The organism is Streptococcus sp. 79, assembly GCF_013277425.1.
In the GTDB taxonomy this organism is placed as follows: Bacteria; Bacillota; Bacilli; order Lactobacillales; family Streptococcaceae; genus Streptococcus; species Streptococcus pseudopneumoniae.
Window position 1 is genome coordinate 5,037 of record NZ_VMMW01000014.1, and the last position, 55,276, is coordinate 60,312.

The window sequence follows — 55,276 nt, forward strand, 5'->3', positions numbered from 1 at the left end:
GAAGTCAGTAACCATACATACGGCAAGGTGAAGCTGACGTGGTTTGAAGAGATTTTCGAAGAGTATTATTCTGCAGCTTGTTGCCAACGTTTTGCTAGCATATGAGATAGGCTAGAAATGGCTAGGTTAAAGCTGAAGTAGATGAGGGCAATCAGTATATAAAGACTGAAGACCTGCTCTGGTTCGAAATAACGGCCCATGAGAATTTGGCTGGCTCCAAAGAGTTCTTGTAGGGCGATAACAGAGTAGAGGAGACTGGTATCCTTAATCACGGTTACAAACTGAGAAATGATGGCTGGCAGCATTTTACGAATGGCTTGTGGGAGAATGATGTAGTAGAGGATTTGGGCTGAAGTGAAGCCTTGTGACATTCCTGCTTCGTACTGCCCCTTGGCTACGGCATTGAGACCGCCTCGGATAATCTCAGCTAAAGCCGCTGATGTAAAGAGTGTGAAGGCAGTGATTCCTGCTGGAGTGGATTTCATCTTGAAAATTAAAAAGATAGTAAAGATCCAGAGAAGGTTGGGAACGTTGCGCACAAATTCGATATAAATGCTGGAAATAATGCGCAAGACAGGATTTTTGCCATTTCTCATGACAGCTAGCACCGTACCGATAAGGGTAGAGAGGACGATGGCAATCAGAGAAATGTAGAGGGTCAAGCCAAATCCTTTAAAGATAAAGACTAGGTTATCTGGGGTCAAAACTTCTAAAATGGATTCCATAGTAACCTCCTAAAGTGAATAGGCTTTTTTATTAGCTTGTTCCATCTTGCGACCAAACTGGGCAACAGGGAAGCATAGAGAAAAGTAGAGAAGGGCAGCGCCTAGAAAGGCTGGAATGTAGTTTCCGTTAAGTGCTGACCAAGACTTGGTCACAAACATCAAGTCCACTCCAGAGATGATAGCGACTGTTGAGGTGTTCTTGATGAGGTTGACAATTTGGTTGGTCAAAGGAGGGAGAATGATGCGGTCAGCAACTTCACGGGCAAAGCCCATTTCATGGGTAACGATGATCATGTTCATCCCGTCATGCGCCAGTTTTTGCATAACTGCTAGTACATCTCCGATAGTCTCAGGGTCAAGGGCAGATGTTGGCTCATCAAAGAGAAGGAGTTCAGGATGCATAGCGAGTCCACGAGCAATGGCGATTCGTTGTTTTTGTCCACCAGATAGCATGGCTGGATAAGAATCTTTTTTATCCCACATATTTACAAATTCCAGATATTTTTGAGCTGTTTTTTCAGCTTCTTTTTTATCAATTCCTAGAACTTTTATGGGTGCGAGTGTTACGTTTTCTAACACTGTTTTATGCGGATAGAGGTTAAAATGCTGGAAAACCATGCCGACTTCCTTACGAAGAGGCACCAAATCTTTCTGGCTGGCACCAGCAACTTGGTGGCCATTGACTAGAAGACTTCCCTTGTCAACAGCCTCCAAACCATTGATGGTGCGGATAAGAGTGGATTTTCCAGAACCAGATGGTCCGAGTAGGACAACGACTTGTCCTTTTTCAAAACGGAGATTGATGTCGCGGAGTGCGTGGTAGTCTCCGTAATATTTTTCGACGTGTTCAAATTCTACTAAAGCCATAAGGAGTCTCCTTTGCATTAGATTTTATAACATGATTCTGCACCAAAAGATTTGTCTTGTCAAATCATATCTGAAAAAATTCACTAAAATTTTATAAAAAAGCAATCTGGATAGAGAAAACGTCTAAATCATGTTATAATGAAGCAATAGAATTCTTAGAAAGAGTGGATGTCTTTTTGATAACACCTACTTATGAATGGCAGTTTGCCCCGCAGGTAGAAGATGCGGATTTTACAAAGATAGCCAAGAAGGCTGGACTGGGTCCTGAGGTGGCTCGGTTATTGTTTGAGAGAGGGATTCAGGACCAAGAAAGTCTGAAGAAGTTTTTAGAACCTTCCTTGGAGAATTTGCATGACCCTTATCTGCTCCATGATATGGACAAGGCAGTGGAACGGATTCGTCAGGCCATTGAAGAAGGGGAAAATATTCTCGTTTATGGAGACTACGATGCGGATGGCATGACTTCGGCTTCGATTGTGAAGGAAAGTTTGGAACAACTTGGTGCTGAGTGCCGAGTTTACCTGCCAAATCGTTTTACCGATGGCTATGGCCCTAATGCTAGTGTTTATAAATACTTTATCGAGCAAGAAGGGATTTCCTTGATTGTGACGGTGGACAATGGGGTTGCTGGTCATGAGGCTATTGCATTGGCTCAGTCTATGGGAGTAGATGTCATTGTGACTGACCACCATTCCATGCCTGAAACCCTCCCTAATGCCTATGCCATTGTCCATCCTGAGCATCCAGATGCGGACTATCCCTTCAAATATTTGGCTGGTTGTGGAGTGGCCTTCAAGCTGGCTTGTGCCCTGTTAGAAGAAGTGCAAGTGGAATTGCTTGATTTGGTCGCTATTGGCACCATTGCTGATATGGTGAGTTTGACAGATGAGAACCGTATATTGGTTCAATATGGTCTGGAAATGTTGGGGCACACTCAGCGCATTGGTCTACAAGAAATGCTGGACATGGCTGGGATTGCTGTCAACGAAGTAACAGAAGAAACGGTTGGTTTCCAGATTGCCCCTCGTTTGAATGCCTTGGGTCGCTTGGATGATCCCAATCCAGCCATTGATTTGTTGACTGGCTTTGATGATGAGGAAGCGCATGAGATTGCTTTCATGATTCATCAGAAAAACGAAGAGCGCAAGGAAATCGTCCAGTCTATCTATGAAGAAGCTAAGACCATGGTGGACCCTGAGAAGAAGGTCCAAGTCTTGGCCAAGGAAGGCTGGAATCCTGGAGTTCTAGGAATCGTAGCTGGTCGTTTGTTGGAAGAATTGGGACAGACAGTCATTGTTCTTAATATAGAAGACGGTCGTGCCAAGGGCAGTGCTCGTAGTGTGGAAGCGGTCGATATTTTTGAGGCTCTGGATCCTCATCGAGACCTCTTCATCGCCTTTGGAGGTCATGCTGGCGCTGCAGGAATGACGCTGGAAGTTGAGAAACTTTCAGATTTATCTCAGATTTTAGAAGACTATGTCCGTGAAAAAGGCGCAGATGCTGGTGGCAAGAATAAGTTAAACCTAGATGAAGAACTGGATTTGGAGACACTTAGTTTGGAAACGGTCAAAAGTTTTGAACGTTTAGCTCCTTTTGGAATGGACAATCAGAAACCTGTCTTTTATATCAAGGATTTTCAGGTCGAAAGTGCCCGTACTATGGGGGCAGGCAATGCTCATCTCAAGTTGAAAATTTCCAAAGGTGAGGCGAGTTTTGAAGTGGTAGCATTTGGACAAGGTAGATGGGCAACAGAATTTGCTCAAACCAAGAATCTAGAGCTGGCAGTCAAATTGTCTGTCAACCAATGGAATGGCCAAACTGCCCTCCAATTGATGATGGTGGATGCGCGTGTAGAGGGTGTTCAACTTTTTAACATCCGTGGGAAGAATGCAGTCTTGCCAGAAGGAGTTCCAGTCTTGGATTTTGCTGGAGAATTACCGAGTCTAGTAAATAGTGAAGCTGTTGTCGTAAAAACCATTCCAGAGGATATTACTCAGCTGAAGACCATTTTTCAGAAACAGAATTTTTCCGCTGTCTATTTCAAAAATGATATTGACAAGGCCTACTATCTGACAGGCTATGGGACTAGAGAGCAGTTTGCCAAATTGTACAAGACTATCTACCAGTTTCCAGAGTTTGACATTCGCTACAAGCTCAAGGATTTGGCTGCTTATCTCAATATCCAACAAATCTTGCTGGTTAAGATGATTCAAGTCTTTAAAGAACTAGGCTTTGTGACGATCAAAGATGGGGTTATGACAGTCAATAAAGAAGCGCCAAAGAGAGAAATCGGAGAAAGTCAGATTTACCAAAATCTCAAACAAACCGTCAAAGACCAAGAAATGATGGCGCTGGGTACCGTGCAAGAAATTTATGACTTTTTAATGGAAAAAGAGTAGATCATAGGAAAGAGTTGGGAAACCAGCTCTTTTTTGAAAACAAATCTTCATTTTGAAAATCATCAAAAAAATGGTATAATGGTAGGAAAAGATTCGGCTAACAGTAATAGTGCTTTTAGAATAAGAGGGTAAGCAACCCTATAATCAAGATAAATTAAGCTTTCGGAGGAAAAATGAGTAATATCAGTTTAACAACACTTGGTGGTGTGCGTGAAAATGGGAAAAATATGTATATCGCTGAAATCGATGGGTCTATTTTCGTTTTGGATGCAGGTCTAAAATACCCTGAAAATGAACAACTAGGGGTGGATGTGGTCATTCCCAATATGGACTACCTTTTTGAAAATAGCGACCGTATCGCTGGGGTCTTCTTGACTCACGGTCATGCGGATGCCATTGGTGCTCTGCCTTATCTCTTGGCTGAAGCCAAGGTACCTGTATTTGGGTCTGAGCTGACCATTGAGTTGGCCAAACTCTTTGTCAAAGGAAATGACACAGTTAAGAAATTCAATGATTTTCATGTCATCGATGAGGATACGGAGATAGATTTTGGAGGAACTGTGGTGTCCTTCTTCCGTACGACCCACTCTATCCCAGAAAGTTTGGGTGTTGTCTTGAAGACAGCTGAAGGTAGCATCGTTTATACAGGTGACTTCAAATTTGACCAGACAGCTAGTGAATCTTACGCGACAGACTTCGCTCGCTTGGCAGAAATCGGTCGTGATGGAGTTTTGGCTCTTCTTAGCGATTCAGCCAATGCGGATAGCAATATCCAAGTGGCTAGTGAAAGTGAAGTTGGGGATGAAATCACTCAAACCATTTCTGATTGGGATGGACGTATTATCGTCGCAGCAGTAGCCAGCAACCTTTCTCGTATCCAGCAGGTGTTTGATGCTGCGGATGCAACAGGCCGTCGTGTGGTTTTGACAGGATTTGATATTGAAAATATCGTCCGCACTGCTATTCGTCTTAAGAAGTTGTCTTTAGCTAACGAGAGTCTTTTGATTAAGCCGAAAGATATGTCTCGTTTTGAAGACCATGAGTTGATTATCCTTGAGACAGGCCGTATGGGTGAGCCTATCAATGGTCTTCGCAAGATGTCGATTGGTCGCCACCGTTATGTGGAAATTAAGGACGGTGATCTAGTTTATATCGTAACCACTCCGTCTATCGCTAAAGAAGCAGTTATGGCGCGTGTGGAAAACATGATTTACCAAGCTGGTGGAGTTGTCAAATTGATCACCCAAAGCTTGCGTGTGTCAGGGCATGGAAATGCGCGTGATTTGCAGTTGATGATCAATCTCTTGCAACCCAAGTATCTCTTCCCAATTCAAGGGGAATACCGTGAGTTGGATGCCCATGCTAAGGCGGCTATGGCGGTCGGGATGCTGCCAGAACGCATTTTCATCCCTAAAAAGGGAACCAGCATGGCTTATGAGAATGGAGACTTTGTCCCAGCTGGAGCGGTTTCGGCAGGGGATGTCTTGATTGACGGGAATGCCATTGGTGATGTTGGTAATGTGGTTCTTCGTGACCGTAAGGTCTTGTCAGAGGACGGTATTTTCATCGTAGCAATAACAGTTAACCGTCGTGAGAAGAAAATTGTAGCCAAGGCTCGTGTTCATACGCGCGGATTTGTTTATCTCAAGAAGAGTCGCGATATTCTCCGTGAAAGTTCAGAATTGATTAACCAAACGGTAGAAGACTATTTGCAAGGAGATGACTTTGACTGGGCAGATCTTAAAGGGAAGGTTCGAGATAATTTGACCAAGTATCTCTTTGACCAAACCAAGCGTCGTCCAGCTATTTTACCAGTAGTCATGGAAGCAAAATAATCGTTGAAATAAACAGAGAGAAAGTCGAGTTTCGGCTTTTTCTTATAGAAAAATAGAAGGAGAAAATCATGGCAGTAATGAAAATCGAGTATTACTCACAAGTATTGGATATGGAGTGGGGGGTGAATGTCCTCTACCCTGATGCCAATCGAGTGGAAGAACCAGAGTGTGAAGATATTCCCGTCTTGTACCTTTTGCACGGGATGTCTGGAAATCATAATAGTTGGCTTAAGCGGACCAATGTAGAACGCTTGCTTCGAGGAACTAATCTCATCGTTGTTATGCCCAATACCAGCAATGGTTGGTACACCGATACCCAGTATGGTTTTGACTACTACATGGCTCTAGCAGAGGAATTGCCACAGGTTCTGAAACGCTTCTTCCCTAATATGACTAGCAAGCGTGAAAAGACCTTTATAGCTGGTCTTTCTATGGGAGGCTACGGCTGTTTCAAACTGGCTCTTACGACAAATCGTTTTTCTCATGCAGCTAGTTTTTCAGGTGCCCTCAGCTTTCAAAACTTTTCTCCTGAAAGTCAAAATCTGGGAAGTCCAGCCTACTGGAGAGGTGTTTTTGGAGAGATTAGAGACTGGACAACTAGTCCCTATTCTCTTGAAAGTCTGGCTAAAAAATCGGATAAAAAGACCAAACTTTGGGCGTGGTGTGGCGAACAGGATTTCTTGTACGAAGCCAATAATCTCGCAGTGAAAAATCTCAAAAAACTAGGTTTTGATGTGACCTATAGCCATAGCGCTGGAACTCACGAGTGGTACTACTGGGAAAAACAATTGGAAGTTTTTTTAACAACCCTACCAATTGATTTCAAATTAGAAGAGAGACTGACTTAGTTTGAACTTCAGCATAGGGGGAGTAGAACTAAAATAAAATATGTTTTCACTAGACTTTTCAAACGAAAGTAGTAGAATAGTAATAAAATACTGGAGGAAAGAGAGTAGGAAATGTACCGTTATCAAATTGGCATTCCCACATTAGAATATGATCAGTTTGTCAAAGAACATGAATTAGCCAATGTATTACAAAGTAGTGCTTGGGAGGAAGTTAAGTCTAATTGGCAACATGAGAAGTTTGGTGTTTACAGGGAAGAAAAATTACTGGCGACAGCTAGTATTTTGATTAGAACTCTTCCGCTAGGCTATAAAATGTTTTACATCCCAAGAGGACCTATATTGGATTATGGGGATAAAGAACTCTTGAATTTTGCCATTCAGTCTATTAAGTCCTATGCTCGCAGTAAGAGAGCGGTTTTTGTGACTTTTGACCCAAGTATTTGCCTATCTCAAAGTTTAATCAATCAGGAAAAGACAGAATTTCCTGAAAATCTGGCTATTATTGATAGTTTGCAACAAATGGGAGTAAGGTGGTCAGGAAAAACGGAGGAAATGGGAGACACCATTCAACCTCGTATTCAGGCGAAAATATACAAGGAAAATTTTGAAGAAGATAAACTTTCCAAGTCAACAAAACAGGCTATTCGAACAGCACGAAACAAAGGGCTTGAGATTCAATATGGTGGACTGGAACTATTAGATTCATTTTCGGAGTTGATGAAAAAAACTGAGAAGCGAAAAGAGATTCATTTGAGGAATGAAGCCTATTATAAAAAATTGTTAGATAATTTTAAGGACAAGGCCTATATCACCTTGGCCACCTTGGATGTTTCTAAACGTTCGCAAGAGTTAGAAGAACAGTTAGCGAAAAATAGAGCCTTGGAAGAGACCTTTACTGAGTCGACTCGAACTTCAAAAGTAGAAGCGCAGAAGAAGGAAAAAGAACGTTTGTTAGAGGAATTGACCTTCTTGCAGGAATATATAGATGTAGGTCAAGCGAGAGTTCCTTTAGCGGCTACTTTGAGTTTGGAATTTGGTACTACCTCTGTCAATATATATGCTGGTATGGATGATGATTTTAAACGTTACAATGCACCAATTTTAACATGGTATGAAACGGCTCGCTATGCCTTTGAGCGAGGTATGGTCTGGCAAAATTTAGGTGGTGTTGAAAACTCTCTCAATGGTGGACTTTATCATTTTAAGGAAAAATTTAATCCAACGATTGAAGAATACTTGGGTGAATTTACAATGCCCACTCATCCTCTCTATCCTCTGTTAAGACTTGCTCTTGATTTCCGTAAAACATTAAGAAAAAAACATAGAAAGTAAGTATATGGCACTAACAACACTCACGAAAGAAGAGTTTCAGACTTATTCTGATCAGGTTTCTTCTCGTTCCTTTATGCAATCTGTCCAGATGGGGGATTTGCTAGAAAAAAGAGGGGCTCGAATTGTTTATCTTGCTTTGAAACAAGAAGGAGAAATTCAAGTTGCAGCTCTGGTTTATAGCTTGCCCATGCTGGGTGGTCTGCATATGGAACTCAATTCGGGGCCGATTTATACCCAACAAGATGCTCTTCCAGTTTTTTATGCAGAGTTAAAAGAATATGCCAAGCAAAATGGTGTATTAGAGTTGCTTGTAAAACCTTATGAAACTTATCAAACTTTTGATAGCCAAGGTAATCCAATAGATGCTGAGAAAAAAAGTATTATTCAAGGTTTGACTGATTTAGGTTATCAATTTGATGGCTTAACAACAGGTTACCCAGGTGGAGAACCAGATTGGTTATACTATAAAGATTTAACTGAATTAACTGAAAAGAGTTTGCTTAAAAGTTTTAGCAAAAAGGGTAAACCCTTGGTGAAAAAGGCTGAAACCTTTGGCATTCGGTTGAAAAAGTTAAAACGTGAAGAACTATCGATTTTTAAGAATATAACAAAAGAAACCTCTGAACGTAGAGAATATAGTGATAAAAGTTTAGAATATTATGAGCATTTTTATGATACTTTTGGAGAACAAGCGGAGTTTCTCATAGCAAGCTTGAATTTTTCGGAGTATATGAGCAAATTGCAAGGTGAACAAAGTAAACTAGAAGAAAAATTGGACAAGTTGCGACTTGATTTGAGTAAAAATCCTCATTCTGAGAAAAAACAAAATCAACTGAGAGAATATTCTAGTCAATTTGAAACGTTTGAAGTTCGAAAAGCAGAAGCGCGAGACTTGATTGAAAAATATGGAGAAGAAGATATTGTTTTAGCTGGTAGTTTATTTGTTTATATGCCTCAGGAAACGACTTATCTCTTTAGTGGTTCCTACACTGAGTTTAATAAGTTCTATGCCCCTGCACTGCTTCAAAAATATGTTATGTTGGAAAGCATAAAACGTGGAATACCTAAATACAACTTCCTAGGCATTCAAGGGATTTTTGATGGAAGTGATGGTGTTTTGCGTTTTAAACAGAATTTTAATGGCTATATTGTACGCAAAGCGGGTACTTTCCGTTACCATCCATCGCCTTTAAAATACAAAGCTATCCAGTTACTCAAAAAAATAGTAGGACGTTAAGATGAAAAAGTCAGTATTTAGATTTCTTTTAGCTTCTTTTAGTAAAATAATTCTTATTTGCTAGAAAGGTGGAGAGACATGCGCTGGCTTTTTCGTTTGATAGGGGCTTTCTTTTCTTTTGTGTGGCGTTTGTTTTGGCGTCTGGTTTGGATAGTTGTGCTCTTATGTGTGCTTGCTTTCGGACTTCTCTGGTATCTGAACGGGGATTTTCAAGGAGCGCTAAAGCAAGCAGAACGGTCAGTAAAAATTGGTCAACAAAGTATTGACCAATGGGAGAAAACAGGGCAACTGCCTAAGTTAAGCCAGACAGATAGTCACCAGCATTCTGAAGGAAGGTGGGCACAGGCCTCTGCTCGTATTTACCTGGATCCGCAGATGGATTCACGCTTTCAAGAGGCTTATTTAGAAGCAATCCAGAACTGGAATCAAACTGGTGCTTTTAACTTTGAACTCGTGACTGAGTCTAGTAAGGCGGATATTACGGCTACGGAGATGAACGACGGAGGCACTCCTGTGGCAGGAGAGGCGGAAAGTCAAACTAATCTCTTAACAGGGCAATTCTTGTCCGTAACGGTGCGGTTGAATCATTATTATTTGTCCAATCCATACTATGGCTACTCCTATGAACGCCTTGTCCATACGGCAGAACATGAGTTAGGTCATGCGATTGGCTTGGACCATACAGATGAGAAGTCTGTCATGCAACCAGCAGGTTCCTTTTATGGTATCCAGGAAGAGGATGTTGCAAACCTCCGAAAAATATATGAGACTAGTGAGTAGGGTACTATCTTTCCCTACTTTTTTTGCTATAATGGAACTATGAACAACTTGATTAAATCAAAACTAGAGCTCTTGCCGACCAGCCCTGGTTGCTACATTCATAAGGATAAAAATGGCACCATTATCTATGTAGGAAAGGCTAAAAATCTGCGTAATCGAGTACGGTCCTATTTTCGTGGAAGTCATGATACCAAGACAGAGGCTCTGGTGTCTGAAATTGTGGATTTTGAATTTATTGTTACGGAGTCTAATATTGAGGCACTTCTCCTAGAAATCAACCTGATCAAGGAAAACAAGCCCAAGTACAATATCATGCTCAAGGATGACAAGTCCTATCCTTTCATCAAAATCACCAATGAGCGCTATCCACGCTTGATTATCACTCGTCAGGTCAAAAAGGACGGAGGTCTTTATTTTGGACCCTATCCCGATGTGGGGGCAGCCAATGAAATCAAGCGGTTGCTGGATCGGATATTCCCTTTTCGTAAGTGTACCAACCCGCCCTCTAAGGTCTGTTTTTATTACCATATCGGTCAATGCATGGCCCACACCATCTGTAAGAAGGATGAGACTTATTTCAAGTCTATGGCCCAGGAGGTTTCTGATTTTCTGAAAGGGCAGGATAACAAAATCATTGATGAGCTAAAGGGCAAAATGGCAGCGGCAGCCCAGACTATGGAGTTTGAACGTGCGGCGGAATACCGTGACCTGATTCAGGCTATTGGAACGCTTCGAACCAAGCAACGGGTCATGGCTAAGGATCTCCAAAATCGCGATGTCTTTGGCTACTATGTGGATAAGGGCTGGATGTGTGTGCAGGTTTTCTTTGTCCGTCAGGGTAAGCTCATCGAGCGCGATGTCAATCTCTTCCCCTACTTCAATGATCCAGATGAGGATTTTTTGACCTATGTAGGACAATTCTATCAAGAAAAATCTCACCTAGTTCCCAATGAGGTACTGATTCCGCAGGATATTGACGAAGAAGCTGTCAAGGCTTTGGTGGATACCAAGATTCTCAAACCCCAACGTGGAGAGAAAAAACAGCTGGTCAATCTAGCCATAAAAAATGCACGTGTTAGTCTGGAGCAGAAATTTAACCTGCTAGAGAAATCTGTCGAGAAGACCCAAGGAGCTATTGAAAATCTAGGACGTTTGCTCCAAATCCCGACCCCAGTACGTATCGAGTCCTTCGATAACTCTAATATCATGGGAACTAGCCCTGTTTCGGCTATGGTGGTCTTTGTCAACGGTAAACCGAGTAAGAAGGATTACCGTAAGTACAAGATAAAAACGGTTGTTGGACCAGACGACTATGCCAGCATGAGAGAGGTCATTCGCAGACGCTATGGTCGAGTACAGCGTGAGGCTTTGACTCCTCCAGATTTGATTGTGATTGATGGGGGGCAAGGTCAAGTCAATATCGCTAAGCAGGTTATCCAAGAGGAACTGGGCTTGGATATTCCAATTGCTGGGCTGCAAAAGAATGATAAGCACCAAACCCATGAACTGCTCTTTGGAGATCCGCTTGAGGTGGTGGACTTGTCTCGCAATTCTCAGGAATTTTTCCTCCTCCAACGCATCCAAGATGAGGTGCACCGCTTTGCCATTACCTTCCACCGCCAACTGCGCTCCAAAAATTCTTTCTCATCTCAATTGGATGGGATTGATGGTCTGGGACCTAAACGCAAGCAAAATCTCATGAGGCACTTCAAGTCTCTGACCAAAATCAAGGAAGCCAGTGTGGATGAGATTGTCGAAGTTGGAGTACCAAGAGCAGTAGCAGAGGCTGTGCAAACCAAGTTGAACCCGCAGGAAACAGAAATCTTGCTTCAAGTGGCGGAAGAAAGAGTAGATTACCAAACGGAAGGAAACCACAATGAACCATAAAATTGCAATTTTATCAGATATTCATGGCAATGCGACGGCGCTAGAAGCAGTGATTGCAGATGCTAAAAATCAAGGAGTCAGTGAATACTGGCTTCTGGGAGATATTTTTCTTCCTGGTCCAGGCCGTAAATGACTTAGTCGCCCTGCTAAAGGACCTTCCTATCACAGCAAGTGTTCGAGGCAATTGGGATGATCGTGTCCTGGAGGTCTTGGATGGCGAATATGGTTTGGAATATCCGAAAGAAATCCAGTCAATGCGCATGACCCAGTTTTTGATGGAGCGAATGGATCCTGCAACGATTGTCTGGCTACGAAGCTTGCCTTTGCTGGAAAAGAAAGAAATTGACGGATTGCGCTTTTCTATCTCTCATAATTTGCCAAATAAGAACTATGGTGGTGACTTGCTAGTTGAGAATGATACAGAGAAATTTGACCAACTGCTAGATGCGGAAACGGACGTGGCAGTTTATGGTCATGTTCACAAGCAGTTGCTTCGTTATGGAAGTCAAGGGCAACAAATCATCAATCCAGGGTCGATTGGCATGCCCTATTTTAATTGGGAGGCGTTAAAAAATCACCGTGCCCAGTATGCCGTGATAGAAGTTGAAGATGGGGAATTGGTCAATATCCAATTTCGTAAAGTTGCTTATGATTACGAGGCTGAGTTAGAATTGGCCAAGTCCAAGGGGCTTCCCTTTATTGAAATGTATGAAGAACTGCGTCGTGACGATAACTATCAGGGGCACAATCTGGAACTTTTAGCCAGCTTAATAGAAAAGCATGGGTATGTAGAGGATGTGAAGAATTTTTTTGATTTTTTGTAAGAGTTTCCTAAAATAGCCAATGCAAACTAAAAAAGCGATTGGCTGGTCCAATCGCTCTTAGTATATCTTATACTCAATGAAAATCAAAGAGCAAACTAGGAAGCTAGCCGTAGGTTGCTCAAAGCACAGCTTTGAGGTTGCAGATAAAGCTGACGTGGTTTGAAGAGATTTTCGAAGAGTATTATTGTAACTGAGATTGATCTGGGAGGTAAGAACCACCTAGATAGGTATTGCTGAGTTTTTCGAGGGTTCCGTCTTGATAGAGTTCTTTGAGCGCTTTATCAAATTTCTCTTTAAACTCTTTTTGGTCGCTTGAGAAAATGATATAATTGCTGGGGCTATCTGCAGAAGATAAATCAACGACTGAGAGGTCTAAACCACGGTCCTTGATAATCTTTTGAACGGATACCTTGTCAAAAACTAGGAAATCAAACTCTCCGTTAGCAAGGTCTAGGATTCGTTTACCAATATCCTCACCAGAAAAATCAATTGTAGCGGGATTATCAGTGTGTTTCTGATTCCAGTGATTGATGAATTGAGCGTTAGAAGTTCCGGTATCCTCTTGTGTTGTTTTACCAGCGATCTGGTCAAGAGAAGTCAAAGGATTTTTCTTGTTGCTGACAAGGACGAGGGGATTGTTGGAAATTGGAAGCGAGTAAAGGTATTTTTCAGCACGCTCTTTTGTGTAACTCAAGTTATTGGCCGCAGCCTGATAGTGACCAGAATCAAGTCCAGGGAAGATACTTTCCCAGGCAGTTCTTTGGAATTGAATCTCGTAGTCGCTGAGTTTTTCATCCACTGCTTTTAGAACTTCGATATCGAAGCCTGTCAGATTTCCCTTGTCTTCGTAGTCAAATGGCGGCACGTCGCCAGCTGTAGCAAGGACGATTGTCTTTTGAGCGCTAGTCTCTTTGGGTGTAGCTTGATTCCCACAGGCAACCAAAAATGGTAGGATAGCTAGTAATAGGCTAAATTTTTTCATACTGTCTCCATTCAAATGTAAAGTACTTGCTAGTTTATCAGAAATGTTCCTGATAAACCAATATATATCTTTTATGTCTGTGATAGAAAAACTTAATCATGAAAAATCCCTGCAAGCTCTTTCAAATTATGGTAGAATGGAAGCAGTAGAATTAGAAAAGGAAATCGATTATGAAATTTCTTGAATTAAATAAAAAACGTCATGCGACTAAGCATTTCACTGATAAGCCAGTTGATCCAAAAGATGTGCGTACGGCTATCGAAATTGCAACCTTGGCACCAAGTGCCCACAACAGCCAGCCTTGGAAATTTGTGGTGGTACGTGAGAAAAATGCTGAACTGGCAAAGTTGGCTTATGGTTCAAACTTTGAGCAGGTATCATCAGCGCCTGTAACCATTGCCTTGTTTACAGATACGGACTTAGCCAAACGTGCTCGTAAGATTGCCCGTGTTGGTGGTGCTAATAACTTTTCTGAAGAGCAACTTCAATATTTTATGAAAAATCTGCCAGCTGAGTTTGCCCGTTACAGTGAGCAACAAGTCAGCGACTACCTAGCCCTCAATGCAGGTTTGGTTGCTATGAACTTGGTTCTTGCTCTTACAGACCAAGGGATTGGTTCCAACATTATCCTTGGTTTTGACAAATCAAAAGTCAACGAAGTTTTGGAAATCGAAAACCGCTTCCGCCCAGAACTCTTGATCACAGTGGGTTATACAGACGAAAAATTGGAACCAAGCTACCGCTTGCCAGTAGATGAAATCATCGAGAAAAGATAGAAAGAAGAAAAAATGACAGCAATTGATTTTACAGCAGAAGTAGAAAAACGCAAAGAAGACCTCTTGGCTGACTTGTTTAGCCTTTTGGAAATCAATTCAGAACGTGATGACAGCAAGGTTGATGCTGAACATCCATTTGGGCCTGGTCCAGTAAAAGCCTTGGAGAAATTCCTTGAAATCGCAGACCGTGATGGCTACCCAACTAAGAATGTCGATAACTACGCAGGACATTTTGAGTTTGGTGATGGAGAAGAAGTTCTCGGAATCTTTGCCCACATGGATGTGGTGCCTGCTGGTAGCGGTTGGGACACAGACCCTTACACACCAACTATCAAAGATGGTCGCCTTTATGCGCGTGGGGCTTCAGATGACAAGGGACCTACAACAGCTTGCTACTATGGTTTGAAAATCATCAAAGAATTGGGCCTTCCAACTTCTAAGAAAGTTCGCTTCATCGTTGGAACAGACGAAGAATCAGGTTGGGCAGACATGGACTACTACTTTGAGCACGTAGGACTTGCCAAACCAGATTTCGGTTTCTCACCAGATGCTGAATTTCCAATCATCAATGGTGAAAAAGGAAATATCACGGAATACCTCCACTTTGCAGGAGAAAATACAGGTGCTGCCCGTCTTCACAGCTTTACAGGTGGTTTACGTGAAAACATGGTACCAGAATCAGCAACAGCAGTCGTTTCAGGTGATTTAGCTGACTTGCAAGCTAAACTAGATGCCTTTGTTGCAGAACACAAACTTAGAGGAGAACTCCAAGAAGAAGCTGGCCAATACAAGGTGACGATCATTGGTAAATCAGCCCATGGTGCTATGCCTGCTTCAGGTGTCAATGGCGCAACTTACCTTGCCCTCTTCCTCAGCCAGTTTGGCTTTGCTGGTCCAGCCAAAGACTACCTTGACATCGCAGGTAAAATTCTATTGAACGATCATGAGGGTGAAAATCTCAAGATTGCTCATGTGGATGAAAAGATGGGTGCTCTTTCTATGAATGCTGGCGTCTTCCGCTTCGATGAAACAAGTGCTGATAATACCATTGCCCTTAATATCCGCTATCCAAAAGGAACAAGTCCAGAACAAATCAAGTCAATCCTAGAAAACTTGCCAGTTGCTTCTGTCAGTCTATCAGAACATGGTCACACGCCTCACTATGTGCCAATGGAAGATCCACTTGTGCAAACCTTGTTGAATGTCTATGAAAAACAAACTGGCCTTAAAGGTCACGAGCAAGTTATCGGTGGTGGAACCTTTGGTCGCTTGTTAGAGCGCGGAGTTGCCTATGGTGCTATGTTCCCAGACTCAATTGACACCATGCACCAAGCCAATGAATTTATCGCCTTGGATGATCTCTTCCGAGCAGCAGCAATCTATGCCAAAGCTATTTATGAATTGATCAAATAAAACGATAGAAGTCTGAGATTGTATGCTTGGACTTCTTTTTGGAGGGAAAGTAGATGTCTCAAATTGAAAGAATCAAGCAGGCTATCATGGCGGATCCGCAGAATGCTAGCTATACAGAGCGTGGCATCGAGCCTCTTTTTGCAGCACCAAAGACTGCTCGCATCAATATCATCGGTCAAGCACCGGGGCTTAAAACACAGGAGGCAGGCCTTTACTGGAAGGATAAGAGTGGTGACCGCCTGAGAGACTGGCTAGGTGTGGATGAAGATGCCTTTTACAATTCAGGTTATTTTGCTGTTTTGCCTATGGATTTCTACTTTCCAGGGCATGGTAAGTCAGGCGACCTGCCACCGCGAACTGGTTTTGCAGAAAAATGGCATCCGCAGCTCTTACAGGAATTGCCTGATATTCAGTTAACCCTCTTGATTGGGCAATATGCCCAAGCCTACTATTTACAGGAGAAAATCAGTGGGAAGGTAACGGAGAGGGTGAAACACTATAAAGACTATCTGCCAACCTATTTTCCACTAGTTCACCCCTCACCACGAAATCAAATCTGGATGGCCAAAAATCCTTGGTTTGAGTCAGAAGTGGTGCCAGATTTGAAAAAAAGAATTAAAACCATTTTATAGTCAATGAAAATCAAAGAGCAAACTAGGAAGCTAGCCGCAGGTTGCTCAAAGTACAGCTTTGAGGTTGTGGATAGAACTGACGAAGTCAGCTCAAAACACTGCTTTGAGGTTGTGGATAGAACTGACGAAGTCAGCTCAAAACACTGTTTTGAGGTTGTGGATAGAACTGACGAAGTCAGTAACCATACCTATGGTAAGGCGACGCTGACGTGGTTTGAAGAGATTTTCGAAGAGCATTAGGAGAAAAAGAATGAAAGAAATAACCTTTGACGCATTTTACCAGCTTTACCAAAATGAGCAACTTTCTTTAGTGGATGTGAGAGAAGTGGATGAGTTTGAAGCTCTTCATTTAGAAGGTGCTCAGAATCTTCCTCTGAGTCAACTGACTGATACCTATGATCAATTGGACAAGGACCAGTTACATTATGTTATTTGTAAATATGGAATGAGATCGGCGCGTGCTTGCCAATTTCTAGCTGAACAAAGTTATGAGGTTATCAATGTCTAAGGTGGTATGACTGCCTTTGAAGAACTCTAAACATAAGAATTTTCTCCTACTTGGTGTGATTTAGGTAGGAGAAAATTATTTTTAGATAATTCTTATTTTTAAGAATCTTGAAAACATTCAATATTTACTTCATGAAGCTTTTTTCATACTCCTATTCATGATATACTAGGTTAGTATTTTATAAATATGAAGGAGATTTACATGGCTAAAAAAGGTGCCCTAACAGGTTTGCTCCTGTTTGGAATATTTTTTGGTGCGGGGAACTTGATTTTTCCGCCTTCTCTAGGTGCTCTATCTGGAGAACATTTTCTTCCTGCCATCGCAGGTTTTGTCTTTTCAGGTGTCGGTATCGCCGTCTTGACCCTTATTATTGGAACGCTAAATCCTAAAGGATATATCTATGAGATTTCAACGAAGATAGCGCCTTGGTTCGCGACTCTTTACCTCTCAGTTCTTTACTTGTCAATCGGTCCATTCTTTGCTATCCCACGTACAGCTACAACAGCTTACGAAGTAGGGATTAGCCCCCTTTTGTCGGATGCAAATAAAGGTCTTGGTTTGATTGTCTTTACGGTTCTTTACTTTGCAGCAGCCTATCTAATTTCGCTCAATCCATCAAAAATCTTGGACCGCATTGGACGTATTTTAACGCCAGTCTTTGCGATTTTGATCGTTATCTTGGTTGTTTTAGGAGCTATCAAATACGGTGGAACAAGTCCTCAAGCTGCTTCAGCTGCTTATCAAGCTTCTGCCTTTGGTACAGGTTTCCTAGAAGGTTATAATACCTTGGATGCCCTTGCTTCAGTTGCCTTTAGCGTAATCGCAGTTCAAACCTTGAAACAACTTGGATTTTCAAGTAAGAAAGAATACATTTCGACTATTTGGGTGGTTGGTATCGTTGTAGCCCTTGCCTTCAGTGCTCTTTACATTGGTTTAGGATTCCTTGGAAATCATTTCCCAGTACCAGCTGAGGCTATGAAGGGTGGAACACCAGGTGTTTACATCTTGTCACAAGCCACTCAAGAAATATTTGGCTCAACAGCTCAACTCTTCCTTGCAGCTATGGTTACCGTAACCTGCTTTACAACAACTGTTGGTTTGATTGTGTCAACAGCTGAGTTCTTTAATGAGCGTTTCCCACAAATCAGCTACAAGGTTTATGCGACAGCCTTTACCTTGATTGGATTTGTCATTGCCAATTTGGGTCTTGATGCGATTATCAAGTACTCAATCCCTGTACTGGTTATCTTGTACCCAATCACCATTGCCATCGTTATGATTGTCATTGTCAACAAATTCGTGGCTCTTTCAAAACCAGGTATGCAGTTGACAATTGCTGTTGTTACAGCTATTGGCATTGCAAGCGTACTAGGAAGCTCCTTTAAGGTTGAATTTTTTGCAAATCTTGTTAGCGTTCTTCCTTTTGCCAAGGCCTCACTCCCATGGTTGGTGCCAGCCATCGTTGGAATCTTGCTCTCATTGGTTCTACCAAACAAGCAAGAAAGCGATGTTTTTGAAATGGAATAATTACTAAAATCACTTTTGTAGTCAAGTCTACAGGAGTGGTTTTCTTTTTTTATCCGATGATAAATGTGTTATAATAGGTAGCAAAAGAGGTGAAGAAATGAATCAAACAGTAGAATATATCAAAGAACTAACAGCTATTGCATCGCCAACAGGCTTCACTCGTGAGATTTCGGACTATTTAGTCAAAACTTTAGAAGGTTTTGGTTACCAGCCGGTTCGCACAGCCAAGGGCGGTGTTAATGTAACTATTAAAGGTCAAAATGATGAGGAACAACGCTATGTGACTGCCCATGTAGATACGCTTGGTGCTATTGTCCGTGCTGTCAAACCAGACGGCCGTCTCAAATTGGACCGTATTGGTGGTTTTCCTTGGAATATGATTGAAGGAGAAAACTGTACCGTTCATGTAGCTAGCACAGGTCAAAAGGTATCGGGAAGCATTCTCATCCACCAAACTTCTTGCCATGTCTACAAGGATGCAGGAACTGCAGAACGCACGCAAGACAATATGGAAGTGCGTTTGGACGCCAAAGTAACTAGTGAAAAAGAAACTCGTGCCTTGGGGATTGAGATCGGTGATTTTATCAGCTTTGACCCACGAACAGTCGTGACAGAGATAGGTTTTATCAAGTCTCGTCATTTGGACGATAAAGTTAGCGCAGCGATTTTGCTTAATCTCCTTCGTATTTATAAGGAAGAGAAGATTGAATTGCCCGTAACAACCCATTTTGCCTTTTCAGTCTTTGAAGAAGTGGGACATGGGGCTAACTCTAATATTCCTGCTCAGGTAGTCGAATATCTGGCTGTTGATATGGGAGCTATGGGCGATGGCCAGCAAACAGATGAGTACACAGTGTCTATCTGTGTCAAGGATGCCTCAGGCCCTTATCACTATGACTTCCGTCAACATTTGGTGACCTTGGCGAAAGAGCAAGATATTCCTTTTAAGCTGGACATCTATCCATTTTATGGTTCGGATGCTTCAGCGGCCATGTCCGCAGGGGCAGAGGTCAAACACGCCCTCCTTGGCGCGGGTATCGAGTCTAGTCATTCTTATGAGCGTACTCATATTGACTCGGTGGTCGCAACAGAGCGTATGGTTGATGCTTACATTAAGAGCGCGTTGGTAGACTAATATGTGTCTTATATGCCAGAGAATTGAGCTCATCAAGAAGGGAGAAAATCCCTATTTTGTCAAAGAGTTGGAAACAGGCTATCTTGTGATTGGAGACCACCAGTATTTTGCAGGCTATAGTCTCTTTCTAGCCAAGGAACATGTCACCGAATTGCACCATTTGAAAAAGGAAACAAGACTCCGTTTTCTCGAAGAAATGAGTCTAGTCCAAGAGGCAGTTGCCAAGGCATTTGCTGCTGAGAAAATGAATATCGAACTGCTAGGAAATGGCGATGCCCATCTTCATTGGCATCTGTTTCCACGACGGACAGGTGATATGAATGGCCACGGTCTTAAAGGTCGTGGTCCAGTCTGGTGGGTTCCCTTTGAAGAAATGACAGCAGAAACATACCAAGTAAAAACGGATGAGATTAAAAGATTAGTCGAATGTTTATCGTCAGAACTAGATAACCTATTAGAAATAAAGGAGTAGAAATGAAAAAAAGATACCTTATCTTGACAGCCTTGCTAGCCTTGAGTCTAGCAGCTTGTTCACAAGAAAAAGCAAAAAATGAAGATGGAGCAGCTAAAACAGAACAAACTGCTAAAGCTGATGGAACAGTTGGAAGTAAGTCTCAAGGAGCTGCCCAGAAAAAAGCAGAAGTGGTCAATAAAGGTGATTACTACAGCATCCAAGGCAAATACGATGAAATCATCGTAGCCAATAAACATTATCCTTTGTCGAAAGACTATAATCCGGGGGAAAATCCAACAGCCAAGGCTGAGTTGGTCAAACTCATCAAAGCGATGCAAGAGGCAGGTTTCCCTATTAGTGATCATTACAGTGGTTTTAGAAGTTATGAAACTCAGACCAAGCTCTATCAAGATTATGTCAACCAAGATGGAAAGGCAGCAGCTGACCGTTACTCTGCCCGTCCTGGCTATAGCGAACACCAGACAGGCTTGGCCTTTGATGTGATTGGGACTGATGGTGATTTGGTGACAGAAGAAAAAGCAGCCCAATGGCTCTTGGATCATGCAGCTGATTATGGCTTTGTTGTCCGTTATCTCAAAGGCAAGGAAAAGGAAACAGGCTATATGGCTGAGGAATGGCACCTGCGTTATGTAGGAAAAGAAGCTAAAGAAATTGCTGCAAGTGGTCTCAGTTTGGAAGAGTATTACGGCTTTGAAGGCGGAGATTACGTCGATTAAAAAATAAACTTTTCTCTTGCAATTCCAGATAAATAGTGTATAATAGATGGGTATGTGAAAAGCATACTTGTGGGAGGTAAAAATCTCTAATTACCGCCAAAACCACAAAGGAGGATTTAAAAATGGCTAAAAAAGTCGAAAAACTTGTAAAATTGCAAATCCCTGCTGGTAAAGCTACACCAGCTCCACCGGTTGGACCTGCTCTTGGTCAAGCTGGTATCAACATCATGGGATTCACAAAAGAGTTCAACGCTCGTACAGCTGACCAAGCTGGGATGATCATTCCAGTTGTTATCTCAGTTTACGAAGATAAATCATTTACTTTCGTTACGAAAACACCACCAGCTGCTGTTCTTTTGAAAAAAGCTGCAGGTGTTGAAAAAGGATCAAGTACACCTAATAAAACTAAAGTTGCTACAGTTACTCGTGCACAAGTACAAGAAATTGCAGAAACTAAGATGCCAGATTTGAACGCAGCAAACGTAGAGTCTGCAATGCGTATGATCGAAGGTACTGCTCGTTCTATGGGATTCACTGTTGTTGACTAATCAATAACACAGTAGAAAATCTCACAGCAGTCTATTAGTTGCTTTTCATACTAGGCAAGTGACTGATACTTGTACTTGGGTACAGCAAGGGAACTTAAGGCCGTAGGAAAAGGAAAGTAATAGACTGAAAACCCGCAAGACTTCATCATTTCGAGGAGTGACGTGGGAGATGAAAATCGATTGAACCACTTACAAGGAGAATAGAAAATGGCTAAAAAAAGCAAACAACTTCGTGCTGCTCTTGAGAAAATCGACAGCACAAAAGCATACAGCGTAGAAGAAGCTGTAGCACTTGCAAAAGAAACTAACTTTGCAAAATTTGACGCAACTGTAGAAGTTGCTTACAACTTGAACATCGACGTTAAAAAAGCTGACCAACAAATCCGTGGAGCAATGGTATTGCCAAACGGTACTGGTAAAACTTCACGCGTTCTTGTTTTCGCACGCGGTGCAAAAGCTGAAGAAGCAAAAGCTGCTGGTGCAGACTTTGTTGGTGAAGATGACCTTGTTGCTAAAATCAACGACGGTTGGTTGGACTTCGACGTAGTTATCGCTACACCTGATATGATGGCTCTTGTTGGACGTCTTGGACGTGTCCTTGGACCACGTAACTTGATGCCAAACCCTAAAACTGGTACTGTAACAATGGATGTTGCTAAAGCAGTTGAAGAGTCTAAAGGTGGTAAAATCACTTACCGTGCTGACCGTGCAGGTAACGTTCAAGCAATCATCGGTAAAGTATCATTTGAAGCTGAAAAATTGGTTGAAAACTTCAAAGCTTTCAACGAAACAATCCAAAAAGCAAAACCAGCTACAGCTAAAGGAACTTACGTAACAAACTTGACTATCACAACTACTCAAGGTGTTGGTATCAAAGTTGACGTAAACTCACTTTAATCAGTAGTTAAAGTAATGTAAAAAAGTTGAAGACGCTATGTCTCAACTTTTTTTGATTTCAAAATCTAGTGGAATAAATCTGGAATAGTCCATCGAGCTTTCTAATACTCTTCGAAAATCTCTTCAAACCACGTCAACGTCGCCTTGCCGTGAGTATGGTTACTGACTTCGTCAGTTCTATCCACAACCTCAAAACAGTGTTTTGAGCAACCTGCGGCTAGTTTCCTAGTTTGCTCTTTGATTTTCATTGAGTATAACACATTGTTAGAAGTTGGTTTAAATTCCCTAATCAATTTGTTCACATTTACCTTCGATATATTATATCCCATAGTTAAGGTTGGTCATACAGATGATTATAGTCATGGAGCCGTAAAACTTAGTGTTTCTTTAGTTGACAAAGATGCCATGAAAAAAATATCTGTAACTGTAATAGGATATTTTGAAATAAATATAGATGAAAATATCACCGATATTCTATACGTAAATGGTACTGCTATTCTTTATCCTTATTTACGTTCTATTGTTTCAATAGTTTCGGCAATTGATAGCAGTGAAGCAATGTTGCTACCTACCATTAATGTTTTAGAGTTACTAGATAAATCTCAACCTTTTGAAGAAGAATAATTTATTAGCTCACTAAATTGAGGGTAAGGAAAAGTAAAAGCTGTAAGAAAAATGTCTTGCATTATACAGCAACCTTTTGGGAATGAGTAGATGGATTGAATAAAATTTGATTAAGAGTGGATGATTTATCTGTAGATTATTATTGGACAGTTAGTCTTGAAGTAGTCTAAGAATTAGGTTATAATCAGTAGAAGCCTTGCTAATAATGAGGAGGTTAGTTTATGTATAGTAGACTGAATCTAAAATAGTATGAAACAATTGCTAAAACATTTATAGAAATTAATTTTACTTTTCCAATCAATTTGTTCTCATCTTATTTCAATCCGCTATATATTATGGTATCGAATCTTCATCAGAATGATAAAATTAATCAATTAATATCTGATTACAAACAGAATATGAAAGCTTTTTATATCACTATTGAAAAATTTATACGAGATGATGAAAGTCTTAAGTGTTATTTTACAAAGGTTATTTCAAGTCGTTCCAAGGTAACAAGTCTAAATCAGATTGAAGCTGATAAAACGATACAAAGAAAATATTCAAGTGAGCTAAAAAAATTTATTGGATTTTATAATGAGATTATTTGTGAGGAAAATAGTTTCCTACATGTACGAAAGAGGTGGTCGAGTTGGTTTAGGTAGTCGGTGCGTGAGTTGATAATTCTCAGGGTATGGACTTCTTTTTCATGAATGAGGTAAAAGAGCAGGTATTGTTTAGAGACAATCATTCTGAGCATATTTTCTGGATAGAGGGAGTATCCGATTTTATGATCAAAGTTAATACCGCCCTCTGGTGAGAAGATGAGTAGGTTGGTAATTTAAACTATTCAACTGAATTTTTGATTAAAAGTATTATTTTATGAGAGAAATCCTAATTTCACAATCCATAGGCAAACGCTTGCATTCTGTTTTTTATTGGACTATAATAGGTTGGTATAAAGCCTTCTGTAGTAATAAAATGTAGAAGGTGTAGAAAGTAAGGATTTAGAATATTTGTAGTTAAAAACACAATGTTGCTATTCCTTATGATAGGGAGATAGATATGGCAATGATAGAAGTGGAACATCTTCAGAAACATTTTGTGAAGATTGTTAAGGAACCGGGCTTGAAGGGGGCTTTGCGCTCCTTTATTCATCCTGAAAAGCAGACCTTTGAAGCGGTCAAGGATTTGACCTTTGAGGTTCCAAAAGGGCAGATTTTAGGATTTATCGGGGCAAATGGTGCTGGGAAGTCGACAACCATTAAAATGCTGACAGGAATTTTGAAACCAACATCTGGTTTTTGTCGGATTAACGGCAAGATTCCCCAGGACAATCGGCAAGATTATGTCAAAGATATTGGCGTAGTCTTTGGACAACGCACCCAGCTATGGTGGGATTTGGCTCTGCAAGAGACCTACACTGTCTTAAAAGAGATTTATGATGTGCCAGACTCGCTCTTTCATAAGCGTATGGACTTTTTGAATGAAGTCTTGGATTTGAAGGACTTTATCAAGGATCCCGTGCGGACTCTTTCACTGGGACAACGGATGCGGGCGGATATTGCGGCCTCCTTGCTCCACAATCCCAAGGTTCTTTTTTTAGATGAGCCGACCATTGGTTTGGACGTTTCGGTTAAGGATAATATTCGTCGGGCAATTACTCAGATCAATCAAGAGGAAGAAACTACCATTCTTTTGACCACTCACGATTTGAGTGATATTGAGCAACTTTGTGATCGGATTTTCATGATTGACAAGGGGAAAGAGATTTTTGATGGAACGGTGAGCCAACTCAAGGATACCTTTGGTAAGATGAAGACTCTCTCTTTTGAACTGCTACCAGGTCAAAGTCATCTCGTCTCTCACTATGAAGGTCTGTCTGATATGACCATTGATAGACAAGGAAACAGCCTCAACATTGAATTTGATAGTTCTCGCTACCAGTCAGCTGACATTATCAAGCAAACCCTGTCTGATTTTGAAATCCGCGATTTGAAGATGGTGGATACGGATATTGAGGATATTATCCGTCGCTTCTACCGAAAGGAGCTCTAGGATGATCAAATTGTGGAGACGTTATAAACCCTTTGTCAATGCAGGGGTTCAGGAGTTGATTACTTACCGAGTCAACTTTATTCTCTATCGGATTGGCGATGTCATGGGGGCTTTTGTGGCCTTTTATCTCTGGAAGGCTGTCTTTGATTCTTCGCAAGAGTCTTTGATTCAGGGCTTCAGTATGGCGGATATCACCCTCTACATCATCATGAGTTTTGTGACCAATCTTCTGACTAGATCCGATTCGTCCTTTATGATTGGGGAGGAGGTCAAGGATGGCTCCATTATCATGCGTTTGTTGCGACCAGTGCATTTTGCGGCCTCCTATCTTTTCACCGAGCTTGGTTCCAAGTGGTTGATTTTTATCAGCGTTGGCCTTCCATTTTTAAGTGTCATTGTTTTGATGAAAATCTTATCTGGGCAAGGGATTGTAGAAGTGCTGGGATTAACTGTCCTTTATCTCTTTAGCCTAACTTTGGCTTATCTGATTAACTTTTTCTTTAATATTTGCTTTGGATTTTCAGCCTTTGTGTTTAAAAATCTTTGGGGTTCCAATCTACTCAAGACTTCCATAGTGGCCTTTATGTCTGGAAGTTTGATTCCCTTGGCTTTCTTTCCAAAGGTTGTTGCAGATATTCTGTCCTTCCTGCCTTTTTCATCCTTGATTTATACCCCAGTCATGATTATTGTTGGGAAATACGATGCTAATCAGATGCTTCAGGCACTCGCTTTGCAGTTTTTCTGGCTCTTAGTGATGGTGGGCTTGTCTCAGTTGATTTGGAAACGAGTCCAGTCCTTTATCACCATTCAAGGAGGTTAGTATGAAAAAATATCAACGCATGCATCTGATTTTTATCAGACAATACATCAAGCAAATCATGGAATACAAGGTGGATTTTGTGGTTGGTGTCTTGGGAGTCTTTCTGACTCAAGGCCTGAATCTCTTATTTCTCAATGTCATCTTTCAACACATCCCATCCCTAGAAGGTTGGACTTTTCAAGAAATTGCCTTTATCTATGGTTTTTCCTTGATTCCTAAGGGCTTGGACCATCTCTTTTTTGACAATCTCTGGGCACTGGGGCAACGCTTGGTGCGAAAAGGAGAATTTGATAAGTATCTGACTCGTCCTATCAATCCTCTCTTTCACATCTTGGTTGAGACCTTTCAGATTGATGCCTTAGGCGAACTCTTGGTCGGTGGTATTTTATTGGGAACAACCATGACCAGCATTGCTTGGACTCTTCCAAAATTCCTGCTTTTCCTAGTCTGTATTCCTTTTGCGACCTTGATTTATACTTCTCTTAAAATCGCGACAGCCAGCATCGCTTTTTGGACCAAGCAGTCAGGGGCTATGATTTACATTTTCTATATGTTTAATGATTTTGCAAAGTATCCGATTTCGATTTACAATTCTCTTCTTCGTTGGTTGATTAGCTTTATCGTGCCTTTTGCCTTTACGGCCTACTATCCTGCTAGCTATTTTTTGCAGGACAAGGATGTACTCTTTAACATTGGAGGTTTGATTTTGATTTCCCTTGTCTTTTTTGGTATTTCCTTGAAACTATGGGACAGGGGCTTGGATTCTTATGAAAGTGCTGGATCCTAAGATGAAGAAACTCAAAGCCTTGTCTTAGGACAGGCTTTTTCTAATAGAGATGAAAATTCCTTGACATCTATTCTCAGAGTGCTATACTGTAAGTGTAATCGCCGATTTATCTCAGTTGGTAGAGCAAGGCACTCGTAAAGCCTAGGTCACAGGTGAACATATGACTGAAGATTTGAAAAAATAGATATGTATAAATAACCGTTAACCCCAATTATTCACCCCTAATCTAAAAACCCTCCAGAATCCTTGCCTTAGCTTAGATCCTGGATGGTTTCTTTTTTCACCCAATGGGTGTTTTTTACTAGACAAAAAAGAGTTTCCCCTTTATGGTATAAGTGTAGAAAAAAACACAAAAAGAAAGGAAACTCACATGAACAGTTTACCAAATCATCACTTCCAAAACAAGTCTTTTTACCAACTATCTTTCGATGGAGGTCATTTAACCCAGTATGGTGGTCTTATCTTTTTTCAGGAACTTTTTTCCCAGTTGAAACTAAAAGAGCGGATTTCTAAGTATTTAGTAACGAATGACCAACGCCGCTACTGTCGTTATTCGGATTCAGATATCCTTGTCCAGTTCCTCTTTCAACTGTTAACAGGCTATGGAACGGACTATGCTTGTAAAGAATTGTCAGCTGATGCCTACTTTCCAAAATTGTTGGAAGGAGGGCAGCTTGCTTCACAGCCAACCTTATCCCGTTTTCTTTCCAGAACTGACGAGGAAACAGTCCATAGTTTGCGATGCCTCAACCTTGAATTGGTCGAATTCTTTTTACAGTTTCACCAGCTAAACCAACTCATTGTAGATATCGATTCTACCCATTTCACAACTTATGGCAAGCAAGAAGGTGTTGCTTATAACGCCCACTATTGTGCTCATGGCTATCATCCTCTTTATGCTTTCGAGGGGAAGACAGGTTATTGTTTCAATGCCCAGCTTCGTCCTGGTAATCGTTATTGTTCTGAAGAGGCAGACAGCTTTATCACACCTGTTTTAGAACGGTTTAATCAACTTCTCTTTCGAATGGATAGTGGCTTTGCGACCCCAAAATTATACGATTTAATTGAAAAAACAGGGCAATACTACCTCATAAAACTCAAGAAAAATACTGTTCTGAACCGTCTTGGAGACCTTTCCCTCCCTTGCCCACAGGATGAGGACTTAACCATCTTGCCCCACTCCGCCTACTCAGAAACTCTCTATCAAGCAGGATCTTGGTCGCACAAGCGTCGTGTCTGCCAGTTCTCTGAACGAAAAGAAGGAAACTTGTTCTACGATGTTATTTCTCTCGTTACAAATATGACGAGTGGAACAAGCCAAGACCAGTTTCAGCTTTATCGTGGACGTGGTCAAGCCGAGAATTTCATCAAGGAGATGAAGGAGGGATTTTTTGGCGATAAAACGGATAGTTCAACCTTAATCAAAAACGAAGTTCGTATGATGATGAGCTGTATCGCCTACAATCTCTATCTTTTTCTCAAACATCTAGCTGGAGGTGACTTCCAAACTTTAACAATCAAACGCTTCCGCCATCTTTTTCTTCACGTGGTAGGAAAATGTGTTCGAACAGGACGCAAGCAGCTCCTCAAATTGTCTAGTCTCTATGCCTATTCCGAATTGTTTTCAGCACTTTATTCTAGGATTAGAAAAGTCAACCTGAATCTTCCTGTTCCTTATGAACCACCTAGAAGAAAAGCGTCGTTAATGATGCATTAAAGAACAGTCGAGATGAAAAAATCGTGTGACGCACCAAGGGAGGAGTCTGTCCTTTTGAGGAAATCTAGCGAGGAAAAACGATACTGGAACAGCAGAAAGTAAAACTGGCCTCATGAGGAGGAAGAAAGTGGCTCATGAGGTCAGGGGTTTTGTAAGTTACATCTAGTTGAGAGAGGTATGAATGATTTGGGGTTAAGTCTTATTCTTAGCGGTTATTTATATTGTTTAATAGCGCTGATATTTCATCAATGATGTTTGACTTTGTGATTTTGGTAGTGGTTCAATTTGATTGCTACTATTTTTGATGGTGTGAATGTTCTGACAATGTACCCCAGCTAACTACGAAAGTTTTTGACTCTATATTTTTAATGTGTATTAAAAAATAAATTAACACATATTAATTTTTCTTGACTTAAATTTAAAAAATGATATACTATTTTTATGGAGAGCTAACAATTATATATAAATGTACTACTCTATTTCCTAGATAATACTTAGTAAAACTTTTTATAACAAAGGCTAGCAAAGTTAAAGTTTTCTATCTATTGGAAGTTAAATAAATATGTAAGGAATTAAAATGAAAAAAAGTACAGTATTGTCATTAACCACAGCTGCAGTTATTTTAGCAGCCTATGCCCCTAATAAGGTAGTCTTAGCAGATATATCTAGCTCTGAAGATGCTTTAAATATCTCTGATAAAGAAAAAGTAGTAGTAGATAAGGAAACAGAAAATAAAGAGAAACATGAAGAGATTCATCATGCTATAGAAGCTTCAAAGGATACTGAAGAAAAGAAAACAACAATTATTGAGGAAAAAGAAGTTGTTAGTAAAAATCCTGTGATAGACAATAGCACTAGCAATGAAGAAGCAACAAGCAAAGAAGAAAATTCCAATCAATCCCAAGGAGATAAAGCGGACTCGTCTGCAAGTAAAGACTCAGAAAGTCCCAAAAAAGAGGATAGACTTGTCTATATTGCTGAATTTAAAGATGAAGAGTCTAGAGAAAAAGCAATCAAGGGACTATCCAGTCTTAAGAATACAAAAGTTTTATATACTTATGATAGAATTTTTAACGGTAGTGCCATAGAAACAACTCCAGATAACTTGGACAAAATTAAACACATAGAAGGTATCTCATCGGTTGAAAGGGCACAAAAAGTCCAACCCATGATGAATCATGCCAGAAAGGAAATTGGAGTTGAGGAGGCTATCGATTACCTAAAGGCCATTAATGCTCAATTTGGGAAAAACTTTGATGGTAGAGGTATGGTCATTTCAAATATCGATACCGGGACAGATTATAGGCATAAGGCCATGAGGATTGATGATGATGCCAAAGCCTCAATGAGATTTAAAAAAGAAGACTTAAAAGGCACTGATAAAAATTATTGGTTGAGTGATAAAATTCCTCATGCTTTTAATTATTATAATGGTGGTAAAATTACCGTAGAAAGAGCTGATGATGGAAGTGATTATTTTGATCCCCATGGGATGCATATTGCAGGGATTCTTGCTGGAAATGATACTGAAAAAGACATCAAGAACTTTAATGGCATAGATGGAATTGCACCTAATGCACAGATCTTCTCTTATAAAATGTACTCTGACGCAGGATCTGGGTTCGCAGGGGATGAAACAATGTTTCATGCTATTGAAGATTCTATCAAACACAACGTTGATGTTGTTTCGGTATCATCTGGTTTTACAGGAACAGGTCTTGTAGGTGAGAAATATTGGCAAGCTATTAGAGCATTAAGAAAAGCAGGCATTCCAATGGTTGTCGCTACGGGTAACTATGCGACTTCTGCTTCAAGTTCTTCTTGGGATTTAGTGGCAAATAATCATCTGAAAATGACCGACACTGGAAATGTAACGCGAACAGCAGCACATGAAGATGCGATAGCGGTTGCATCTGCTAAAAATCAAACAGTTGAGTTTGATAAAGTTAACATAGGTGGAGAAAGTTTTAAATACAGAAATATAGGGGCCTTTTTCGATAAGAATAAAATCACAACAAATGAAGATGGTTCAAAAGCTCCTAGTAAATTGAAATTTGTATATATAGGCAAGGGCCAAGACCAAGATTTGATAGGTTTGGATCTTAAGGGCAAAATTGCAGTAATGGATAGAATTTATACAAAGGATTTAAAAAATGCTTTTAAAAAAGCTACGGATAAGGGCGCACGCGCCATTATGGTTGTAAATACTGTCAATTACTACAATAGAGATAATTGGACAGAGCTTCCAGCTATGGGATATGAAGCGGATGAAGGTACTAAAAGTCAAGTGTTTTCAATTTCAGGAGATGATGGTGTAAAGCTATGGAACATGATTAATCCTGATAAAAAAACTGAAGTCAAAAGAAATAATAAAGAAGATTTTAAAGATAAATTGGAGCAATACTATCCAATTGATATGGAAAGTTTTAATTCCAACAAACCGAATGTAGGTGACGAAAAAGAGATTGACTTTAAGTTTGCACCTGACACAGACAAAGAACTCTATAAAGAAGATATCATCGTTCCAGCAGGATCCACATCTTGGGGGCCAAGAGTAGATTTACTTTTAAAACCCGATGTTTCAGCACCTGGTAAAAACATTAAATCTACTCTCAATGTCATTAATGGGAAATCAACTTATGGCTATATGTCAGGAACTAGTATGGCAACTCCAATCGTAGCAGCTTCTACTGTTTTGATTAGACCGAAGTTAAAGGAAATGCTTGAAAGACCTGTATTGAAAAATCTTGAGGGAGATGACAAAATAGACCTTACAAGTCTTACAAAAATTGCTTTACAAAATACTGCGCGACCTATGATGGACGCAACGTCTTGGAAAGAAAAAAGCCAATACTTTGCATCACCTAGACAACAGGGAGCAGGGCTAATTAATGTTGCCAATGCTTTGAGAAATGAAGTTGTAGCGACTTTCAAAAACAAGGATTCTAAAGGTTTGGTAAACTCTTATGGTTCTATTTCTCTTAAAGAAATAAAAGGAGAAGAAAAATATTTTACAGTTAAGCTTCACAATACATCAGACAGACCTTTAACCTTTAAAGTTTCAGCATCAGCGATAACTACAGATTCTCTAACTGACAGATTAAAACTGGATGAAACATATAAAGATGAAAAATCTCCAGATGGGAAGCAAATTGTTCCAGAAATCCATCCAGAAAAAATCAAAGGAGCAAATATCACATTTGAGCATGATACTTTCACTATAGGCGCAAATTCTAGCTTTGATTTGAATGCGGTTATAAATGTTGGAGAGGCTAAAGACAAAAATAAATTTGTAGAATCATTTATTCATTTTGAGTCAGTGGAAGAAATGGAAGCTCTAAACTCTAACGGGAAGAAAATAAACTTCCAACCTTCTTTGTCGATGCCTCTAATGGGATTTGCTGGGAATTGGAACCACGAACCAATCCTTGATAAATGGGCCTGGGAAGAGGGTTCAAAATCAAAAACAATGGAAGGTTATGATGATGATGGTAAACCGAAAATTCCTGGAACCTTGAACAAGGGTATTGGTGGAGAACATGGTATAGATAAATTTAATCCAGCAGCTATTATTCAAAACAGAAAAGATAAAAATATTACATCACTAGACCAAGACCCAGACTTATTTGCCTTTAACAACCAAGGTATTCATGCAGAATCCACTAGTGGATCTAATGTTGCTAGGGTATATCCACTTGACTCAAAGGGAGAACCACAAAGTGTTTCACTAGAAAGAGGATTAACCCCTTCTCCACTTGTATTAAGAAGTGCAGAAGAAGGATTGATTTCAATAGTAAATACAAATAAAGAGGGAGAAAATCAAAGAGACTTAAAAGTCATTTCGAGAGAACACTTTATTAGAGGAATTTTAAATTCTAAAAGCAATGATGCAAAGGGAATCAAATCATCTAAACTAAAAGTTTGGGGTGATTTGAAGTGGGATGGACTCATCTATAACCCTAGAGGTAGAGAAGAAAATGAACCAGAAAGTAAGGATAACCAAGATCCAGCTACTAGGATAAGAGGACAATTTGAATCAATAGCTGAGGGTCAATACTTCTACAAATTCAAATATAGATTAACCAAGGATTATCCATGGCAAGTTTCTTATATACCAGTAAAAATTGATAATACAGCTCCAAAAATTATTTCAATTGATTTTTCTAATCCAGATAAAATTAAATTGATCGCAAAAGATACCTACCACAAGGTAAAGGATGAGTACAAACACGAAACCTTGTTTGCTAGAGACCAAAAAGAACATCCTGAGAAATTTGAAGAAGTAGCCAACGAAGTATGGTACGCAGGTGCAGCTCTTGTCGATAAGTATGGAGATGTTGAGAAAAGTCTTGATGTAACTTACGCCGGAGAGGGTGAGGGAAGAAATAGGAAGCTTGATAAAGATGGAAATACTATCTACGAAATTAGCGGAGCAGGAGATTTAAGAGGAAAAATCATCGAAGTAATCGCCCTAGATGGTGCAAGCAACTTCACCAAAATCCATAGAATTAAATTTGATGACCAAGCTGATGAAAAAGGAATGATTTCTTATTACCTAGTAGATCCTGACAAAGATGCTTCTAAATATGAAAAACTAGGTGAAATTTCTGAAGAAAAACTCAAAAATGCAAAGAGCCCAGAGGAAAATACCAATAATAATCAAGCTAAGGATGAAGATTCAAAACCAGCTGAAGAAAGTTCAGTTGAGGGAGAAGCTAGCCTTGAAATAAATAAAACTATTTCAACAATTAGAGACTTTGAAAATAAAGACCTAAAGAAACTCATTAAAAAGAAATATAGGGAAGAATATGACTTTGTAACTGGTGGAAAAAGAACAGTAGAGCTTGATTATCAATATGACGATGAAGGAAATATAACTGCCTATGAAGATAAGAGTGCTCTAGAATATGAAACTGAGAAACTTGATGATGTTAAATCAAAACTTGGTGGAGTATTAAGCCCATCAAAGGATGGACATTTTGAAATTCTTGGAAAAGTAAGTAATGTATCCAAAAATGCTAAGGCTTACTATGGCAATGGCTTCAAATTAATAGAAATTAAGGCAAGTAAATACGACCCACAAACTAAAACTCTAACCTTTGACTTATTTGCAAATACAAATGATGTAGTCGATGGTCTATCCTTTACGGGTGATATGAATATCCTTGTAAAAGATAAGGGTAAAACAAAAGCTAAAACTAAAATTAGAATGCCTGAAAAAAATAGGGAAACTAAAACAGAATATCCCTATGCATCAAGTTATGGGAATGTAATAGAATTAGGAGAAGGTGATCTTTCAAAAAACAAACCAAACAATTTAACTGAAATGGAATCTGGTAAAATCTATTCTGATTCAGAAAAACAACAATATCTATTAAAGGATAATATCATTCTGAGAAAAGGCTATGCACTAAAAGTGACTACCTATAATCCTGGAAAAACGGATATGTTAGAAGGAAATGGAGTCTATAGCAATGAAGATATAGCAAAAATACAAAAGGCCAATCCTAATCTAAGAGTCCTTTCAGAAACAACAATTTATGCTGATAGTAGAAATGTTAAAGATGGAAGAAGCACTCAATCAGTATTAATGTCGGCTTTGGACGGCTTTAACATTGTAAGATATCAAGTGTTTACCTTTAACATGAATGATAAAGGGGAAGCAATCGATAAAGATGGAAATCTTGTGACAGATTCCTCTAAACTTGTATTATTTGGTAAAGATAATAAAGAGTATCATGGGGAGGAATATTCTAATGTAGAAGCTATAAAAGAAGATGGCTCCATGTTATTTATTGATACCAAACCAGTAAACCTTTCAATGGATAAGAACTACTTTAATCCATCTAAATCTAATAAAATTTATGTACGAAATCCAGAATTTTATTTAAGAGGTAAGATTTCTGATAAGGGTGGTTTTAACTGGGAATTGAGAGTTAATGAATCGGTTGTAGATAATTATTTAATCTACGGAGATTTACACATTGATAACACTAGAGATTTTAACGTTAAGCTTAATGTTAAAGACGGTGACATCATGGACTGGGGGATGAAAGATTATAAAGCAAACGGATTTCCAGATAAGGTAACAGATATGGATGGAAATGTTTATCTGCAAACTGGCTATAGCAATTTGAATGCGAAAGCGGTTGGAGTACACTATCAATTTTTATATGATAATGTTAAACCAGAAGTAAACATTGATCCCAAGGGAAATACTAGTATCGAATATGCTGATGGAAAATCTGTAGTCTTTAACATCAATGATAAAAGAAATAATGGATTCGATGGTGAGATTCAAGAACAACATATTTATGTAAATGGAAAAGAATATACATCATTTGATGATATTAAACAACTAACAGATAAGACACTAAATATTAAGATTCTTGTAAAAGATTTCGCAAGAAATACAACCGTAAAAGAATTTATTTTAAATAAAGATACGGGAGAGGTGAGCGAACTAAAACCTCATAGGGTGACTGTGACCATTCAAAATGGAAAAGAAATGAGTTCAACGATAGTGTCGGAAGAAGATTTCATTTTACCTGTTTATAAGGGTGAATTAGAAAAAGGATATCAATTTGATGGCTGGGAAATTTCTGGTGTCGAAGGCAAAAAAGATGCTGGTTATGTTATTAATCTATCAAAAGATACCCTTATAAAACCTGTATTCAAGAAAATAGAGGAGAAAAAGGAAGAGGAAAATAAACCTACTTTTGATGTATCCAAAAAGAAAGATAAGGTGCAAGCAAATCATAATCAATTAGATGAAAGTCACAGAAAAGAGGATTTACAAAGAGAAGATCATTCACACAAATTTGATTCAACTAAAGATGTCAAAACTACAGTTCCTGTACAAGTAAATTATAGTCAATTAGATGAAAGTCAAAGATCTGATTCAACTAAGGATGTTACAGCTCCAGTTCCTGATAAAAATGATAAAAACTTTGAAAATGAGAAGGAAGTTTATCTTAATGAACCAGAGAACATAGCTAATAAAGATACCAATATTGATAGTAAATCAACTACTAACAATGATAGGTTACCAAAAACCGGAACAGTTAGCGAAGTCTTCACGTCATTGGTTGCCGGAATAATGTTTACCTTAGGTGCATTTCTTGGATTAAAGAAAAAAGATTAAGATTAAGACAAAAGCTATAGATGAAAAAATGGTTTATGTACTGAGATGGTGTGATGATGAAACAGTTTTGTGAAAATAGCTATTTATAACTCAATTATTTAGTTTACTTTACTATTGATACTCTTTTTGGATTTATTAATAGACTTAGTTTAGAAAACTAATGAATTGATTGAAAGGGTTAGTATTGACAAATATTGATTAGCAAATAGAGTCTTTCAAAATTTAAAGGCTAATAGAGGTGATGAGACAATTTCAAGGAATTAAGTAGCGTTTGGTTGCTTAATTCCTTTTCATTTGGGAGGTAGTTTTTCACCTGCTTCCTTATTTTATCGCCATTATTTAACCACTTAGACTGATATAGAGACCAGATAGGCAAAAGAACTTGTTCTTGAAACTGACCTCTACTATAATGATTTTTGTAAGGGACGTGAGGCTTCACTATCAGAGAACTCAAGTTCATAAAAAAATTGGAGATAAACAAATGAAAAAATTATTGGGAATTGTCTTTTTATTAGCAGCAGTGACAGTATTGTATTTTGGTTCTGTTGGCTGGCCAAGTTTGAATGTCAGCCTATGGTCTTTGATTCCGGTGGGTCTGTTCCTCTTTTTCACTCTAGAGAATCTTTTGAAAAAAGACTACAAGGCTAGTCTGATGTGTTTGATTATTGCCTTTATCATCGCAAATGCAATTTTGGATCTGTTGCCAATTTCAAGTGGCTTGGTGATTGGAGCAGGCGTCCTAGCTTGTGTAGGGATTGGCTATCTATTTCCTGATAAAGAAGGAAAATAATACTCTTCGAAAATCTCTTCAAACCACGTCAACGTCGGCTTGTCGTAGATATGGTTACTGACTTGGTCAGTTCTATCCACAACCTCAAAACGGTGTTTTGAGCAGTCTGTGCCTAGCTTTCTAGTTTGCTCTTTGATTTTCATTGAGTATTAGAACAGAAAAATACTTGGAATATTTGTTTGTTTATTTTTATATAACAAACTATAAACAAAACAAAAATATAAAAAAAGAACAGAAAGTAATTGACAACGGTTTCATATAGTGTTATACTTATGGCATAAAGTTAATGGAAAGAAGGGAAAAACTTATGGTATTAGATTATTTCTTTGACAAAAACCTTGTGTTTTGCTTAGAAGCGGATAATCAAGAACAACTCTTTGATCAGGTTGCAACTTTATTGGAAGAACGAGAAATTGTCACTCCAACTTATCGTGAAGCTTTGATCACGCGTGAAAAGTCATTTCCAACTGGTTTAGATATGGAATTTCTAGGAAAGGACTTGCCAAATGTAGCGATTCCTCATACAGATATTGTTCATAATCTAGCTGAGAAAGTGGTGGTTGTTCGATTAGAAAAACCAGTAACTTTTCACAATATGATAGCTCCTGATAAGGAAGTAGAAGTATCCTTGCTCTTCTTTATCATCAATAACTCAAGTTCAAGTCAAACAAATATTCTGGCTCAGTTGATGGACTTTTTCACAGGAAATGGACATCTTGAAGACCTATCAAAAATTTCCGAACCAGAAAAACTTTATGCTTACATTGCTGAAGCAACCGCTTAATCTTGTCTATTAAAAAATAAAATCGGAGGAAATCTAAATGATTAAAATTCTTGCTGCCTGCGGTGCAGGTGTTAACTCAAGTCACCAAATTAAAAGTGCTCTAGAAGAAGAACTTTCAAACCGTGGTTATGATGTTCACTGTGATGCAGTCATGGTGAAAGATGTAAACGAAGACCTTATGAAAGGTTACGATATCTTTACACCAATCGCTGCAACAGACCTTGGTTTTGAACCAGGTATCCCAGTTATCGAAGCTGGACCAATCTTATTCCGTATCCCAGCAATGAGCGCTCCAGTATTTGACAATATTGAAGCAGCTATTAAAGAACACGGATTAAGCTAATTCTAATTTGTTAACATTCATATAACATAAAAAAGGGAGGAACTGTTATGGATGCAATCTTTGACCTAATCGGAAAGGTTTTCAATCCCATCTTAGAAATGGGTGGACCTGTCATCATGTTAATCATTTTGACAGTATTGGCTTTACTTTTTGGAGTGAAATTCTCCAAAGCGCTTGAAGGTGGTATCAAACTTGCCATCGCTCTTACAGGTATCGGTGCTATCATCGGTATGCTAAATGGTGCTTTCTCAGCATCACTAGCAAAATTCGTTGAAAACACTGGTATCCAATTGAGTATTACCGACGTTGGTTGGGCACCACTTGCTACAATCACTTGGGGTTCTGCTTGGACACTATACTTCTTGCTCATCATGTTGATTGTCAACGTAGTGATGCTTGCTATGAAGAAAACCGATACACTTGATGTCGATATCTTTGATATCTGGCACTTGTCTATCACAGGTCTCTTGATTAAATGGTATGCTGATAACAATGGTGTGAGTCAAGGGGTTTCACTCTTGATTGCTACAGCAGCTATCGTTCTTGTCGGTGTGTTGAAAATTATCAACTCTGACTTGATGAAACCTACATTTGATGACCTTCTTAACGCCCCAAGTTCATCACCAATGACATCAACTCACATGAACTACATGATGAACCCAGTTATCATGGTTTTGGATAAGATTTTTGAAAAATTCTTCCCAGGCCTTGATAAATATGACTTTGATGCTGCTAAATTGAACAAGAAAATCGGTTTCTGGGGATCTAAATTCTTCATCGGTTTCATCCTTGGTATCGTTATCGGTATTATGGGAACTCCACATCCAATTGCAGGTGTTGCAGATGCAGATAAATGGCGTCTTGTTATCAAAGGATGGTTGTCTCTTGGTTTGACTGCCGGTGTATCTTTGGAACTCTTCTCACTTATCGGTTCATGGTTCATCGCAGCCGTAGAACCACTATCACAAGGTATTACAAACGTTGCTACTAAACGTCTTCAAGGACGTAAATTCAATATCGGTCTTGACTGGCCATTCATCGCTGGTCGTGCTGAAATCTGGGCTTGTGCCAACGTACTTGCACCAATCATGTTGATTGAAGCAGTGCTTCTTTCAAAAGTTGGAAATGGTATCTTGCCACTTGCAGGTATCATCGCTATGGGTGTTACTCCAGCTCTCTTGGTTGTAACGCGTGGTAAATTGCTCCGTATGATTATCTTCGGAACACTCTTGTTGCCACTCTTCCTTCTTTCAGGTACACTTATTGCGCCATTTGCAACAGAACTTGCTAAAGGTGTAGGTGCCTTCCCAGAAGGTGTGAGCCAAACTCAATTGATTACTCACTCTACTCTTGAAGGACCAATCGAAAAACTTCTTGGTTGGACAATTGGTAACACTACAACTGGTGATATCAAAGCAATTCTTGGTGCAGTAGTCTTCCTTGTATTCTATATCGGTATCTTTGCTTGGTACAGAAAACAAATGATTAAACGTAACGAAGAGTACGCAGCAAAAGCAAAATAATGCGCTCCTATAAAATGTAAATTGTTGAAACTAGGTTGTCATACTGTTTAGGAGTGACAGCCTAGGTTTTTTATAAACTATCAAGAAATCGGAGAAAATAATGGTAATTGAATTATACTCAATGAAAATCAAAGAGCAAACTAGGAAGCTAGCCGCAGGTTGCTCAAAACACAGTTTTGAGGTTGTAGATGAAACTGACGAAGTCAGTAATCATACATACGGCAAGGCGACGCTGACGAAGTTTGAATTGGATTTTCACAGAGTGTAAATTGTTGAAACTAGGTTGTCATACAATGTATACCACTTGGGCTTTGGCAGTAGCTAACTGCACTAAATATAATATAAGGAGGGTTTTATGGGGAAAGGCCATTGGAATCGGAAAAGAGTTTATAGCATTCGTAAGTTTGCTGTGGGAGCTTGCTCAGTAATGATTGGGACTTGTGCAGTTCTATTAGGAGGAAATATAGCTGGAGAATCTGTAGTTTATGCGGATGAAACACTTATTACTCATACTGCTGAGAAACCTAAAGAGGAAAAAACGATAGTAGAAGAAAAGGCTGATAAAGCTTTGGAAACTAAAAATGTAGTTGAAAGGACAGAACAAAGTGAATCTAGTTCAACTGAGGCTATTGCATCTGAGAAGAAAGAAGATGAAGCCGTAACTCCAAAAGAGGAAAAAGTGTCTGCTAAACCGGAAGAAAAAGCTCCAAGGATAGAATCACAAGCTTCAAGTCAAGAAAAACCGCTTAGGGAAGATGCTAAAGCTGTAACAAATGAAGAAGTGAATCAAATGATTGAAGACAGGAAAGTGGATTTTAATCAAAATTGGCACTTTAAACTCAATGCAAATTCTAAGGAAGTCATTAAACCGGATGCAGATGTATCTACGTGGAAAAAATTGGATTTACCGTATGACTGGAGTATTTTTAACGATTTCGATCATGAATCTCCTGCACAAAATGAAGGTGGACAGCTTAACGGTGGGGAAGCTTGGTATCGCAAGACTTTCAAACTAGATGAAAAAGACCTCAAGAAAAATGTTCGCCTTACTTTTGATGGCGTCTACATGGATTCTCAAGTTTATGTCAATGGTCAGTTAGTGGGGCATTATCCAAATGGTTATAACCAATTTTCATATGATATCACTAACTATTTGAACAAAGATGGTCGTGAGAATGTGATTGCTGTCCATGCAGTCAACAAACAGCCAAGTAGCCGTTGGTATTCAGGAAGTGGTATCTATCGTGATGTGACTTTACAAGTGACAGATAAGGTGCATGTTGAGAAAAATGGGACAACTATTTTAACACCAAAACTTGAAGAACAACAACATGGCAAGGTTGAAACTCATGTGACCAGCAAAATCGTCAATACGGACGACAAAGACCATGAACTTGTAGCAGAATATCAAATCGTTGAACGTGGTGGTCAGGCTGTGACAGGTCTAGTACGTACAGAGAGTCGTACCTTAAAAGCACATGAATCAACAAGCCTAGATGCGATTTTAGAAGTTGAAAGACCAAAACTCTGGACCGTTTTAAATGACAAACCTGCCTTGTACGAATTGATTACGCGTGTTTACCGTGACGGTCAATTGGTTGATGCTAAGAAGGATTTGTTTGGTTACCGTTACTATCACTGGACTCCAAATGAAGGTTTCTCTTTGAATGGTGAACGTATTAAATTCCATGGAGTATCCTTGCACCACGACCATGGGGCGCTTGGAGCAGAAGAAAACTATAAAGCAGAATACCGTCGTCTCAAACAAATGAAGGAGATGGGAGTTAACTCCATCCGTACAACCCACAACCCTGCTAGTGAGCAAACCTTGCAAATCGCAGCAGAACTAGGTTTACTCGTTCAGGAAGAGGCCTTTGATACTTGGTATGGTGGCAAGAAACCTTATGACTATGGACGTTTCTTTGAAAAAGATGCCACTCACCCAGAAGCTCGAAAAGGTGAAAAATGGTCTGATTTTGACCTACGTACCATGGTCGAAAGAGGCAAAAACAACCCTGCTATCTTCATGTGGTCAATTGGTAATGAAATAGGTGAAGCTAATGGTGATGCCCACTCTTTAGCAACTGTTAAACGTTTGGTCAAGGTTATCAAGGATGTTGATAAGACTCGCTATGTTACCATGGGAGCAGATAAATTCCGTTTCGGTAATGGTAGCGGAGGGCATGAGAAAATTGCTGATGAACTCGATGCTGTTGGATTTAACTATTCTGAAGATAATTACAAAGCCCTTAGAGCTAAGCATCCAAAATGGTTGATTTATGGATCAGAAACATCTTCAGCTACCCGTACACGTGGAAGTTACTATCGCCCTGAACGTGAATTGAAACATAGCAATGGACCTGAGCGTCATTATGAACAGTCTGACTATGGGAATGATCGTGTGGGTTGGGGGAAAACAGCAACCGCTTCATGGACTTTTGACCGTGACAACGCTGGCTATGCTGGACAGTTTATCTGGACAGGTACGGACTATATTGGTGAACCTACACCATGGCACAACCAAAATCAAACTCCTGTTAAGAGCTCTTACTTTGGTATCGTAGATACAGCCGGCATTCCAAAACATGACTTCTATCTCTACCAAAGCCAATGGGTTTCTGTTAAGAAGAAACCGATGGTACACCTTCTTCCTCACTGGAACTGGGAAAACAAAGAATTAGCATCCAAAGTAGCTGACTCAGAAGGTAAGATTCCAGTTCGTGCTTATTCGAATGCTTCTAGTGTAGAATTGTTCTTGAATGGAAAATCTCTTGGTCTTAAGACCTTCAACAAAAAACAAACCAGCGATGGTCGTACCTACCAAGAAGGTGCGAATGCTAAGGAACTCTATCTTGAGTGGAAGGTTGCTTACCAACCAGGTACCTTGGAAGCTGTAGCTCGCGATGAAGCTGGAAAAGAAATTGCACGTGACAAGATTACCACTGCAGGGCAACCAGCAGGAGTTCGCCTCGTCAAGGAAGAACACGCCATCGCCGCAGATGGAAAAGACTTGACTTACATCTACTACGAAATCGTAGACAGTGAAGGAAATGTTGTACCAACTGCCAATAATTTGGTTCGTTTCCAATTGCATGGACAAGGTCAACTAGTCGGTGTCGATAATGGGGAACAAGCCAGCCGAGAACGCTATAAGGCGCAAGCAGATGGTTCATGGATCCGTAGAGCCTTTAACGGTAAAGGGGTTGCCATCGTTAAATCAACTGAACAAGCAGGTAAATTCACTCTGACTGCCCACTCAGATCTCTTGAAATCGGACCAAGTTACCGTCTTTACTGGTAAGAAAGAAGGACAAGAGAAGACTGTTTTGGGGACAGAAGTAGCAAGAGTTCGTACATTAATTGGTAAAGAACCAAAAATGCCGAAAACAGTAGGTTTTGTATACAGCGACGGTAGTCGTGAAAAACTTCCAGTAACTTGGTCTCAAGTCGATGTTAGTCAAGCAGGAGTTGTGACTGTTAAAGGTACAGCAAATGGACGTGAGGTAGAGGCTCATGTCGAGGTTCTAGCAATTGCGAAAGAATTACCAACAGTTAAACGTATTGCTCCAAATACTAACTTGAATTCTGTAGACAAATCTGTTTCCTATGTTTTGACTGATGGAAGTGTACAAGAGTATGAAGTGGACAAGTGGGAGATTGCCGAAGAAGATAAAGTTAAGTTAGCAATTCCAGGTTCTCGTATTCAAGCGACCGGTTATTTAGAAGGTCAACCAATTCATGCAACCCTTGTGGTAGAAGAAGGAAATGCTGCAGCACCTGTAGTGCCAACTGTTACTGTTGGAGGTGAGGCAGTAACAGGTCTTACTAGTCGACAACCAATGCAATATCGTACTCTATCTTATGGTGCCCAACTGCCAGAAGTCACAGCAAGTGCTGAAAATGCTGATGTGACAGTTCTTCAAGCAAGCGCAGCGAACGGCATGCGTGCGAGCATCTTTATTCAGCCTAAAGATGGTGGCCCTCTTCAAACCTATGCAATTCAATTCCTTGAAGAAGCACCAAAAATTGCTCACTTGAGCTTGCAAGTGGAAAAAGCTGACAGTCTCAAAGAAGACCAAACTGTCAAATTGTCGGTTCGAGCTCACTATCAAGATGGAACGCAAGCTGTATTACCAGCTGATAAAGTAACCTTCTTTACAAGTGGTGAAGGGGAAGTCGCAATTCGTAAAGGAATGCTTGAGTTACATAAGCCAGGAGCAGTCACTCTCAAAGCGGAATATGAGGGAGCTAAAGGCCAAGTTGATCTCACTATCCAGGCCAATACTGAGAAGAAGATTGCGCAATCTATCCGTCCAGTAAATGTAGTGACAGATTTACACCAAGAACCTACCCTTCCGTCAACAGTAACGGTTGAGTATGACAAAGGTTTCCCTAAAGCTCACAAAGTCACTTGGCAAGCTATTCCGAAAGAAAAACTAGACTCCTATCAAACCTTTGAAGTACTAGGTAAAGTTGAAGGAATTGACCTTGAAGCGCGTGCAAGAGTCTCTGTAGAAGGTATCGTTTCAGTTGAAGAAGTCAGTGTGACAACTCCAATCGCAGAAGCACCACAATTACCAGAAAGCGTTCGGACATATGATTCAAATGGTCACGTTTCATCAGCTAAGGTTGCATGGGATGCGATTCGTCCAGAGCAATACGCTAAGGAAGGTGTCTTTACAGTTAATGGTCGCTTAGAAGGTACGCGATTAACAACTAAACTTCATGTTCGCGTATCTGCTCAAACTGAGCAAGGTGCAAACATTTCTGACCAATGGACCGGTTCAGAATTGCCACTTGCCTTTGCTTCAGATTCAAATCCAAGCGACCCAGTTTCAAATGTTAATGACAAGCTCATTTCCTACAATAACCAACCAGCCAATCGTTGGACAAACTGGAATCGTAGTAATCCAGAAGCTTCAGTCGGTGTTCTGTTTGGAGATTCAGGTATCTTGAGCAAACGCTCCGTTGATAATCTAAGTGTCGGATTCCACGAAGACCATGGAGTTGGTGCACCGAAGTCTTATGTGATTGAGTATTATGTTGGTAAGACTGTCCCAACAGCTCCTAAAAACCCTAGTTTTGTTGGTAATGAGGACCATGTCTTTAATGATTCTGCCAACTGGAAACCAGTTACTAATCTAAAAGCCCCTGCTCAACTCAAGGCTGGAGAAATGAACCACTTTAGCTTTGATAAAGTTGAAACCTATGCTATTCGTATTCGCATGGTTAAAGCAGATAACAAGCGTGGAACGTCTATCACAGAGGTACAAATCTTTGCGAAACAAGTTGCGGCAGCCAAACAAGGACAAACAAGAATCCAAGTTGACGGCAAAAACTTAGCAAGCTTCAACCCTGATTTGACAGACTACTACCTTGAGTCTGTAGATGGAAAAGTTCCGGCAGTCACAGCAAGTGTTAGCAACAATGGTCTCGCTACCGTCGTTCCAAGCGTTCGTGAAGGTGAGCCAGTTCGTGTCATCGCGAAAGCTGAAAATGGCGACATCTTAGGAGAATACCGTCTGCACTTCACTAAGGATAAGAACTTACTTTCTTATAAACCAGTTGCTGCGGTTAAACAAGCTCGCTTGGTACAAGTAGGTCAAGCACTTGAATTGCCGACTAAGGTTCCAGTTTACTTCACAGGTAAAGATGGCTACGAAACAAAAGACTTGTCAGTTGAATGGGAAGAAGTTCCAGCAGAAAATCTGACAAAAGCAGGTCAATTTACCGTTCGAGGCCATGTTCTTGGTAGTGATCTTGTTGCTGAGTTCACTGTACGAGTGACAGACAAGCTAGGCGAAGCTCTTTCAGATAACCCAGAGTATGATGAAGACAGTAACCAGGCCTTTGCTTCAGCCACTAACGATATTGATAGAAGCTCCCATGACCGTGTGGATTATCTCAATGACGGAGATCATTCAGAAAATCGTCGTTGGACAAACTGGTCTGCAAGACCGTCTACCAATCCAGAAGTATCAGCAGGCGTAATCTTCCGTGAAAATGGTAAGATTGTAGAACGGACTGTTGCACAAGGAAAAGTTCAGTTCTTTGTAGATAGTGGTACAGATGCACCATCTAAACTTGTTTTGGAACGTTATGTCGGCCCAGACTTTGAAGTGCCTACCTACTATTCAAACTACCAAGCCTACGAATCTGGACATCCATTTAACAATCCAGAAAATTGGGAAGCTGTGCCTTATCGTGCGGATAAAGACATTGCAGCTGGTGATGAAATCAACGTAACATTTAAAGCTATCAAAGCCAAAGCTATGAGATGGCGTATGGAGCGTAAAGCAGATAAGAGCGGTGTTGCGATGATTGAGCTGACCTTCCTTGCACCAAGCGAATTGCCTCAAGAAAGCACTCAATCGAAGATTCTTGTAGATGGAAAAGAACTTGCTGATTTCGCTGAAGATCGTCAAGACTACCAAATCACCTATAAAGGTCAACGGCCAAAAGTCTCAGTTGAAGAAAACAATCAAGTAGCTTCGACTGTGGTAGATAGTGGAGAAGATAGTCTTCCAGTACTTGTTCGCCTCGTTTCAGAAAGTGGAAAACAAGTCAAGGAATACCGTATCCAGTTGACTAAGGAAAAACCAGTTTCTGAGAAGACAGTTGCTGCTGTACAAGAAGATTTTCCAAAACTCGAATTTGTTGAAAAAGATTTGGCCTACAAGACAGTTGAGAAAAAAGATTCAACACTGTATCTAGGTGAAACTCGTGTAGAACAAGAAGGAAAAACTGGTAAAGAACGTATCTTTACAGCGATTAATCCTGATGGAAGTAAGGAAGAAAAACTCCGTGAAGTGGTAGAAGCTCCGACAGACCGCATCATCTTGGTTGGAACCAAACCAGTAGCTCAAGAAGCTAAAAAACCACAAGTGTCAGAAAAAGCAGATACAAAACCAATTGATTCAAGTGAAGCTAGTCAAACTAATAAAGCCCAGTTACCAAATACAGGTAGTGCGGCAAGCCAAGCAGCAGTAGCAGCAGGTTTAGCTCTTCTAGGTTTGAGTGCAGGATTAGTAGTTACTAAAGGTAAAAAAGAAGACTAGAAATTTTGATACCTTCTTTATCATTAAAGACCAAAGAAAAACTCTTGTCCTAAATAGAAGATAAAGAGCCTGAGACAAAATAGTTCTCAACCACAAAAAAGCTAGATATTTCCAATTGCGGAACTCTAGCTTTTTAATTTTGAGTCGTTCTCTTATTGTATAGTAGATTGAAACTAGAATAGTACACTTCTACTTCTAAAACATTGTTAGAAATCAATTTGACTGTCCTTATCGATTTGTCCTGTTCTTATTTCATTTCACTATGTTTTAGGAGGTTATTGGCCATAAGTACCAATCCCATGTCAATTCTCACTTGACGCATCCCTCTCAGATTACATCTCTTGTAACCCAAACAAGCCTTTATCTGCCCAAAGACAGGTTCCACATCAATCTTGCGTTGAGCGAAAATCTGTCTACCTTGGGGAGATAAAAGCGCCTGACATTCTTTAACTTTCAAGTTTTGATAGCCTTCATTCATATACAGTCCCTTTTGAGGGGCTGATTCAGGTTCGTCGGCGTAGTAAACCTTGATTTCCTGTTGAAAGTCTGTCTGTGTTTTCTGATGTTTGATATGGTGAAAACGATAGCACCAGCCATCAGGATGTGTGTAGCTATCCTCCTTGTTATCATAGTGCCAATTCGCTAAGTTTCTAGCTGACTGTTTATAGCCTCTTTTCTGTTCCTTATCAAACATGGCATATTTAATCAAAAGGGGAGTGATTTCTTCTTGAAAATAGACCTGTATCTGTTCTTGAAGTTTGGCGGAGAATTTCTCTGTCGTTTTCTTCCACACAAAACTATACTTGTTGGCATTGGCTTCAATCTTAGTTCCGTCAATAAACAAACAATCTAAGGTCACTAACTCTTCCATTTTTCAATTTTTCGCCCAGAGAAAATCCCTTGTGAATAGGCAAATAGAAGAGTAGATACAAGCATTTTAGGGTGATAAGACGGGCGATCAAAGGCATGATAGAAGGCGTAGAAGTGATGTTCCTCCAAGGTATTCACCACTTTTTCAATAGTAAAGACGAGATGGTCTTGTGGTAAGAAGGAACTGATTTCTAGTGGTAAAGTTGTTTGATTTGTGTTATAGTGAATATGCATGGGATAGCCTTTCTAAACGGTTTATTGGGCAATTCTATTTTACCAAGACTATCGCAACCATGCAAAAAAGCAACAGCAAATCCGTTGCTTTTTTTGGAGATAAGAGACTATTGTCCCAGACTCTTTTCTTTGTATAAAATTGTATAGTGTTATTGTCTATACTATTTTGTAGAGAAAGCAAAAATCCCTAGAAAATGCTTAGGGATTCGACTATTTCATTAAGAACAATTCAACAATCATTTCTATATACATGATAAGGGTTAATAAGAATCCTGCACGCCAGAAGAATTTGATGAATTTAGGATAGTAAAAGCTGCGTTTTTTCAAAAGGAAGAAAAAGACGAGAATAATGGCTAGGATTGAGAGGGCTAGCCCCAGTCTAGGGAGGAAATTATGGGTAAAGGTTTTAGCTGTAATCAGGTAATATTCAAATACCAAGACCGGAAAAGCCAAATCCGCAAAGTTTCGTCCTAGTTTTTTTAATCTAAAAAGTTTGGTTAGGATAATGCAGACGACTAAGGTCAGTATCAATAATAAAATAGATGCTAATTTCATTAAAATCATACCCATATTGTATCATAAAAAAAAGGCTAATGGAAACGAGAAACAGAGGAATTTATAGGAAAGTCAGGCTTTTGAGATTGTGGGTGATTTTTGTTATAATGAAAGTTATAAAATCTTATAATACCTTGAATGATTATTATCGAAAACTCTTTGGAGAAAAGACTTTTAAAGTCCCTATTGATGCGGGATTTGACTGTCCCAATCGTGATGGAACTGTGGCTCATGGAGGCTGTACTTTTTGTACGGTTTCAGGTTCTGGAGATACTATTGTAGCCCCAGATGCGCCTATCCGTGAGCAATTTTATAAGGAAATTGACTTTATGCATCGTAAGTGGCCGGATGTTCAGAAGTATCTGGTTTATTTTCAAAATTTTACCAACACCCATGAAAAGGTGGAAGTTATTCGAGAGCGTTATGAACAGGCTATCAATGAGCCAGGTGTGGTAGGAATCAATATTGGAATGCGCCCAGACTGTTTACCAGACGAAACCATCGAATATTTAGCTGAGTTATCGGAGTGCATGCATGTGACGGTTGAATTGGGCTTGTAGACTACTTATGAAGCAACTTCTGACCTGATTAACCGTGCGTATTCTTATGAATTGTAGGTGGAAACGGTCAAGCGTTTGAGAAAGTATCCCAAGATTGAGATTGTTTCCCATTTGATTAATGGTTTGCCTGGTGAAACCCATGAGATGATGGTTGAAAATGTCCGCCGTTGTGTCACGAATAACGATATTCAAGGGATTAAACTGCATTTGCTCCATCTTATGACAAATACTCGTATGCAAGGAGATTACCATGAGGGACGTTTACAATTGATGAGTCAGGACGAATATGTCAGGGTCATCTGTGACCAACTGGAAATCATTCCCAAACATATCGTCATCCATCGAATCACAGGAGATGCACCTAGGGATATGCTGATTGGGCTTATGTGGAGCCTCAATAAATGGGAAGCTCTCAACAGCATTGAGATGGAGATGCGACGTCGTGGAAGTGTTCAAGGATGCAAGGCTGTAAAACAGGAGTTTGAAAATGAAAAGACCACTTGAGATGGCACATGATTTTTTGGCTGAGGTCGTGACAAAAGAGGATGTCGTAGTGGATGCGACTATGGGAAATGGTCATGACACGCTTTTTCTAGCCAAGCTAGCTAAGCAAGTCTATGCTTTTGATATTCAGGAACAAGCCTTGGAAAAGACCCAAGAGCGTTTGCATCAGGCAGGCCTGACAAATGCCCAGTTGATTTTACAAGGCCATGAGAAACTGGACCAGTTTGTGACAGAAGCCAAGGCAGGGATTTTTAATCTGGGCTATCTGCCGTCAGCTGATAAATCAGTCATTACCCAACCTCAGACGACTATTGAAGCATTAGAAAAGCTGTGTCATTTGCTTGTCAAAGGGGGACGGATTGCTATCATGATCTACTATGGTCATGAGGGAGGCGACCTCGAGAGGGATGCTGTCTTGGATTTTGTTAGCCAGTTGAACCAGCAAGAGTACACAGCTGCCATTTACCGAACTTTAAACCAAGTCAACAACCCGCCATTTTTAGTGATGATTGAAAAATTAGAGAGATATAGACATGGATAAACAATACCTACGTGAAAAGCTGGATGCCATGCGCCAGAATTTTGTTGAATCAACCCACCACGAACGAGCGGTGGGCGTGCTAGATCAAGCGCATATGAGCAAAAAAATGCTTAAAATCAAGAAAAAATTAGTTGCTCTTGAGATGGAACGGTGTCAGAGAAAAATTGAGCACAAAGACTGTTCCAAGATTGACCAAAAAATCAAAGAGCAGAAGGAGATATTTGAATCCTGTTGTAAAAAAGAGTAAGGAGGACGTGTGTGGAATTACTGATTTACCTTATACTATTTTTACTGGTCTTGATTGTCTCAAGTACAACCAATAAGCTCCTGCCCTTTTTACCTCTCCCTTTGGTACAAATTCTTTTGGGAATTGTGATTGGTCTCTTTTTACCCAATACCGACTTTCATCTCAATACGGAGTTGTTTTTGGCACTGGTTATTGGGCCCTTGCTTTTCCGAGAGTCCGAAGAAGCGGACATTACAGCTATTTTAAAACACTGGCGAATCATTGTTTATCTCATATTTCCAGTGATTTTTATCTCGACCCTGAGTTTGGGTGGCTTGGCCCATCTTCTTTGGCTTAGCCTTCCCTTGGTAGCTTGCTTGGCTGTTGGAGCGGCACTTGGGCCTACGGATTTGGTTGCCTTTGCCTCTCTTTCGGAGCGTTTTAGCTTTCCTAAGCGCGTGTCCAATATTCTTAAAGGTGAAGGACTCTTGAATGATGCCTCTGGTTTGGTGGCCTTTCAGGTGGCCTTGACAGCTTGGACAACTGGAGCCTTTTCCCTTGGGCAAGCGAGTAGTTCGCTCATCTTTTCAATCCTAGGCGGTTTTTTAATTGGCTTTTTAACAGCCATGACCAACCGTTTCCTGCATACCTTCTTGCTGAGTGTGAGAGCAACGGATATTGCCAGCGAACTTTTATTAGAATTGAGTTTGCCTCTAGTGACCTTCTTTCTGGCAGAAGAAGTTCATGTTTCAGGTATTATTGCCGTCGTAGTTGCTGGAATTTTAAAGGCAAGCCGTTTTAAGAAAATTACGCTCCTCGAAGCCCAAGTGGATACGGTGACCGAGACAGTTTGGCATACAGTGAATTTTATGCTCAACGGTTCTGTCTTTGTGATTTTAGGAATGGAGTTGGAAATGATAGCAGAGCCTATCTTGACCAATCCAATCTATAATCCCTTGCTCTTGCTGGCATCTCTTGTCACCCTTACCTTTGTCCTCTTTGCTATTCGTTTTGTCATGATTTATGGCTATTATGCCTATAGGACTAGACGTCTCAAGAAAAATCTAAATAAGTATATGAAGGACATGCTTCTCTTGACCTTCTCAGGTGTTAAGGGAACGGTGTCGATTGCTACAATCCTTCTGATACCAAGTAATCTAGAGCAGGAGTATCCTCTCTTGCTTTTCCTCGTCGCAGGTGTGACACTTGTAAGCTTTTTAACAGGCCTCGTGGTCTTGCCTCAGCTTTCTGACGAACAGGAAGAAAGCAAGGACTATCTCATGCATATCGCCATTTTGAATGAAGTAACGCTAGAGTTGGAAAAAGAGTTGGAAGATACCAGAAATAAACTTCCCCTCTATGCGGCTATTGACAATTACCATGGACGTATTGAAAATCTCATTTTAAGCCAAGAAAACCAGGATGATCAAGAAGATTGGGCTGCTTTGAAACTCTTGATTCTTAGTATTGAAAGTGATGGTTTGGAGCAGGCCTATGAAGAGGGGAACATTAGCAATCGTGCTTACCGAGTTTACCAACGTTATCTGAAAAATATAGAACGAGGCATCAATCGTAAATTTGCGTCACGATTGACCTATTATTTCCTTGTTTCTTTGCGGATTTTACGTTTTCTCCTTCATGAAGTTTTTACTCTCGGAAAGACCTTCCGTAGCTGGAAGGACAAGGAGCAAAGCCGTCTCCGTGCTCTTGATTACGACCAAATAGCAGAGCTCTATCTTGCCAATACAGAGATGATTATTGAAAGTTTGGAAAACCTGAAGGGAGTCTATAGACGCTCTTTGATTAGTTTTATGCAGGAGTCTCGTCTTCGAGAAACAGCTATTATCAGCAGTGGTGCCTTTGTCGAACGGGTTATCAATCGCGTTAAGCCTAACAATATCGATGAAATGCTGAGGGGCTATTATCTGGAGCGCAAGTTGATTTTCGAATACGAAGAAAAACGATTGATTACGACCAAGTATGCCAAGAAGTTACGACAAAATGTCAATAACTTAGAGAACTATTCCTTGAAGGAAGCTGCCAATACCCTGCCGTATGATATGGTGGAATTGGTAAGAAGAAATTAGTTAATACTCTTCGAAAATCTCTTCAAACCACGTCAGCGTCGCCTTGGATTATATATGTGACTGACTTCGTCAGTTTCATCTACAACCTCAAAGCAGGGCTTTGAGCAGCCTGCGGCTAGCTTCCGAGTTTGCTATTTGATTTTCATTGAGTATAAGATTATAAGTGAAGGAGTGTGACATGAAAAAGTGGTGGAAAGAGCTGATAGACAAGCCTCTATTAAAAGCTTTTTTGCATTATTATCAAGCATCAGATAGTGAGTTGACCAGTGTCGCAGTAGCCTACTATTGGTTGATTTCGATTTTTCCCCTGCTTTTGGTGGTGGTCAATATCCTCCCCTATTTTCAGATTCCTGTGGGAGAACTTCTGGGCTTTATGAAAGACGTCCTGCCCCCAAGCCTCTATGAAGGTGTGGAAAAAATAGCCAGAGAAGTCTTGACGCAACCTTCAACAGGTTTATTGAGTTTTTCTGTCTTGTCGGCGCTATGGAGTTTTTCAAAATCTATGAATTTCTTGCAAAAAGCTTTTAACAAGGCTTATGGCGTCGAAAAGAGTCGTGGACTTATTTCCCATCAGATGGTGAGCCTCCTAGTCAGTTTTGGCTTGCAGTTCCTCTTTGCGTTTGCCTTGTTTTTGAGCTTGTTTGGGCAGATGCTTTTGGCTTTACTTGCTCATTATTGGACAAAAGATGGCATTATCTATCAGGCTTTACAAGGGTTGGCAGGTCCTCTGACTTACGCCCTCCTCTTTGCTATCTTGGTCATGCTTTATTATTTTCTTCCCAATCTATCTGACAGGAAAATTAGCTATACCCTACCAGGCAGTGCCTTTGTCCTCTTAGTGATTTTAGGTTTACTAACTCTGTTCTCTAGTTATCTCAATTACTATGTCCATCATTTAGTGGACGTCCGAATTTTAGGTTCTGTTCTTCTTGTTGTTATGATGTTTTGGTTTATCTTGATTGCTAAAATTGTTATCCTAGGCGCGGTTATCAATGCCAGTGTTCAGAGTTTGAAAGATCCGGTCTTTAAAAAAGATTAACTATTTATCTATTACAAAAGCGCATAGTATCANNTGATACTATGCGCTTTTGTGCTTTGACAGTTTTTGTATAGTTTTTGTCCAAGATTTCTAAATCATCTGATTAAATTCCTATTTTTCCCTATCATTGTCCCTGTTTTTTCGAAAATGGAAGGAGTATAATAAATCTATCAATAAAATGATAGGAGGAACTTTATGGGTCATATTTTCTTTTTTCTAAGTGTCTTTTTGGCAGGGATTCTATCCTTCTTTTCTCCTTGTATCTTACCCTTGTTACCAGTCTATACAGGGGTGTTACTAGATGATAAGGATAGTGCTCAGGCTTCTAGTGGCAAATTTTCCATCTCAGTTACTAGTTTATTACGAACTCTGGCCTTTATAGCAGGAATTTCCTTTATATTTATTTTGTTGGGCTATGGAGCTGGTTTTTTAGGCGACTTGCTTTATGCTTCTTGGTTTCAATATGTGACGGGTGCGGTTATCATTCTCTTAGGCTTGCACCAGATGGAGATTCTACACTTTAAGGGGCTTTATAAGGAAAAGAGGTTACAACTGCAAGGACAGGGGCAAAATGGTAAGGGCTATAGTCAGGCATTTTTATTGGGCTTGACCTTTAGTTTTGCTTGGACGCCTTGTGTGGGGCCGGTTCTTGGCTCTGTTTTGGCCTTGGCGGCTTCAGGTGGCTCAGGTGCTTGGCAGGGAGCGGGTCTCATGTTGGTGTACACGTTGGGCTTGGCGCTACCATTCTTGCTTCTAGCTCTGACCTCTAGTTATGTTTTGAAACATTTCCGAAAACTTCATCCCTATCTCGGAATCCTCAAAAAAGTGGGTGGTTTTCTCATTATTGTGATGGGACTCTTGGTTCTGTTTGGAAATGCTTCAATTTTAAGTCAATTATTTGAATAAAATGGAAAGGAATATCAATATGAAAAAATGGCAAACATGTGTTCTTGGAGCAGGTTCGCTCCTTTGTTTGACGGCTTGTTCAGGCAAGTCCATGACTAGTGAACACCAAACGAAAGATGAAATGAAGACGGAGCAGACAGCTAGTAAAACAAGCGCAGCTAAAGGGAAAGAGGTGGCTGATTTTGAATTGATGGGAGTAGATGGCAAGACCTACCGCTTGTCTGATTACAAGGGCAAGAAAGTCTATCTCAAATTCTGGGCTTCTTGGTGTTCCATCTGTCTGGCTAGTCTTCCAGATACGGATGAAATTGCTAAAGAAGCTGGCGACGACTATGTGGTCTTGACAGTAGTGTCACCAGGACATAAGGGGGAGCAATCTGAAGCGGACTTTAAGAATTGGTATAAGGGCTTGGATTATAAAAATTTCCCAGTCCTAGTTGACCCATCAGGCAAACTTTTGGAAACTTATGGCGTCCGTTCTTACCCAACTCAAGCCTTTATAGATGGTGAAGGAAAATTGGTCAAAATGCAACCAGGTTTCATGGAAAAAGATGCAATTTTACAAACTTTGAAGGAATTAGCCTAGGAGGTGTCCTATGAATGATAAGTTAAAAATCATCATGTTGCTAGGAGTATTTTTTCTAGCCATAACCGGTTTCTATTTTCTATTGATGAGAAATGCAGGGCAGACAGATGCCTCGCAAATTGAGAAAGCGGCAGTTAGCCAAGGAGGAAAAACAGTGAAAAAAACAGAAGTTAGTAAAGATGCAGATTTGCACGAAATTTATCTAGCTGGTGGTTGTTTCTGGGGAGTTGAGGAGTATTTTTCTCGAGTTCCTGGGGTAACAGATTCCGTTTCAGGCTATGCAAATGGTAGAGGGGAAACAACCAAGTACGAATTGATTAACCAAACAGGTCATGCGGAGACTGTTCATGTCACCTATGACGCCAATCAAATTTCCCTCAAGGAAATCCTGCTTCACTATTTCCGCATTATCAATCCAACCAGTAAGAATAAACAAGGAAATGATGTGGGAACCCAGTACCGTACCGGTGTTTACTACACAGATGACAAGGATCTAGAGGTGATTAACCAAGTCTTTGATGAGGTGGCTAAGAAGTACGATCAGCCTCTAGCAGTTGAAAAGGAGAGTCTGCAGAATTTCGTAGTGGCTGAGGATTACCACCAAGACTATCTCAAGAAAAATCCAAATGGCTACTGCCATATCAATGTTAATCAGGCGGCCTATCCTGTCATTGATGCCAGCAAATATTCCAAACCAAGTGATGAGGAATTGAAAAAGACCCTGTCACCTGAGGAGTATGCAGTCACCCAAAAAAATCAAACAGAACGGGCTTTCTCAAACCGCTACTGGGATAAATTTGAATCTGGTATCTATGTGGATGTGGTAACCAGCGAACCTCTCTTTTCATCAAAGGACAAGTTTGAGTCTGGTTGCGGATGGCCTAGTTTCACCCAACCAATCAGTCCAGATGTCGCTACCTACAAGGAAGATAAGTCCTACAATATGACGCGTATGGAAGTGCGGAGCCGAGTAGGAGATTCTCACCTTGGGCATGTCTTTACGGATGGTCCACAGGACAAGGGCGGCTTACGTTACTGTATCAATAGCCTCTCTATCCGCTTTATTCCCAAAGACCAAATGGAAGAAAAAGGCTACGCTTATTTACTAGATTATGTTGATTAATACTCTTCGAAAATCTCTTCAAACCACGTCAGCGTCGCCTTACCGTATGTAGGGTTACTGACTTCGTCAGTTTTAT

At 40.1% G+C, this 55,276-nt stretch carries 45 protein-coding genes and 3 pseudogenes; 40 read left to right on the forward strand and 8 right to left on the reverse strand.

What is annotated here, in order from left to right; all coding sequences use genetic code 11:
• Positions 1 to 65: 65 nt before the first annotated feature.
• Positions 66 to 725, reverse strand: coding sequence for an amino acid ABC transporter permease (locus tag HT729_RS03115; RefSeq protein WP_000443886.1), 660 nt, complete (start codon positions 723 to 725; stop codon positions 66 to 68).
• A 237-nt stretch (positions 726 to 962) separates the two neighbouring features.
• Positions 963 to 1,592: pseudogene (locus HT729_RS03120) on the reverse strand (amino acid ABC transporter ATP-binding protein); the annotation flags it as partial.
• Positions 1,593 to 1,768: 176 nt separating this feature from the next.
• Between HT729_RS03120 and recJ the strand changes: the two are divergent.
• The 8 genes and pseudogenes from recJ (at position 1,769) to HT729_RS03160 (ending at position 12,734) form a co-directional block, all read left to right on the forward strand.
• Positions 1,769 to 3,991, forward strand: a complete 2,223-nt coding sequence (gene recJ / locus HT729_RS03125) for a single-stranded-DNA-specific exonuclease RecJ (RefSeq protein ID WP_166730699.1) — start codon at positions 1,769 to 1,771, stop codon at positions 3,989 to 3,991.
• A gap of 173 nt (positions 3,992 to 4,164) precedes the next feature.
• Positions 4,165 to 5,826 carry a ribonuclease J gene (locus HT729_RS03130; protein WP_000065614.1) on the forward strand — a complete coding sequence of 554 codons (1,662 nt, stop codon included), beginning with the start codon at positions 4,165 to 4,167 and terminating at the stop codon, positions 5,824 to 5,826.
• A gap of 68 nt (positions 5,827 to 5,894) precedes the next feature.
• Positions 5,895 to 6,674, forward strand: a complete 780-nt coding sequence (locus HT729_RS03135; RefSeq protein WP_000290013.1) for an alpha/beta hydrolase family protein — start codon at positions 5,895 to 5,897, stop codon at positions 6,672 to 6,674.
• Positions 6,675 to 6,785: 111 nt separating this feature from the next.
• Complete coding sequence (murM, locus tag HT729_RS03140) at positions 6,786 to 8,006, forward strand: peptidoglycan bridge formation alanyltransferase MurM (RefSeq protein ID WP_000286563.1); 1,221 nt, start codon at positions 6,786 to 6,788, stop codon at positions 8,004 to 8,006.
• A 4-nt stretch (positions 8,007 to 8,010) separates the two neighbouring features.
• The gene (murN, locus tag HT729_RS03145) at positions 8,011 to 9,243 is read left to right on the forward strand and encodes a peptidoglycan bridge formation alanyltransferase MurN (protein ID WP_001229511.1); all 1,233 of its coding nucleotides are present in this window, start codon (positions 8,011 to 8,013) and stop codon (positions 9,241 to 9,243) included.
• Between the two features lie 78 nt (positions 9,244 to 9,321).
• Positions 9,322 to 10,023 (forward strand): M57 family metalloprotease, encoded by a 702-nt coding sequence (locus tag HT729_RS03150; RefSeq protein WP_001267410.1) that lies wholly within the window; start codon positions 9,322 to 9,324, stop codon positions 10,021 to 10,023.
• A 39-nt stretch (positions 10,024 to 10,062) separates the two neighbouring features.
• Complete coding sequence (uvrC, locus tag HT729_RS03155; RefSeq protein WP_050155234.1) at positions 10,063 to 11,910, forward strand: excinuclease ABC subunit UvrC; 1,848 nt, start codon at positions 10,063 to 10,065, stop codon at positions 11,908 to 11,910.
• Positions 11,900 to 12,734, forward strand: a pseudogene (locus HT729_RS03160) (metallophosphoesterase family protein). The gene uvrC and the pseudogene HT729_RS03160 overlap by 11 nt, the downstream one beginning before the upstream one ends.
• 181 nt (positions 12,735 to 12,915) lie before the next feature.
• On the opposite strand, the gene HT729_RS03165 reads toward HT729_RS03160, so the two are convergent.
• The gene (locus HT729_RS03165; RefSeq protein WP_044727743.1) at positions 12,916 to 13,716 is read right to left on the reverse strand and encodes an amino acid ABC transporter substrate-binding protein; all 801 of its coding nucleotides are present in this window, start codon (positions 13,714 to 13,716) and stop codon (positions 12,916 to 12,918) included.
• 170 nt (positions 13,717 to 13,886) lie between these two features.
• On the opposite strand from HT729_RS03165, the gene HT729_RS03170 reads away from it, so the two are divergent.
• From HT729_RS03170 to rplA, 11 genes are all read left to right on the forward strand, one after another.
• A complete protein-coding gene (locus tag HT729_RS03170) occupies positions 13,887 to 14,492 on the forward strand; it encodes a nitroreductase family protein (protein ID WP_172929927.1) in 606 nt (201 codons plus the stop codon).
• A gap of 12 nt (positions 14,493 to 14,504) precedes the next feature.
• On the forward strand, positions 14,505 to 15,905 hold the full coding sequence (gene pepV, locus HT729_RS03175; protein ID WP_172931650.1) for a dipeptidase PepV: 1,401 nt from the start codon (positions 14,505 to 14,507) through the stop codon (positions 15,903 to 15,905).
• A gap of 53 nt (positions 15,906 to 15,958) precedes the next feature.
• Positions 15,959 to 16,537: a uracil-DNA glycosylase family protein gene (locus HT729_RS03180; RefSeq protein WP_023938999.1), complete on the forward strand. Its 579-nt coding sequence runs from the start codon at positions 15,959 to 15,961 to the stop codon at positions 16,535 to 16,537.
• A gap of 3 nt (positions 16,538 to 16,540) precedes the next feature.
• Positions 16,541 to 16,777 (forward strand): hypothetical protein, encoded by a 237-nt coding sequence (locus tag HT729_RS11910; RefSeq protein ID WP_050208120.1) that lies wholly within the window; start codon positions 16,541 to 16,543, stop codon positions 16,775 to 16,777.
• Between the two features lie 10 nt (positions 16,778 to 16,787).
• Positions 16,788 to 17,045, forward strand: a complete 258-nt coding sequence (locus tag HT729_RS03190) for a rhodanese-like domain-containing protein (protein ID WP_172931651.1) — start codon at positions 16,788 to 16,790, stop codon at positions 17,043 to 17,045.
• Positions 17,046 to 17,246: 201 nt separating this feature from the next.
• On the forward strand, positions 17,247 to 18,572 hold the full coding sequence (brnQ, locus tag HT729_RS03195) for a branched-chain amino acid transport system II carrier protein (RefSeq protein WP_172926393.1): 1,326 nt from the start codon (positions 17,247 to 17,249) through the stop codon (positions 18,570 to 18,572).
• A 97-nt stretch (positions 18,573 to 18,669) separates the two neighbouring features.
• A complete protein-coding gene (locus HT729_RS03200) occupies positions 18,670 to 19,707 on the forward strand; it encodes a M42 family metallopeptidase (RefSeq protein ID WP_172926394.1) in 1,038 nt (345 codons plus the stop codon).
• 1 nt (position 19,708) lies between these two features.
• Positions 19,709 to 20,179: an HIT family protein gene (locus HT729_RS03205; protein ID WP_172931652.1), complete on the forward strand. Its 471-nt coding sequence runs from the start codon at positions 19,709 to 19,711 to the stop codon at positions 20,177 to 20,179.
• Between the two features lie 2 nt (positions 20,180 to 20,181).
• Complete coding sequence (gene ldcB, locus HT729_RS03210; RefSeq protein ID WP_172931653.1) at positions 20,182 to 20,898, forward strand: LD-carboxypeptidase LdcB/DacB; 717 nt, start codon at positions 20,182 to 20,184, stop codon at positions 20,896 to 20,898.
• A gap of 122 nt (positions 20,899 to 21,020) precedes the next feature.
• Positions 21,021 to 21,446, forward strand: a complete 426-nt coding sequence (gene rplK, locus HT729_RS03215) for a 50S ribosomal protein L11 (RefSeq protein WP_001085812.1) — start codon at positions 21,021 to 21,023, stop codon at positions 21,444 to 21,446.
• A gap of 207 nt (positions 21,447 to 21,653) precedes the next feature.
• Positions 21,654 to 22,343, forward strand: a complete 690-nt coding sequence (gene rplA / locus HT729_RS03220) for a 50S ribosomal protein L1 (protein WP_001085675.1) — start codon at positions 21,654 to 21,656, stop codon at positions 22,341 to 22,343.
• 101 nt (positions 22,344 to 22,444) lie between these two features.
• On the opposite strand, the gene HT729_RS11915 is transcribed toward rplA, so the two are convergent.
• Entirely contained in the window at positions 22,445 to 22,591 is a 147-nt protein-coding gene (locus HT729_RS11915) for a hypothetical protein (RefSeq protein WP_050241735.1), read from the reverse strand.
• A 13-nt stretch (positions 22,592 to 22,604) separates the two neighbouring features.
• On the opposite strand from HT729_RS11915, the gene HT729_RS03230 reads away from it, so the two are divergent.
• From HT729_RS03230 to HT729_RS03260, 8 genes are all read left to right on the forward strand, one after another.
• A complete protein-coding gene (locus HT729_RS03230; protein WP_000895069.1) occupies positions 22,605 to 22,967 on the forward strand; it encodes a protein-export chaperone SecB in 363 nt (120 codons plus the stop codon).
• 398 nt (positions 22,968 to 23,365) lie between these two features.
• Positions 23,366 to 23,611 carry a hypothetical protein gene (locus HT729_RS12555; protein ID WP_000643408.1) on the forward strand — a complete coding sequence of 82 codons (246 nt, stop codon included), beginning with the start codon at positions 23,366 to 23,368 and terminating at the stop codon, positions 23,609 to 23,611.
• Positions 23,612 to 24,011: 400 nt separating this feature from the next.
• On the forward strand, positions 24,012 to 25,004 hold the full coding sequence (locus HT729_RS03235) for an ATP-binding cassette domain-containing protein (RefSeq protein ID WP_172926405.1): 993 nt from the start codon (positions 24,012 to 24,014) through the stop codon (positions 25,002 to 25,004).
• 1 nt (position 25,005) lies between these two features.
• Positions 25,006 to 25,824 carry an ABC-2 family transporter protein gene (locus HT729_RS03240; RefSeq protein ID WP_172926406.1) on the forward strand — a complete coding sequence of 273 codons (819 nt, stop codon included), beginning with the start codon at positions 25,006 to 25,008 and terminating at the stop codon, positions 25,822 to 25,824.
• Position 25,825: 1 nt separating this feature from the next.
• On the forward strand, positions 25,826 to 26,611 hold the full coding sequence (locus tag HT729_RS03245) for an ABC transporter permease (protein WP_000760734.1): 786 nt from the start codon (positions 25,826 to 25,828) through the stop codon (positions 26,609 to 26,611).
• A gap of 370 nt (positions 26,612 to 26,981) precedes the next feature.
• The gene (locus HT729_RS03250) at positions 26,982 to 28,328 is read left to right on the forward strand and encodes an IS1380-like element ISSpn5 family transposase (RefSeq protein WP_172931654.1); all 1,347 of its coding nucleotides are present in this window, start codon (positions 26,982 to 26,984) and stop codon (positions 28,326 to 28,328) included.
• Positions 28,329 to 28,905: 577 nt separating this feature from the next.
• A complete protein-coding gene (locus HT729_RS03255; RefSeq protein WP_172926245.1) occupies positions 28,906 to 35,472 on the forward strand; it encodes a S8 family serine peptidase in 6,567 nt (2,188 codons plus the stop codon).
• Between the two features lie 481 nt (positions 35,473 to 35,953).
• Positions 35,954 to 36,262, forward strand: coding sequence for a hypothetical protein (locus HT729_RS03260; protein WP_100104719.1), 309 nt, complete (start codon positions 35,954 to 35,956; stop codon positions 36,260 to 36,262).
• On the opposite strand, the gene HT729_RS11920 is transcribed toward HT729_RS03260, so the two are convergent.
• Complete coding sequence (locus tag HT729_RS11920; RefSeq protein WP_007285086.1) at positions 36,232 to 36,405, reverse strand: hypothetical protein; 174 nt, start codon at positions 36,403 to 36,405, stop codon at positions 36,232 to 36,234. The genes HT729_RS03260 and HT729_RS11920 overlap by 31 nt on opposite strands.
• Positions 36,406 to 36,569: 164 nt before the next feature.
• On the opposite strand from HT729_RS11920, the gene HT729_RS03270 reads away from it, so the two are divergent.
• The 5 genes from HT729_RS03270 to bgaA all read left to right on the forward strand — a co-directional run bounded on the left by HT729_RS03270 (position 36,570) and on the right by bgaA (position 45,969).
• Positions 36,570 to 37,046: a PTS sugar transporter subunit IIA gene (locus HT729_RS03270; RefSeq protein WP_000242204.1), complete on the forward strand. Its 477-nt coding sequence runs from the start codon at positions 36,570 to 36,572 to the stop codon at positions 37,044 to 37,046.
• A gap of 37 nt (positions 37,047 to 37,083) precedes the next feature.
• Positions 37,084 to 37,389, forward strand: coding sequence for a PTS sugar transporter subunit IIB (locus tag HT729_RS03275; RefSeq protein ID WP_000590563.1), 306 nt, complete (start codon positions 37,084 to 37,086; stop codon positions 37,387 to 37,389).
• 47 nt (positions 37,390 to 37,436) lie between these two features.
• Complete coding sequence (locus tag HT729_RS03280; RefSeq protein ID WP_000338724.1) at positions 37,437 to 38,912, forward strand: PTS galactitol transporter subunit IIC; 1,476 nt, start codon at positions 37,437 to 37,439, stop codon at positions 38,910 to 38,912.
• A 121-nt stretch (positions 38,913 to 39,033) separates the two neighbouring features.
• The gene (locus HT729_RS11925) at positions 39,034 to 39,180 is read left to right on the forward strand and encodes a hypothetical protein (RefSeq protein ID WP_088850388.1); all 147 of its coding nucleotides are present in this window, start codon (positions 39,034 to 39,036) and stop codon (positions 39,178 to 39,180) included.
• 87 nt (positions 39,181 to 39,267) lie between these two features.
• Positions 39,268 to 45,969 (forward strand): LPXTG-anchored adhesin/beta-galactosidase BgaA, encoded by a 6,702-nt coding sequence (gene bgaA / locus HT729_RS03290; protein WP_172931655.1) that lies wholly within the window; start codon positions 39,268 to 39,270, stop codon positions 45,967 to 45,969.
• A gap of 247 nt (positions 45,970 to 46,216) precedes the next feature.
• On the opposite strand, the gene HT729_RS12560 is transcribed toward bgaA, so the two are convergent.
• The 3 genes from HT729_RS12560 to HT729_RS03300 all read right to left on the reverse strand — a co-directional run bounded on the left by HT729_RS12560 (position 46,217) and on the right by HT729_RS03300 (position 47,643).
• Complete coding sequence (locus HT729_RS12560; protein ID WP_321132329.1) at positions 46,217 to 46,663, reverse strand: transposase; 447 nt, start codon at positions 46,661 to 46,663, stop codon at positions 46,217 to 46,219.
• 164 nt (positions 46,664 to 46,827) lie between these two features.
• Positions 46,828 to 47,073 carry a transposase gene (locus HT729_RS11935; RefSeq protein ID WP_031222748.1) on the reverse strand — a complete coding sequence of 82 codons (246 nt, stop codon included), beginning with the start codon at positions 47,071 to 47,073 and terminating at the stop codon, positions 46,828 to 46,830.
• Positions 47,074 to 47,283: 210 nt separating this feature from the next.
• A complete protein-coding gene (locus HT729_RS03300) occupies positions 47,284 to 47,643 on the reverse strand; it encodes a DUF3397 domain-containing protein (protein ID WP_000525408.1) in 360 nt (119 codons plus the stop codon).
• Between the two features lie 92 nt (positions 47,644 to 47,735).
• On the opposite strand from HT729_RS03300, the pseudogene HT729_RS03305 reads away from it, so the two are divergent.
• The 8 genes and pseudogenes from HT729_RS03305 (at position 47,736) to msrB (ending at position 55,200) form a co-directional block, all read left to right on the forward strand.
• Positions 47,736 to 48,692: pseudogene (locus tag HT729_RS03305) on the forward strand (TIGR01212 family radical SAM protein).
• Entirely contained in the window at positions 48,676 to 49,233 is a 558-nt protein-coding gene (locus HT729_RS03310; protein ID WP_171035980.1) for a class I SAM-dependent methyltransferase, read from the forward strand. Before HT729_RS03305 ends, HT729_RS03310 begins: the two are co-directional and overlap by 17 nt.
• Positions 49,226 to 49,480 (forward strand): hypothetical protein, encoded by a 255-nt coding sequence (locus tag HT729_RS03315; RefSeq protein ID WP_049521301.1) that lies wholly within the window; start codon positions 49,226 to 49,228, stop codon positions 49,478 to 49,480. The genes HT729_RS03310 and HT729_RS03315 overlap by 8 nt, the downstream gene beginning before the upstream one ends.
• Positions 49,481 to 49,491: 11 nt before the next feature.
• Complete coding sequence (locus HT729_RS03320) at positions 49,492 to 51,546, forward strand: cation:proton antiporter (RefSeq protein ID WP_172931656.1); 2,055 nt, start codon at positions 49,492 to 49,494, stop codon at positions 51,544 to 51,546.
• A 178-nt stretch (positions 51,547 to 51,724) separates the two neighbouring features.
• Positions 51,725 to 52,585 (forward strand): YihY/virulence factor BrkB family protein, encoded by an 861-nt coding sequence (locus HT729_RS03325; RefSeq protein WP_171043494.1) that lies wholly within the window; start codon positions 51,725 to 51,727, stop codon positions 52,583 to 52,585.
• 195 nt (positions 52,586 to 52,780) lie between these two features.
• Positions 52,781 to 53,491 (forward strand): thiol-disulfide oxidoreductase-associated membrane protein CcdA2, encoded by a 711-nt coding sequence (gene ccdA2 / locus HT729_RS03330; protein ID WP_172931657.1) that lies wholly within the window; start codon positions 52,781 to 52,783, stop codon positions 53,489 to 53,491.
• A 19-nt stretch (positions 53,492 to 53,510) separates the two neighbouring features.
• Complete coding sequence (locus HT729_RS03335) at positions 53,511 to 54,077, forward strand: redoxin family protein (protein ID WP_172931658.1); 567 nt, start codon at positions 53,511 to 53,513, stop codon at positions 54,075 to 54,077.
• Positions 54,078 to 54,087: 10 nt separating this feature from the next.
• The gene (gene msrB, locus HT729_RS03340; RefSeq protein ID WP_166731507.1) at positions 54,088 to 55,200 is read left to right on the forward strand and encodes a peptide-methionine (R)-S-oxide reductase MsrB; all 1,113 of its coding nucleotides are present in this window, start codon (positions 54,088 to 54,090) and stop codon (positions 55,198 to 55,200) included.
• Positions 55,201 to 55,276: the final 76 nt, after the last annotated feature.

Bases quoted from the DNA above. Each gene is read 5' to 3' on its own strand.
- ccdA2 (WP_172931657.1), top strand. From the start codon at position 52,781: ATGGGTCATATTTTCTTTTTTCTAAGTGTCTTTTTGGCAGGGATTCTA.
- HT729_RS11935 (WP_031222748.1), bottom strand. From the start codon at position 47,073: ATGCATATTCACTATAACACAAATCAAACAACTTTACCACTAGAAATC.
- HT729_RS03180 (WP_023938999.1), top strand. From the start codon at position 15,959: ATGTCTCAAATTGAAAGAATCAAGCAGGCTATCATGGCGGATCCGCAG.
- HT729_RS03255 (WP_172926245.1), top strand. From the start codon at position 28,906: ATGAAAAAAAGTACAGTATTGTCATTAACCACAGCTGCAGTTATTTTA.
- HT729_RS03150 (WP_001267410.1), top strand. From the start codon at position 9,322: ATGCGCTGGCTTTTTCGTTTGATAGGGGCTTTCTTTTCTTTTGTGTGG.
- HT729_RS03245 (WP_000760734.1), top strand. From the start codon at position 25,826: ATGAAAAAATATCAACGCATGCATCTGATTTTTATCAGACAATACATC.
- HT729_RS03310 (WP_171035980.1), top strand. From the start codon at position 48,676: ATGAAAAGACCACTTGAGATGGCACATGATTTTTTGGCTGAGGTCGTG.
- msrB (WP_166731507.1), top strand. From the start codon at position 54,088: ATGAATGATAAGTTAAAAATCATCATGTTGCTAGGAGTATTTTTTCTA.
- HT729_RS03205 (WP_172931652.1), top strand. From the start codon at position 19,709: ATGTGTCTTATATGCCAGAGAATTGAGCTCATCAAGAAGGGAGAAAAT.
- HT729_RS03250 (WP_172931654.1), top strand. From the start codon at position 26,982: ATGAACAGTTTACCAAATCATCACTTCCAAAACAAGTCTTTTTACCAA.
- rplK (WP_001085812.1), top strand. From the start codon at position 21,021: ATGGCTAAAAAAGTCGAAAAACTTGTAAAATTGCAAATCCCTGCTGGT.
- HT729_RS03235 (WP_172926405.1), top strand. From the start codon at position 24,012: ATGGCAATGATAGAAGTGGAACATCTTCAGAAACATTTTGTGAAGATT.
- HT729_RS03260 (WP_100104719.1), top strand. From the start codon at position 35,954: ATGAAAAAATTATTGGGAATTGTCTTTTTATTAGCAGCAGTGACAGTA.
- murM (WP_000286563.1), top strand. From the start codon at position 6,786: ATGTACCGTTATCAAATTGGCATTCCCACATTAGAATATGATCAGTTT.
- HT729_RS03240 (WP_172926406.1), top strand. From the start codon at position 25,006: ATGATCAAATTGTGGAGACGTTATAAACCCTTTGTCAATGCAGGGGTT.
- HT729_RS12555 (WP_000643408.1), top strand. From the start codon at position 23,366: ATGAAAGCTTTTTATATCACTATTGAAAAATTTATACGAGATGATGAA.
- HT729_RS03315 (WP_049521301.1), top strand. From the start codon at position 49,226: ATGGATAAACAATACCTACGTGAAAAGCTGGATGCCATGCGCCAGAAT.
- pepV (WP_172931650.1), top strand. From the start codon at position 14,505: ATGACAGCAATTGATTTTACAGCAGAAGTAGAAAAACGCAAAGAAGAC.
- HT729_RS11925 (WP_088850388.1), top strand. From the start codon at position 39,034: ATGAAAATCAAAGAGCAAACTAGGAAGCTAGCCGCAGGTTGCTCAAAA.
- HT729_RS03300 (WP_000525408.1), bottom strand. From the start codon at position 47,643: ATGGGTATGATTTTAATGAAATTAGCATCTATTTTATTATTGATACTG.
- ldcB (WP_172931653.1), top strand. From the start codon at position 20,182: ATGAAAAAAAGATACCTTATCTTGACAGCCTTGCTAGCCTTGAGTCTA.
- HT729_RS03170 (WP_172929927.1), top strand. From the start codon at position 13,887: ATGAAATTTCTTGAATTAAATAAAAAACGTCATGCGACTAAGCATTTC.
- bgaA (WP_172931655.1), top strand. From the start codon at position 39,268: ATGGGGAAAGGCCATTGGAATCGGAAAAGAGTTTATAGCATTCGTAAG.
- rplA (WP_001085675.1), top strand. From the start codon at position 21,654: ATGGCTAAAAAAAGCAAACAACTTCGTGCTGCTCTTGAGAAAATCGAC.
- HT729_RS12560 (WP_321132329.1), bottom strand. From the start codon at position 46,663: ATGTTTGATAAGGAACAGAAAAGAGGCTATAAACAGTCAGCTAGAAAC.
- HT729_RS03130 (WP_000065614.1), top strand. From the start codon at position 4,165: ATGAGTAATATCAGTTTAACAACACTTGGTGGTGTGCGTGAAAATGGG.
- HT729_RS03165 (WP_044727743.1), bottom strand. From the start codon at position 13,716: ATGAAAAAATTTAGCCTATTACTAGCTATCCTACCATTTTTGGTTGCC.
- HT729_RS03325 (WP_171043494.1), top strand. From the start codon at position 51,725: ATGAAAAAGTGGTGGAAAGAGCTGATAGACAAGCCTCTATTAAAAGCT.
- HT729_RS11915 (WP_050241735.1), bottom strand. From the start codon at position 22,591: ATGAAAATCAAAGAGCAAACTAGGAAACTAGCCGCAGGTTGCTCAAAA.
- HT729_RS11910 (WP_050208120.1), top strand. From the start codon at position 16,541: ATGAAAATCAAAGAGCAAACTAGGAAGCTAGCCGCAGGTTGCTCAAAG.
- uvrC (WP_050155234.1), top strand. From the start codon at position 10,063: ATGAACAACTTGATTAAATCAAAACTAGAGCTCTTGCCGACCAGCCCT.
- HT729_RS03135 (WP_000290013.1), top strand. From the start codon at position 5,895: ATGGCAGTAATGAAAATCGAGTATTACTCACAAGTATTGGATATGGAG.
- HT729_RS03280 (WP_000338724.1), top strand. From the start codon at position 37,437: ATGGATGCAATCTTTGACCTAATCGGAAAGGTTTTCAATCCCATCTTA.
- HT729_RS03190 (WP_172931651.1), top strand. From the start codon at position 16,788: ATGAAAGAAATAACCTTTGACGCATTTTACCAGCTTTACCAAAATGAG.
- HT729_RS03115 (WP_000443886.1), bottom strand. From the start codon at position 725: ATGGAATCCATTTTAGAAGTTTTGACCCCAGATAACCTAGTCTTTATC.
- murN (WP_001229511.1), top strand. From the start codon at position 8,011: ATGGCACTAACAACACTCACGAAAGAAGAGTTTCAGACTTATTCTGAT.
- HT729_RS03275 (WP_000590563.1), top strand. From the start codon at position 37,084: ATGATTAAAATTCTTGCTGCCTGCGGTGCAGGTGTTAACTCAAGTCAC.
- HT729_RS11920 (WP_007285086.1), bottom strand. From the start codon at position 36,405: ATGAAAATCAAAGAGCAAACTAGAAAGCTAGGCACAGACTGCTCAAAA.
- HT729_RS03270 (WP_000242204.1), top strand. From the start codon at position 36,570: ATGGTATTAGATTATTTCTTTGACAAAAACCTTGTGTTTTGCTTAGAA.
- brnQ (WP_172926393.1), top strand. From the start codon at position 17,247: ATGGCTAAAAAAGGTGCCCTAACAGGTTTGCTCCTGTTTGGAATATTT.
- HT729_RS03335 (WP_172931658.1), top strand. From the start codon at position 53,511: ATGAAAAAATGGCAAACATGTGTTCTTGGAGCAGGTTCGCTCCTTTGT.
- HT729_RS03200 (WP_172926394.1), top strand. From the start codon at position 18,670: ATGAATCAAACAGTAGAATATATCAAAGAACTAACAGCTATTGCATCG.